Consider the following 57,671-nt stretch of genomic DNA (forward strand, 5'->3'; position numbering starts at 1 on the left):
TATACCGTGCCTTCGCAGTCGACGACGGAGTTTCCCAAGCGCGGCATTTATGTCGTGTTTCCGGCGCAGGCATCGGGAACGGTAAAAACGCGGACGGAAGAACGGCGGCGCTCACTGTTCAAGGTCCCGGTGTTCCAGGCTGATCTCGCGCTCGATGCCCAGTTTGATCTGACCAATGTTCCCTCTACAGTGCCTGTCGGGGCAGTGCTCGACTGGAGCCACGCCGAGATCGAAGTCGGCGTAAGTGACGCCCGCGGCGCGCTCTCGGATGCCGTGCTCAGCGTGAATGGCAAGACTCTGACACTTATTCCATCGGAAAACATAGAAGACATCACGCCTTCAGGCGATCAAAATCAGAACACGAAGCTCACTTACTTTGGTGCGAGGGTCGGAGAAATCGCTCATCCCGATTCTCAGTTCCGCGTGCAGTCCACGCTACGCTTCTCGGGTGCTCAGCGCATTGCCGTTCTCGCCTACGGAAAAACCACGACACTTCACATACAGGGCGACTGGCCCAGTCCGAGCTTTGACGGCGGATTTCTTCCGGTAAATCGCAACATCACCCCGCAAGGCTTCTCAGGCGAGTGGTCTGTTCCGTTTATCGCCCGCGGAGTTCGTGCCGAGGGTAGCGTCGGCGCAATCTCCGGCCTACATTCAACCGCACTCGGCGTGTCCTTCATCGAGGTCGCCGACCCTTATCAATCCGTAAGCCGCTCGCTCAAATACGCGCTTCTGTTTTTGGGATTGGTGTTTCTTTCTTATTTCATCTTCGAAGTCACAACGGGCAAGCAAGTGCATCCGGCACAGTACGTCCTGGTTGGGGTCGCTCAAATCATCTTCTATCTGCTATTGCTGTCGTTGGCGGAGAGAGTCGGGTTTGACCTGGGATTCGCAATCGGCGGAGCTGCGACCGTGCTGCTCTTGTCCGCCAACGCAACATGGATATTCGCGAGCCGCGCGCAAGGCGTTCGTGCATTGGGTGTCTTCAGCCTGCTCTACTCGCTTATATACGTCATGCTACGACTGGAGGACAATGCATTGCTCGTGGGTGCGATCGCGAGTTTCTTGATTGTCGCGGCCGCTATGTATCTCACCCGCAACATCGACTGGTATGGCTCCCTGCCCTCGCCGGCAACCGCGCCACTCAACACGCCGGCGAGGCCGAAAGATTCTGTATAGAGCTGTGTTTCAGTCGATTCGCATATCGCTGTCGTAATCAACGACGAGCGACTTGTCCGTGAGGTGAACACTGCGAATATCCAACCGCTCCAGGGTAAGCGGATATCCGCTCGTCTCCGTCGATTTGGTGAGGATCTCGCGCAGCATGGTAGCGGCGTTTATCTTGATGCTGGACGGCACTTTGTGGCTCAGGAATGGCGCGAGCAGAAAATTCACTTCCGCTGAATCGCTTACCCGGTCCAGCTTCGCATCCGTCACGCCAATGGACTCTCCCTCAGCATTCGGAGCCAGCGAAATCACTGTGTTCATGGACACGGGGAATCCAATGCAGCGACTGCCGATCTGCTTGCCGTATTTGCCGGCCGTGTGTACACGCACAAGGATGCGATCGCCGGAAAAGTACAGGTGCGGATCCTCTGCGTACAGGAAGCAGGGAGAGTGCGGATCGCCCTTGATGTAGTAGCGCTGATCCGAACCGTTGAACAGCCGTGCCTTTAACGTGCGCTCCAGCGAATTAGAGGAAACCTTGAACTGACCGGCCTCACAGGCCGGAACACAGCACAACAAAAGACAGCAGAAGAACACAGTAGAACGTATCGACATGGGTAAATCCGGAAGAGCCCAGAAAATACCGATCCAGCACGCGATGATTCTGCGCGCCTGAACTAATCCTAGATCGAGAGACTCTGAAATAAGGATACTCCTGTCCGATGATCGCGATCACCTCCAATTCCGCTCAGCGATTTGCAGAAGATGTACGATGGAAGCCTGCAAGGAGCCCTCGGCATGTATTCCTTCGAATTCGCAACCGCGCAGCAGATCCTATTCGGCTGCGGCAAGATCGCGCAACTACCTGCGATTGCTGCACGCCATGGCATTCGCCGCGCAATCGTCGTTACCGGAAAATCCCCCGCGCGCGTACAGCCCGTGATCAATTTTTTGACGGACTCGGGGATCGAGCATCAAATTTTTCCGGTTCCGTCGGAGCCCAGTATTCCTCTGCTGCAGCAGGCCGTGGCAAAAGCCGCCGAGGGCCGGTGTGATGGCGTCCTTGCAATCGGCGGCGGATCCGTAATTGACACAGGAAAAGCAATCGCCGCGCTGCTTCGTAACACGGACGACGTTTTCGAATACCTGGAAGTGATCGGCAAAGGGCATGCGCTTTCGAATCCGAGCGCTCCATGCATCGCAGTCCCGACAACTGCAGGTACAGGCGCCGAGGTTACCCGCAACGCAGTTCTGTTCTCTCCGGAGCACGCGGTAAAGGTGAGCCTGCGTTCGGCTACCATGCTTCCAGTCGCCGCCATCGTCGATCCCGACCTCACTCGAGACGTCCCGGCAAACACTACGGCGTGGTCCGGAATGGACGCGCTGACGCAGCTGATCGAACCATACGTTTCCGCCCGCGCAAACGTCTTCACCGACGCGCTCTGCGCGCAGGCGATCCCGATTGCTGCTCGATCGTTGCCGAAGGCATTTCGCAACGGAGCCGACATGGACGCACGCACGGGAATGTCGCTCGCAAGTCTTTTTGGTGGACTCGCACTGGCCAACTCCGGTCTTGGCGTTGTGCACGGTTTCGCCGGTCCACTCGGAGGCATGTTCGACGCACCGCACGGAGCCATCTGCGCCGCCATCCTGCCGCACGGAATGGCCGCAAACATCGCGCACTTGCGTTCGGCAACGGACAAGTCCGGCGACCCCATATTCGAGCGCTATCGCACTGTGGCCCGCCTGCTCACCGGAAACGACGAAGCCGAACCTGAGGATGGCGTCGCATTCGTTCAACAACTGAGCCGGGAACTCAACATACCGCCGCTTTCGCAATTCGGCATGAGCGCCTCAGACGCCGCACAGGTTGTGGAGAAATCAGCACGCGCCAGCAGCATGAAAGCAAACCCCGTCGTGCTCTCCTCTGAAGAACTGGCAGAGGTTTACCTGCACTCATTGTGATCGCCGCTAATGCGTCAAGTCCTCGTCATACATGCGGCGCGAGCGAAACTGCAGGCGCGGGTCGCGTGTTGCGAGGATTTGTACCGAATGCTTGCCATACGTTTGCTGTGGCGGTTCATAGGTAAGCACGTACCCGCTATGTAGATCTTCCATCACGGCGCGCAAGATGCTGGGTACATCCTGACCTGGCGCGAAGCTCAAGCCTCCACTGCCCGAGGCGAGAATACGAAGGCTGTTGTCACCCTCTCCAGTGCCAGCCTTCTTTGCCCGCGAGTTCACGCAATAGATAGGCGCCTGCACCTTTGTTGCAGCCTCTAACGCATCGCCGATTGAGTGCTGACTGATAGTATCCATGCCATCGGAAAACAGGATTATGGCTTGCCGCACTTCGGGATCGCGACTCGCTTCAAGCACCTCAGCCGCATCCACCAGCGCGTCGTAGAGTGGCGTTGCACCGGAAGCGCGGAGAGTGCTCAATTTCACTTGAGCCAATTGCGTGTTGCAGTTTCTGGCGCAGATGAGCATTGGCTTCATACCGCCGAAGGCAAGGATGGAAACTCTGTCGTGCTCACCCCAAGCAGAGTTTGCGACAAAGTTCTTCACCTCCGCAATCTCCTCCGGAATCTGCTTTTCTAAAGAGTCGCTCGCATCGAGCAAGACGATTAGATCGAGCGGGCTCTCCGAGGCAGGAGCAAAGCTGCGAAAATGCCGAATGATGGTGCCGTTGTCGGCCACGGCAACATCCGAGGCATTCAGTTGGGTTATGACCCGGCCCTGACGATCGGAGACAGCAAATGACAGCCGAACCTCTGTCGTGCCGCTCTGCAGAGTGAAGCCTGTGTTCTCAGCCGCGTTGAGGGGAAAGGAATTGAAGAGCACAGCCAGGAGCAGCGAAAACAGGAATACCGCAATACCGTGCTTCGTTGAAAACCGCATCGTACACTCCGTTCCCCTGAGCGAACGGATGTATCGAGTCGTGAATGAAGCCTTGAGTTGCCTTTACCGAACAGCGAGAGAGAAGAACGAAATTGTTCCCGCGATGACGTGCTCTTCCCAAAATTGCTGGCTGGAAAATCTTAAGAATTCGGAAAGTTCGACCGGCATGCAAAGATAGAGGACCAGTGCGTAACAGCTGAGAGATTTTCGCATGCGTGCAATAGAAAACCCGGGCAGTGTCGGCCCGGGTCTCAGATACTGCAGTGTCTACCGAGTTCAACGTGCGCCGCTGGAGATTACTGAGGCTCGTGGAGGATTGCGAACTTCGTAGCTGGCGCTTCTCTCCATGACTCTCGTTGCGGCTTCTCTGTGCGCCTCCTCGCGCTCCCAATCCCCGCGCAAAGACATCTGCTGAATGCTGAATCGCGATCTTGATTTCTCGTCCTCGGAGAACAGCAACAACTCATTTTTATGAATTACAAACTGCATGTTCTCGGCCAGAGGCATGAACTCTTCCGCACGGCGTCCAACAACCACGTACACGACTTTGTCGCCGACAATCGTGTATTCGGGACAGACGGCCGCTGCTTGCGGCTGTTGACCGGACATGGCAGCCATGAAGCCTCGCTGTGCGACGCAGTCCGTCATTCTCATTTTGATGACCGTACCCTTGAACGACCAGTTCGCCTGCGCTTGGGAAACACCAGCGACGCTCATCAGCAGCAAACACAACACGGAAATGCGTCTCATTCCGTCCTCCCGGAATACCCGCTTCGGCCGCATAGGACCGAAACACTTCAAATTTTCTTTCACATGTTTGTTAACGGCAGATGAGATGACCGACAGGATGGGTTGGCCGCGAAACATTTTGTGACCACTTCCCGGACCGGCACTCCTTGAAACTCGACCCAATTGGAAGGATCTGAGCTTTGGGTAAGGGAATAATCCTTAAGTCAGACAGTTCCAGATCAACCGTTCACGAGGGAGCGCCAGGCGTTGGCAGTTTGAGAGCGGTCGAGCGGTGAGGCAAGTCCGTCCGCGCATTGGACACGCGAATGAACCGCCTCACGCATAGCTGACACCCGACTTTTTATTGCACATGGATTGTTATCGTGCTCATAGCAGTAGTGTTGCCCGATGTGCCAGTGATCGTGGCGGTGTAAACCCCTGGGGTAGTGCCGGGAATGGAGTTATGTCCGACAGTTGTACCGCCTCCACCGCCACCACATGCAAGCATTCCACCAACAAGGGCCGCCAGCAGCAACGTTCCGAGAACAACTGTTCGGCTACCTCGCCGTGTTGGAACGTAGAAAAGCAGCAGACCCGCGACAGTGAAGACGCTCGCCGTGTACCACGGTGTGTGGTGGATGAGAGCGCTGCTGGTTGCCGCGATCGTGTTGACCGTGAGCGTTGCGGTTCCCGCATTGGTGCCACTGATGATCACAGGTGTGGTTGAGCCGAAGCTCAATGTTGGCAAATATTGAGCACCGCTCGGGCTGGATGTAATTACCGCAGTAAGCGCTACGCTTCCAGTGAATCCTCCAACCGGCGACACGGTGATGGTGGAGGTGTTCACGGTAGTTGCACCTCCGGAGACAGCGACCGCTGTACCGGCAATGGTGAATGTTGCTTGCGATTGTGGGACGATGACGTACATCGCGGATGCGACCGCGGACGCTAAGTATCCAGGGGCTGTCGCAATCGCCTCAATCGTCTCGGTCGAAGAAACCGTGATAGGTCCAGTGTAGAGATTAGAACCGGTCGTTGGTGTAGTTCCGTCGGCCGTGTAGTAAATGGTTGCACCGGCGACTGAGTCACGAATCGTCACAGACTGAGCCGTGGTGAAGGTTCCCGGAACTGGCGTAAAGGTGGGCGTGGGAGTCGGTTGAAGCGGCGAGAGCGAGATTGCAGTAGATACGCTGGCAGCGTAGTTGCCATCGCCGGGATACTGGGCCTGCACTGTCTGGGTTTTCGACCCTGCGCCAGAAACTCCGGTGACCTGTGCCGTAGCTGTTTGTGTCAGGCGGGAGGTGAAGATCTTGGCTAACCCCTCTTGCTTATCGATGATGGCTAAGTCAGGTACGCCATCTCCGTTGAAATCGCCCGCCGCGACGAAGACCGTGGAGACAACTGGCCCGGCAGTGTTCTTTGTAGGCGTGAAGGTGCCGTCGCCATTGCCGAGCAGGATCGAAACCGGGTTGCCATCACGATATGTCAGCGCGAAATCCAGTTTGCCATTTCCATCGAAATCTCCCAGCGCGAGCGCCATCGGGGCGGTGCCCGTCGCAGGCGATGGTGCAGGAGTGAAGGTTCCTTCGCCATTACCAAGCAGTACCGAGACCGAATTGCTGTCGCGATTTGCTGTCAGCAGATCCAGTTTCCCGTCGCCGTTGACATCACCGGCGGCAATCGCAATCGGGCCCATACCGGTTGCGGGGGCGCCGGATGTTGGCGTGAAGCTGCCGTCCCCTTTCCCGAGAAAAATTGTGACCGTGTTGGAGAAGAGGTTAGCCACGGCGAGATCGAGAATGCCATCTCCGTTGAGGTCGCCAACTGCGATGGAGTCTGGACCTATGCCTGTATCCAGAGTGCCCGCCTGTGAGAAGGTTCCGTCGCCGTTGCCAAGGAGAATTGCCACATTGTTAGTGCCGAGATTTCCTACAGCCAAGTCCAGATTTCCGTCTCCGTTAAAGTCGCCCACAGAAATGGGCACGGGACCAGAACCTGTAGAGGGGTTCGCCATAGTCCACGTGAATGTTCCGTCGCCTTTTCCAAGCAGAATCGTAAGATTTTGGCTGCCATAATTCGCTACCGCCAAGTCCAGGATGCCATCTCCATTGAAGTCGGCTGCGACGACGGATTGCGGGCTGAACCCGGTTGGAATAGTAGCTTTTGCAACGAAGGAGCCATTGCCGTTGCCGAGGTAGATGGTCACTGTGTTATCGACGGCGTTCACCACCGCCAGATCAAGATTTCCATCGGCATTGAAGTCGCTTACTGCTACAAACACCGGAGCAGTGCCGGTTGCAAGGTCCGCAGCATTATTGAAGGTTAGACTGGCGCTTCCCGGTCCCAGAGACGCGCTGCCAAGCACAGCATTAGCGTTGCTGGTATCGACAAAGGAGACAGGGCCCGTCGGCGAAACCGGACTGCCCGAACCTTCTACCGTCGCGATTAACGTGTAGTCGCCCGCAGTGCCGCTGGAATTGATACTGCTAGCTGTCGCTGCCCCACTGATGGTTACGTTCACGGGAGCCGAAGCACTCATAAGATATGGGGTCGACCCCCTCGGAGTGCCGAGGAACACCGCCCTGTAGCTGTGCGCTCCCAGAGGAGGATGAATCTTAAGCGTTGCTGTCCCTGCGCCTGTCAACGCCGCAGTACCCAGCAGATGAGTATCAGTGCAAGTCGATGAGGCGGCGTCGCAGAAATTAACCTGGCCTCTCACGACCGGTGTTCCACCTGACGTGACAGTCGCTTTCAGAGTGATGAGGGAGTTCGCAGGCTGTGAGGCTCCACTCGGAGTTGTCGATAAGACGGTGGTAGTGGAAGCCAAAATATTGAGCGAGATCACCATGCCCGCGGTCTGCGCTCCGGAGCTCCCAGCGATCATAACCTGGTAATTCCCTGGTTGCGCAGAGTTGTCCGCTGTCAGCGTTAGCACACCGGTGTTGGTTGTTGGGTTAGGGCTGAATGCCGCAGTAACACCCCGGGGAAGAGCGGAAACGACATCAAGATGAACGCCGCCGGTGAATCCAGCCTGAGGCGTTACGTTTACGGTGACTGAGTTGGAGTTGCCCGGAGACATGGTGATCGACGCAGGCGCGGCACTCAGGCTGAATCCGGAGGCCGACTGAACAAGAACGAAGAGGTTGGCTGTAATGCTCTGCTGGCCGCAACTGATGGAGCCGGGGGTGCCGCAAACGTAGGTGGACCACAATCCTGGCTGTGCGGAATCGCTGGCGGTTACGGTGAGCAGGCTATCACTCGACGTGGGATTCGGACTGAAGCTAGCAGTGACTCCCGGTGGCATTCCGACCAGCAGTCCAACCTCTCCAGTGAGCCCGTTCAACTCGGTCACCTTGATTTTCTCAGTGGCACTTCCACCTTGAGGCACCGCGACATAGCCAGGCGAGACCGCTAAAGTGAAGCTCGGCGTGGGCGCGGCGGTCACGGTCAGACCGAATCCAGTTTGAGAGCCGTAATATTCGTTCGACGACGAGGTGCCCATCACCATGACTCCGAAGGAACCGAGCGCCGCAGCTTCGCTTACCGTCACTGAGAACTGGCTGGTTTCTCCAGGGGCTATAGAACTTGGATTAAAGGTTACCGTCACACCAGAGGGAGGCTCATAGGCGGATAGAGTTACCGGTCCGGTCACGTTACCCTGCGGGACGACATACACCGCCCCACTCACGGAGCTTCCTCTGCTGACGGTAAAAGATCCCGGAGAGACGTTGAGCCAGGCTATTGGCTTGTAGATTGTCAGCGATAGTGTGGTCGTCGCCTTCAATTCACCGCAGGTTCCGGTGATGGTCAACGTTGTCGTGCCCAATGGCGCTGAATCGCTCACAGCAAGGGTAAGCATGCTGGTCGCCGTCGTCGGGTTGGGGCTCCAGATTGCAGTGACTCCGCTGGGGAGTCCGGATGTGACAGTCAGATTGACAGCACCCGTGAAGCCCGCGAAATTGAGCACTTCGAGCGTGGTTGCGGCGGAGGAACCTTGCTCGATTTGCAGATCTCCCGGCTTAGGGAAGATTCCGAATCCCAGTGCATTGATCTCAAGCGTGAAGTTAGTGGTTGCGGTTACGCTCCCCGAGACGCCAGTCACAGTCACGCGATATGCACCGCGAACCGCGGCGCTGCTCACGGTCAACGTTAGCGTACTGGTTGTAGTTGCTGGGTTCACGTCCCACGCCGCATTGACTCCACTCGGCAGTCCAGAGACGGTAAGATTGACACTCCCGCTAAAGCCTCCCTGATGCGCAATGGTGATCGATGTGGCTGCGAAACTACCCGGCTTGATCGTCAGGCCGGTTGCAGATGCCGCGAGTTGGAAGCCAGACGCTGGGCGCGCGGCTAAAGCATCGATCAGAGCTTGGCCGGAGGGACTTCCCCAACCAGTGACAAGGTCATAGCCTGGAACGGAATTGCAAACTGCCTGCCCATTGCAAAGATTGTTGTAGTCGTTCTTGCCGCTCGCGATGTCGTGAAGATTGTTTGCGTAACTGGAACCCTTGCCGATCGCGTAAATGGCAGGATTGACGAAACCAACCGTCGGATTACCGGCTTCAACGGCTTGTTGATTGACCAACGCCATGAACGCTGCCCAGCGTGGCGCAGCAAAACTGGTGCCACCTGCCCATCCACCGTTGCACTCGCCCTGCTCGCAGTAGTAGTTGTCGGTGTTGGCCTCCATGGCCACATCGGGAACGTTGCGAAGGGTCGCCGAACCTCCGTTGGAGGAGTTCGCTACCCCGGCCTGCCATTCTGGGATGGAGATGCCATGCGGGCTGATTCCGCCACCGCTGCGACTCCAGGCCGTCTCGGAACCCCATTGGCCTCCTGCACCATTCGTGGCCAGGTTGGTTCCACCCACGGCAGTTACATATTTGTCTTCTGCCGGATAAGAGGGATACCCAGGGCTGTAGTTTCCATTGTCTCCAGATGCGACAAAGACGCTCTGGCCTTGCGCTGCGAACTCCTGAAAGAAAACATCGTCGGTAGCAGGATCGTCCGGAGACCAGGCCCAAGAAATGCTCACTTGCTTTGCTTTGTTTTCCGACGCTATGGAGTTCAGAATGCTTGCATCCAATGCCCCGATGTACACCCGCACTTCGCTCAGCCCGGGAGCTATACCGATCGCCTGCACGATGTCCAGTACCTGTTCCGCATCGCTGCAGGGATAGGACCACTGGCACGCACTCCCCGTTGCGCCGTCCAACAATACGTTGTTGACAGGGACGCTATAGAACTGCCCCGAACTACTGAACGTCAGATCTACGTCTGCAAGATTGTAACCATCGAATTCGACCAACCCCACGGACTGGCCAATGCCGGTAAGCGAACCACCGCCGTAATAGGCTGCACGCATATCACTTCCCAGATACGATCCGCCGGGACCTGTACCGGATGGCGAGATTACGTCCATGCGCTGTGCACTCGCAGCTTTCTTCAGCATCGGACGCGGAATCGAATAGTTGTTTAACCCCGCGATGTGCGCCACCTTGACCCGCAGGTCCAGCGAAGGTTCATGGTCCGGTGAGTAGAAGTCGCGGTGCTCGGTGGGATGATGGTAAGTCTTCATCGCAACGTGAAAACTGTTTTCTACCTGCGCCACCGTACCGCTCAGGCTCACAACCATTCGATTCGCTGGCGCAGCACTCACGGCAAAACCATGTGCCTTTGCAAAAGCAACAACCGCTTCGTAATCTTCGACGGAGGGGGAGAACTTGTCGGTGAATTCCGCGACACTGAGGAAGTGTCGATAATCCGGGCTGGAGGGATCGTAAAGGCAGCTCAACAGACTTGTGAGTTCATCCTGATTTCGCAGCGGCATGACAATGGAAATATTCATGCGCTGCTTCGCTGGAAGCGACCCTGCCTGTTCCGCTTGCCCGGAGGCGACGGCCGCGCGGACATGGGAATGTAACGTCTGACGCGTTTGTGATTGAACTTGGAGAGCAAACATCAGAAGGACAGCGGAGACGAACAACCGACAGGAAATCCTCACGAATGCGCACCTTTCAGGCTGTGCCCACTTCGACGCACAAGTTTGCTGATCAGAATTCCAGCCGATTGTACAGGAACAGCTCAGGATTGCATCCAGATTGTGCAACGCCGATCACGATGAGGTGACTTAAGTTTGAAGTTGAATGCGCGAGAGTTTTTGCGGGTCAGTTTTTGACCGGCGCTCCATCCGCATTGCCGGATGAAGCGCGCGCCGAAAACAGGATGGCACTCACGTAATGAGCTACTGCCTGATTGTGACGGTAATAGCACCAGCCTGCCTCGATATCGATGCCGACTGGATATACAGAACTGCATACGCGGTCTGGGTGCCAGCAGGCGGTTGGGTGGGCGGTGGATTCTGCGTCGAACTTCCTCCACCACCTCCTCCGCCGCATGACAGCATAGATCCGCAAAGTGCGATGAGCAGCACGGTAGTAAACAGGAGCGCAGCGGTACGTTTCCGTCCGATGAGCAATCCGAATGCGATAAAAGGAGCAAATGCCAGGTAACGCCTGTGGTCATTACCGTTGGCCCCTTTTCTCGCGGGATTTCGAAGAGCAGCGGAGATCGATGTCGCTTTGATTGTGACCTGTACCGTCTTGGAATCGGGGACGCTGGTGAAATTGAGAGTACCTGGTGCAAGAGAGCAACTGAGTTGATTTGGAACCACGCAGGACACCGTAACTTGCTCGTCGAATCCGTTAGGCGCTGAAACGGTGAGAGTCGAACTCATGCTCTCGCCGACCTTCAGAGACGCGGTGCTGGTATTCAGAGTTGTCTTAAGATCCATCACGTGGAGGATGGCGCTCGCTGATCGGGTCACGCCCTCGCTGGTGCCCACGACATTGAACGGATAATCTGCCGCAAGGGTGTTTGTCGATACAGAAATGCCCAACTGAGTTGAGGTGCCTGCCATACCAAACCCCGGATTGCAACTAATGGTGTCCGGCAGTCCATTACACGACAGCATGACCGCGTCGTTGTAGCCCTGCGTGGCAGGCAGATTTAGGTTCATCACCTGCCATGTGAATGGGAAGCCCCTGACAACATTGGGAGACACTTGAATGCCGAAGTCTCCCACCGCAAGTTGAAGGTCCGCGCGAACTTCGTTGCTGCCGTCCGAAACAATATAAGAGAAGTTGTACTTCCCTTGCGCGATTGCGGAAGTGGTATTCACTTGCGCATCGTAGGAGGCGTATTTGCCAGCTTCGATACTCACGCTATCGGGGACGGCACAGCTTGCGCCGCTCGGCAGCCCCTCGCAGCGTGCATTCACCATGCCTGTCCAGCCCGCTTTCGAGACGATTGTAACCGGATATTTCGCATTTCCACCTGTAAGGATCGTTCGCGAGGTTCCACTGGTCACCGATAAAGCAAAGCCGGTGACGCCGCGCGGAAACTGGGTTCCATACACGGTGTAGCTCTGGTCGGTGCTCGCCGCTGTGATGGAAAAGACGTGTGAGTTGTCGAATGTATTGGCAATCTGGAACGGGATATCTACGATATTCGTTCCTGCGGCAACGGTGACGCTGGCCGGGAGAGAGATCTCGGGCTCACTGGATTTCAGGGTCAGCGAGACCGGTTGATCCGCAGGCGCATTCATCGTGATACGCGCGGTTCCTTGTTGTCCAGCGACGGGATTGCTGAGCAGCGAGAGTTGCAGTTCGGGGCCGCGCTTTCCCGGAATCATGTTCCACGATGAGGAGAAAGCGACTAGGTCGAAGAGGTCGGCAACGCCATCCCCATCGAAATCCGCGGCAAGGTATGGAGCAAATGCGGTTTCTAATCGTTGTGCGGCATAGGTGGGAGTGAAGCTGCCGTCGCCGTTCCCCTTCATGAATTGCACGTAGCCGCGACGCGATTCAAGTCCAGCCAATTGATAGATCGCTATATCCGGTTCTCCATCTCCGTCGAAATCTGCCAAGCGGGAAGAGGCCGGAGGATTCAAGACGATTCGCGCCTGTTCCACCGTGATCGGGATTCCTGTATAGGGCGTGTATGTGTGCTTAAGAACGAAGGAGCCATCAGGTTGCCCCATAAACACACGCACTTGTGGAGTCGGAATCACAGGATAGGTTGACATCAAGTCATTGAATTCGACAATGTCCGGCAGGCCGTCATGGTTTAAATCGGTCAGGCGGAACGCGCCCACGTTCTGCAGAACCATCTTGCCGGATGCAAAGGTGCCATCTCCATTGCCGAGAAATTCGTAAGCATTGTTGCCGCTGTACGGCACGACATTGCTGGACATACGGACAAGCACATCGAGTTTGCCATCCAAGTTCAAATCGGCGACGTACACCGCATAAGTATGGTACGAGAATCCACCGGATAGGACCGCAGGAGCAAGCGCAGTGAAGGTGCCGTCGTTGTTGCCAAGGAACACAGAAATGCGCAACCCGCCCGCAGTCACGTCCGCGATTACGAAGTCAAGCTTGCCGTCGCGATTGAAATCGCCGCTTCCAAGCGCGCCCCAGCTCGTGGTGGTCTGAACCTTTACTGGCTGCCCAAATGTGCCATCAGCATTCGCAGGAGCGAACACATATGATTCGTAATCTCCATTGATTCCGCTTTGCAGGTAGAGCAGGTCGGCGCGACCAGTCTTGCGGAAGTCGGCAAAAAGTAGATCGTAGAAATACAAATCTCCGGTGAAGAGGGGTGTACGAACCGGTGCTCCGAATCTTCCGGCGCCAAGATTCGGCAATACGGTCACGACATAAGGGTCGCCATAAAATCGCTGAAGCTCGATATATCCGATGTCAAGGCGTCCGTGTCCGGTAATGTCGGCGGCAATCGGCTCAGAGAGTGGGCTGTTCGCACCGCCTCCTCTTCCGTCCATCATGTAGCCGACGTAAGCCCCTTCCGGCGCTCCGAAATCTCCGTTTCCTTTATTGAGGAACATGGAAGCGGAGTCGCTATCCTGATTGGCGGTAAGGATGTCAGGCTTGCCGTCGCCATTGACATCACCAACGTCGAACATGAATGCGCTGGCTTCTCCGCGATACACGCTTGGCTGACCGAACCAGCCGTTGCCCTTGCCGAGGGCTACCGTGATTAACGATCCCGAGTCGTTGCCATAACCTCCGCCTCCTCCATTGCTGACCACACCCGAGGCGATCAGATCAAGATGCCCATCACCGTTCACATCAACGAGCTTGATCCCGTAAGAGAAGTCGCCAAGGCCGATGTAGGTTTCCGATCCCTGTGTGAATGTCCCGTCGCAGTTCCCCAGAAAGGGAACGGCAGCACTGCTCGCCTGCACTGCGACCAGATCCAAACATCCATCCTCATTGATGTCGCCTGCAGCAACGCCGTACACGGGCATGAAAGCATTGTCGAGAACTTCCTGGGCTTCCTTGAAGGTTCCATCTTTGCGATTGAGATACGACAACAAACCTGATTCGGATGTTGGGTCTTCAAGTGGCTCCGATGCGGTTACGTCGAGGAAGCCATCCTTGTCCCAGTCGCCGAAGGCCAGCCACGCCGCCGAGGGAGCGGCCAACACATAACGCTTGTGGTTGGGCAATGAAACCGGAGAACCCAGTCGGCCCGCACCGTCACCTTGCATCAGGTAAAGGGCCCCCTGCTCAACGGTGCCGAGCGTTCCCGCCAATATGTCCTGGAGTCCGTCACTGTTGAAGTCGCCGGCGCATAAGAACATAGGTGATGCGGGCAGAAAGTACAGGTCCTCCTCCTCGAAGGTTCCGTCGCCTCGTCCCTTGAGCAGACCAACCGTTGCACTGTCGGCTTCGGCTACGACCAGATCGCGTACCCCATTTCCGCGTAAATCTGCCGCAATGATCGCCACGGGCGTCAATCCCCGGAGTTTAATTATGCGCGGCACATCCCAGCTTCCATCGCCGTGCCCGAGGTAGATCCAGATTGAGTTGTCGCCTGCGTTGGAGATCGCCCAATCCATTTTGCCGTCTCCGTTGAAATCCGCCATGGCTACCGAGGACGGCAGGTATCCCGTAGGGAGTGTCGGCCGCACAGCAATTCCGGGCAATGCGGAACCAAACGGCCGGGTTGCTAATGCACTCTGCGCAGCCGTGACTCCGCTAGAGGAACCCAGGGCCAGCGACGGACTGGCGGATGGCCGTGAGAATCGCTTCAGGTACTCACTGCCAGCCTTCGTTGCATAACCCCAGCCGAGGAAGCGGGAGGGCTTAGCGTTTCCAGCCTGAGTGGGAATTCCGTCTTGAATGTTAATGAGACCGGTGGAACTGCCAGTCGCAGATGCAATCGTGAAGCTGACAGTGTTCGTTATACCCCAGCCATTTACGTAAACATAGACGCCCGCAGTGCCGGCTCGGGCAATCAAACTTGCGGGCACGTCGGCTTGCAGCTGTGTTGCGTTAATGCGTCTTGTCGTAAGTGCCGTTCCGTTCCAATATGCGCCAACCCACCCGCCGGTAGATCCATCGCCGAGACCGGCTCCGTTTATGGTTAGGGTGAAGCTCGCGCCGCCCCCATTGGTACTGGCTGGAGAGAGCGAAATAATGTAAGCCGCTTGCATGCCCACACCGAACGGGAGAGCGTTCGATTCACCGCCTCCAGGGACAGGGTTGATGACACTGAGTTGGTGTTTTCCAATAAAAGCTCCGCTCAAGAGATAAGCGGGAACAGTAGCTTTCAGTTGTGTGGGGCTGACATAGGTGGTTAGCAGGCGATGGGAGAAATTCTGCTGATTGGTATCCCAGTAAGCCAGAGATCCCGGAACGAAATTCGTTCCCGAGATGGCGACCTCAGTGTCTGCGCTATTCGAAGCGGCTGTATCTGGCGAAATTTTTGTGATCGCAGGGGACGGATTATTGCTGGTCGGATCAGTTACAAGCTGCCACTTGATCGCCGTATCATTGGCAAGCACTCCAGCATAACCTGCAGTTGTGCCCTGCAGCCAGGTGGTGCCTACGGTGGGCGCAATCTGGAGTCCAACAGTGGCAGATCCTCCGAAATCATGATTGTTGTAGCTGAGAGCGCAGCCGGACTGAACATTCTTATACTGGTACAGCACGCTGTTGTCACTCTCGTGCAATACCACCTGAAATGTGACTGTCTTGTTCGCATCGCTGCGGCAGTCGAAGAGTCGCACATTGCGCCACTCGATCACCAATTCACGATTGGGAGCAGAGCCTAGGACATCCCAGAAGACGTTCTGATCGCTGTTGGGCACGGGATAGAGATCATCCCAGAACGGTGCGAGCAGGGTAACGGCGGAACTGTCCCACACGCGACTCATCTGCTTATCAGAAAGCAGCGGGAGAAAACGGTTGTAGAAAGATTGAAATGAATCGGTAAGACTGATTGTTCCATCACTCGAAACGTACACTTGAGAGAAACCGCTTCCGCCGTACTGAATGGGAAATGGCGAGGTGAAGCTTGCTACCGAGTCGTCCGAGAGATTAAGCGATGTCCCGCCAAACTGGCGATAACTGCTCAATTCCTGAACAGCGCGATAAGCAGTAAGAATCTCGATAGAAATCGTATTTCCATCCGGTAGCGCAATGCTGAAGCTTCCAGGTTGGGTAGGCGTCCACGAACCGGTGAACACTCCATCATTCGCTACCAGGTCAGCCCCTGTCGCATCGTCAACCAATGCGATGTTTTCTCCAGTGGAAACCTTTGCCTCGAGAGCACTTCCAGGTTGGCTGCAGTTGATATTCAGGAAAGAAATCACTACCGGGCCGCCGACCGCCCCGGCGATATCGGATTGCACTGGCGTGAGTCGTCTCAGCACGGGGGAGTTCGAACAAGTCATCGCTCCATACGCATTCAGTCGTTTTCCAGTTACTGTGGATTGCAGTTCGGTGAGCGAGTCTCCGCCTGCAAGAATGAGGTTCTTTATCTCCTTCCAAGTAAGGCTCGGGTTCTGCGCTGCAAGCAGCGCTGCGACGCCAGTCACCAAGGGTGCCGCCATCGAGGTGCCACTCATGGAGGCGTACTGCGCTCCGGGATATGTGCTCAGGACCTCCTGTCCGGGTGCCGCGATATGGACGGTGTGCTTGCCGGTATTCGAGAACAACGCAAATCGATCACTATTGGTCGTGGCGGCAACGCTGATGACGTTTGGCAGCGTCGTGTTCGCGGGATACACGGGGTTGCGGTCATTGTCGCTGTAGTCATTTCCGGCGGCGGTGATGAACAGGATGCCAGCTTTACGTTGCTCATCAATGGCATCAGCTAAGGCTTGCGAGAACTCGACTCCGCCCCAGCTATTGCTGGTTGCCACGATGTTCACGCCGCGCTGTTTGAGCGTCTTGGCGTAGTTGAGGCATTCGATCGCTCCAGCCACCGTCCCGCCGCCATATTGGTCGAGAAACTTGCAAGCAATGATCTGCACATTCCAATCGACCCCAGCGACGCCGATCCCATTGTTTCCTGCCGCTCCAATCAGTCCCGCGACATGGGTTCCATGCCCGTTGTTGTCCATCGGATCTGAGGTATGCGAGACGGTGTTAATGCCATAACAGTCGTCCACGCGTCCATCCCCATCATCATCCAATCCGTTGCTATTGCAATCACCAACGTTGCGATAGACGTTTGCGGAGAGGTCGGGGTGGGTGTAATCAATGCCGGTATCGAGCGTCATCACGACGACCGCGTTGCTGCCGGTACTAAGTTGCCATGCCTGTGGCGCATGAATATCCGCGCCTGAGATTCCGCCCCCAAGCTGCGCTGTGTTGCTCAGGTGCCACTGTTGCGGATAGATCGGGTCATTCGAACCACCGAGCGCTTGCACAATGAAATTCGGTTCCGCGTACAGTACGTTGGAATCCGCACGATAACGACGTACCGCCTCATAGACGTCTACGTTCTTCGCCAACTGAACCAATTCAAGAACACTCGTATCCTGGAAATGCCTCGTTACCGTGGCGCTCACGGCGTGATGCGAAGCGGCGCGAGCATTCGCAGAGACTGCGGTACGAAAGCGGACCAGGACTTGTCCCGGGACAAACTTCTGTGTCGAGGTAACCTCAACCCGCAAGCCTGTTCTGGCACGCAACTGCGGAGTTTTGTCCGCGAACATAGTTACAGCAATGAAGAGGATGAACACAACGAGAGCGGAATTACGTTGGAGTCCGTGCATGAAGGAGTCCGATCATCCGAGCGACTCGCGCGGAAGCTGAAAAGTGAACCTAGAGTACGTCAGCACAGAATCAGCATCAAGGGAATGATTACAAGAAAAATGGAGGAGGCGCGATTAGATGAAAACACTTACGATCAAGTGAATGTGGAATTTAGCTTTGAGCTTTGGCTTCTGCCTTCAAGTCGCCGGATTCCAATTGGAACAACTGTTGTATCGCGGTGGTCAGTTCCGGTCGCTCCGGCAGTTCTTTGAGTTGCCTGGCGAGACTTGAGGAGATGCGCTGGGTAATATGCGACGATAGTGCTTCGAGCGCGACTTCCTGATCTTGAGTGAAGGGCCCAAACTGCTCCTTCAATTGATCCATCTCCTGGCGGCAGATGGCTTCAAGCTTCTCGCGCATACCGGAGATTGTGAGCACTATAGCTTCCGAAAGCAGTTTGGTCCGGAATCCTGCGGCTTCGGTCGCAATGATGCGCTCAGTGGCCACTCGCATTGCCTGCCTCTCGGATTGCTTGTCGATGGCGCCGCACAGGTCGTCGAGATCATAGGCAGTCACCCCCTCGAGGGTGCGCACCGCCGGATCGACCGTTCGAGGGACGGACATATCGATGATCAGGAGGTTCCTGTCTTTGCGTTCGTGCAGCACCAGTTCAAGTTCGTCGCGTGTTACCAGAATGCGTTGCGAAATGGCAGAGATGACCAGGTCAGCCGAAAGAACCTGCTCCCACAAGGTTTCCTCATGAACAGCTTTGATGTCGCACTGTTTCGCGAGTTGGAGTGCATGCTCCCAACTGCGATTGAGAACCTTGATGTCCTTGCAGCCCGCATTCTGCAGTTCGCGCACTGCTGAAAGCGCCATCTGTCCCGCGCCTAAGATTAAGGCACGTCGCTGTTTCAAATCTCCAAGCGTCTGCTGTGAAACCAAAACCGCGGCCTGTGCCACGGTTTTCAGACTGGCTTGCACGCCAAGTTCCTGCCGTACGCGCCCAGCTACCCGGAACGCTTTCGCCATCAGCGCATCAAGGAAACGTCCGGTCGTGCTCGCGCGTTGTGCATGTTGCCACGCGGTCAGCACGCAATTTGTAGCGTCAGGTTTTTCGAAAACCGCAGAGTCCGTCCCCGCTGTCACTCTGAAAACGTGGGCGACGGCCGCATCGCCGATCAGGCGATAGAAGTTGGACCACTCGAGCAGTTTGAGATCGATGGATCGGGTGAGATATCGCAGAACGGAGTTGGCTGCCTCGGAGGCGTCCTGTGTCCAGACGATAAATTCAGTGCGATTGCAGTTGGAGAGGACGATCACTTCGTCAATGGCGTCCGACCGGACCAGAGCCGACAACGCATCTGTTTTCTGGTCAGCATCCAGCAGAAAACGCTCTCGCATAGGCAGCTTGGCGCTGCGTATGCTGATGCCGATCACGACCAAAGTCGGTTCCACAGTATTCTCCCTACACCCTGAGTTAAGGCACATAGAGGGCCAAACGGATGCGGTGCGTTCGCAATTTTGTCGCGCATTATTTTCAGAGACTTACGTCTCGAATTCAGGCAAAGGGCGGGAGTGGAACCTTATCTCAGTGTGGCAATTAACGCATACATGCGGGCGATTCCGCATTCAGAACACAGACTTGGGAAGAAAGCCCTAGGAGAAAAACGTCCTCTACTATACCGATTTAGTGAGGTGGCGCACTTACTTCTTCATCTTCTGAACGCATCAGCCCAAACTTCTTCAATTTATAGCGCAGCGCATCGCGACTGATGTCCAGCAATTTCGCGGCCTGGGTCTGATTGCGGTTCGCTTGATGCATCGCCATCTCTACGAATGCGCGTTCAATCTCTTCAAGGCTGGTTCCGCCCTCGGGGATCGTGAGCCTCGGAAGATTCTTTCCGTTCACCACCTGAACCTCAGGCTGCTGAGCAAAAACGCCTCCCAGACCCGATGCAGTTGCTCCGGATGAGACCTCAAAGGCCGTCAGGCTGCTAAGCGGCGAACCCACGGAGAACGGCAAATACACCGGCCGCAGCATGTCGTCGTCTTCCAGGATCATCGCGCGCTCAATTGCATTCTTGAGTTCGCGCACGTTCCCCGGCCACTCGTATTTCAGCAACAGATCTCGAGTTTCAGGCGTGATGCCTCGGACGGATTTTCGGAACCGCTTGTTATATCGCTCAATAAAAAAGTTCACCAGCGGCAGGATGTCTTCGCGACGCTCGCGAAGCGGGGGCAGGAATATGGATATGATCGCCAGTCGATAGTACAAATCCTGCCGGAACTGTCCTTCGCGCACGGCACGTTCCAGATCGCGATTACTGGCGGCAATCACGCGGACATCAACTTCCTGGTCCCTTACGCCGCCTACCCTGCGGATCACCTGCTCTTCGAGCACGCGCAACAACTTGGCCTGCAGCAATCCCGAGAGTTCACCGATTTCATCCAGGAACAGCGTCCCGCCATCGGCCTGCTCGAAGAGACCCTTCTTCATGGCCTTCGCGTCGGTGAAGGCACCTTTTTCGTGGCCGAATAACTCCGCTTCCATCAACGTCTCGGGGATGGCCGAGCAGTTGATAACAATCAATGGCTTGTCTTTTCTCCGGCTCTCGAAATGAATGGCGCGTGAGATCAGATCTTTGCCGGTCCCGCTCTCGCCCTGGATTAGGATCGTCGTGGCCTCGCTGGAGGCGACCTTGTTTACAAAGGTCATCAGGTCCTGCATGCGCGGAGATTCGCCAACCACGTCGTGATAAGCCGCACGGCGCCGCTGCAGCACCTCTTTCTTCAGGGTCTCGTTTTCCGAACGTAGCTGGGTCGCTTCGAGTGCGTTTTTTACCGCAACGCGCAGTTCGTCGTAGTCGATTGGCTTGCCGATGAAGTCGTACGCACCCTGCTTGAGGGCCTGCTTCACGTCCTCGAGTTGCGGGTCGGCCGTAATCATGATGACGGCGCGCGCGTCTCCGGCCTGCTTCAGGCGCTCCAGCACCTGCAATCCGTTCATGTCGTGCAGACGTACGTCGAGCAATACGAGGTCGGGTGACTCATTGCGCGCCAGGCGCAGTCCGTCTGTCCCCGTCTCGGCTTCGGAGACATGGTATCCCCACTCTTCGCACTTTTGGCGCAAAGACCACCGCACTAACTTCTCGTCATCGACGATTAATACTTTTTCGCTCGCCATCTACTAGTCTGATTTTAATCGGCTTTTGAGAGTATCACGAACGCGCTTATCTCGTGGACTCCGAATTTCGCAACTCCGTTGTCTTAGTCTACAGGCCTGGTTCTAGGCAGCACCATAGTGAAAACGCTTCCTTTGCCCAGCTCGCTTTCGGCATCGATGGTGCCGCCGTGATCTTCTACGATGCGCCGCACGAGCGAGAGTCCCAGACCTGTGCCATTGCCTTTCGTGGTAAAAAATGGCCGAAAAATATTGGGAAGTACCTGCGGCGAGATCCCCTGTCCCGTGTCACTCACCTTTAGCTTCACCGAATTTTCATCCGACGAAAACTCCACCCGCACGCTCCCGCCTTCCGGACACGCCTGCACTGCATTCAGCAATAGATTCAACAAAACCTGATGGATTTGGCCATTGTCGAACTCCAGCTTCGGGATGGATTCATTTTCTACGATCTCCAGATGCACTTTCTTCGCTGCTGCTGGTTCTCGCGCAAACAGCGCTGCATGCTGTGCCACTGCGGCCAGGTCTCCAACCTGGAAAGCGGGTGGCTTCGGACGTGCGATTTCGAGCAACTCGCTCACGATTTTGTTGATGTGAACGATTTCGTGCTTCACCTCACCCATTACCGACCGGGCAGCCGAGTTCGCAGGTAAATCGCGCCCTACAATCTCGATCACGCCGGCAATTCCGGCCAGCGGATTACGAATCTCGTGAGCCAGTCCAGCCGCCATCTCGCCTAAGGTCGCTAGATGCTCGGCACGTGACATTTGGGTTCGATGCAGGCGCTGGATCTCCTCGCGGCTCTCGCGCAACTGTCGAACCATCTCATTGAAATGCCGGCCCAAGTCGCCAATCTCATCATTGCGGTCGGCGAAATCGACATTCACGAACAGGTCGCCGGCACGAACTTGGGCGATCTTGTTCTGCAACTCAGCCAAGGGACGCTGGATCATGACGGCCAGCACCATGAACAGCACGGCGCAGATGGTTACCGCACCGGCCACTGCGACGGCCAACACTCGATTGCGTAGCGGATCCTGCAGCGTCAGCGTGACCAGCACGAACAGCAGCAACCCCATGAGCAGCACGAGTGCCACTGGCCACAAGGTCTTCACCTGCCAGTTCATTCCGACTGGTCTCACCTGACCATCCTCCGTGCACCACACATATTTGAATTATCGGGGAGCGGTTGCAAATTGCAAACTGAATTGCGCCCGACTCCAGGAATCTCGCCCGCAGCGACGTCCAAATCGACACGAAATGGCACGTCCTCGTTACCGCTGCGACGCGCGCCCCTTTGGACAAACCTGTCATCCGATCGAGCTTCTAAAACGCCATGTCCTCCACACCCGTTGCTATACGCAAGCAAGATTCGCCGTGGAAAGGCGGCGGCCTAACGATCAAGGAACTTGTCCTGAAAGTCTGGCAAGGCATAAACGATGACGATGTTTTGGGCCGCGCTGGCCAGCTCGCCTACTTTTTCTTTTTCTCGGTATTTCCGCTCGGAATCTTCCTGACCGCAATGATAGGCGTATTTGCCGGCCCCGGCTCGCCAATAGCCGAGAACCTGGCCGGCTACATTACACGCGCGATGCCTTCCTCGGCAGCCGGGCTTGTGAACCAGACGCTGCACACTGCCTTGCAAGCCAGCGGTGGCGGTAAGCTCACCTTCGGCGTGCTCTTTGCCCTGCTCTCTGCCTCTTCTGGAACGGCTGCCCTGATGGACACTCTGAACGTCGTATTCGGAGTCAAAGAGGGACGTTCGTTGATTAAGCAGCGCGCCATAGCCCTGGCTCTCACTATCGCGCTTGGAGTCCTCATATTTGTCGCAGTCGTGATTGTTGTGGCTGGCAGCCACGTAGCAGACATACTAGGTGGAGGCACACTGAAGCCGGTCTGGCAGATTCTCCAGTACCCTGTCGCAATTGCCTTTCTGCTGCTGTCCTACTCGATGGTGTACTACTTCGCACCCAACGTCGAGCACCCCAAGTGGCACTGGGTGACTCCGGGCGCCGTTGTTGGAGTGGTGCTTTGGATTGCGGTCTCTTTTGGGCTTCGACTATATTTACACTTCTTCAATAGCTACAGCGCCACTTATGGAGCGCTCGGCGCCGTGATGATTCTCCTCCTCTGGTTTTATGTCACCGGGCTTGCCATGCTGGTGGGCGGCGAAATCAACGCCGTTATTGAGCGCGCCGGGACGGGCCAAACAAAGCAACAGGAGCCTCCCGAGCACCGCCCTGCAGGCAAGATTGAACGGGAAAAAGCGGGCCGCCAAGCTCAACAGGAAGTCAGTCCCGACCGCGTTGCCTAATTCCTTCAGCGAACAGAAAAAGGCGGGCGCGAGATGCGACGGCCTTTTATCTGTATTCCGAACTAGTTTGGGCGGCTCAACCTGAAAACCTGAACCCTACGCGCATCCACGATGAAGATCCGCCCCTCGGCGTCAGCCCACATGCCCGACGGTCCCAGGAACTCACCCGAGCGCAATCCGGGCTGCCCGAATGCTCCGACCGCCGCACCTTTCTCGTCGTACTCCCGCACGATTCCCGCTACAGGATTGCTGACGAACACATGGTTTGCTGCATCCATGAACACTCCTCGAGGACGCCCTGCATTCGCTCTGGAATCATAGTCGATCGTGAATTCCCGAACGCGCTTGCCCTCAAGCGTCATGACATGCACTCGCGTACCGTCCAAAACCAGGATTTCACCATTGCCAATGAACAGAGCTTCTGGGGCTTCGAAACCGTCAGGATTGGGATTACCGGAACGTACATTGAACCCATTCTCATCCACGGCCGCCGACCCGACTCTCCCCAGCAACTTTCCATTCAGGTCGAGGATGAACACGGCGTGGCGAGGTGCATCAACGACATAGAGCCGCTTTGCTGCCTGATCAAGAGCCAGCGCAGTCGGACTCTCAAAAGTGCCTTCATCTTCGATATTGCCGAGCGTCCGCAGATACGCGCCTTCAGAGTCATACACCAGAATGATGCCGCGCTCGCTGTCGGACACATAGAGATTATCTTCAGCGTCCACAGCAACTCCGCCGGGCGATTGCAGTCGTCGTCCCGGACCGCCTACGATCTGAAACGACTCTTTGGAGTTGAATGCCAGCACGTGCACACCGCTGGTGTCAGTTACGATCACGCGGCCTCGTGAATCCGTCGTCACGTACTCGGGAGAGATCAACACCTGCTCCGCTCCGTAGGGCAGCGAAACGATGGAATCGCGGAGATTTGCAAACAGCGAATGCGGTTTTGCTACTTTGGCTGCACGCTCGGGCGGTTGGAAGTCCTCTACCTGCCTCTCATTACGAGGAAGTTCGACGGCGGGAGGAACCTGCTTCCGCATCTCGTCCTGCTTCTTCAACTGCTCTTCTGGCTTCTCCCGTGGCGTGTTGTCCCCCGCGCTGGCATTCTTAAGTGAATCGACGAATAAGTCGAGCTTGGAGAGCGCTTTGTACTTTCCGTCATAGGAGAACGCACCCAAGTACTCCAACTGCCTCCCCGACGCCAACGAAACACGAGGGAACACGCGCGTCGGTGAACCCGGTTCTACCGACGCCTGTTTGGAGTGATGCGATTTCCATGCACCGTAGGAAGTTGCCGGGCAGAGAACGCCAACAGTCAACAAGCCAACACAAAGCGGTCGAACGACGACCCTGCGAGTACTACTGAACCTGCTCATCAAAAACCACCAACAATCGAGACGAAATCGGTTTACACGAGATGCTCAGTACAATTGCATTTCCATTTCCAGTGTCCAAGATCAGTTTTGGCCCTGCGGATATAAACCTCGAGCGTGGGTCCAAGGTCTTCAGCTCTCGCAATCGAATGTACAAGGGCCAAATCACACAGTCTCAGTGCGAATTTCATCACTAGCAACATTTGAAATTTCGGCATTCCCCCGCGTTACAATTTGCAGTCCAATGAATAAGAGATGGGCCTGAGCTCAACACAGATCCGACAAACACGCTCTCGCACCGCATGGATCGCGACGATAGCACTGCTGCTTGTGAGCTGGGCAGCCGCTCAGAGCGGTAAGCGTTTGATTCTGAAGGATGGCACCTGGCAGGACATCACGAAATATGAGGTCAGCGGAGACCGTGTGCGGTATTTCAGTCGGGTTCGCTACGATTGGGAAGAGCTACCGAGCGAACTCGTTGACTGGTCCGCCACCGAGAATTGGAATTCACGTCCACAGCCTCCCATCCCGGGCGAAGATGCAGAGGAAACGTCTGCGCCTGACCCCCTGCAGATTGCCCCCGACCTGAAACTACCCAAGGCAGGCGGTGTTCTCGTGCTTGATCATGTTTCCGGCGTGCCTTTACTGTTGGAACTGAGTCAAGAACAGGGCGTGCTCACCAGCGACAACTCCGGCGTCTTCCACTCGTCTATTACGCGCAGCGGTAGGCTGAAGCAACATCTTGAACTGAAAGGACCCCGCGCGCGACGCTGCGTTCACGTCGCGAAGCCCACAATATTCATCAAGATCACTGCGTCGGATGTGCCACCTGTCAGCCGTTTTCGCATTGTTCCACTCGTCCCCACCAAGACATCTCGCGTAATGGGCAACGTGATTGTTTCGCTCGCAGGAAAGCAAACCGCTTCCCAGTCATCGGTGCCCGTCAAGATTGAGGAGTTCCGTGAAGGATGGCTGAAACTCACTCCCGTGGAACCGCTAAGAAATGGGGAATATGCCGTAATCGAAATGCTCGACCCTAAGCAGTTGAACAGCTATGCGTGGGATTTCGGCGTCAATGCGCCAGAGGACACAATTGCTCCGTCCAACTCGCCTACAGCTACCGAGGCGCAACATCCTTAAACAAAAAAGAGGCGCCACGAGGGCGCCTCTGACTTGTGAAACTACATCAGCCTGCCGCGTAGGCGTGAAGGCCGGGCAACAGGTAAGTTACTCCAAAGAACGTAAATATCACGACCGCGAAGCCGAGGATAGCAAACCATGCGGCGCGACGTCCCTTCCAGCCGCGGGTGATGCGCATGTGCAGATATCCGGCATACACCAGCCACGTAATCGCTGCCCAGGTTTCTTTCGGGTCCCAGCTCCAGTAGCTGCCCCAAGCCTGGTTGGCCCAGTAGGCGCCGGCTGCGATCATCAGGGTCAGCAGCGGGAATGCAATGCAGATGATCTTATAGGTCACGTTGTCGAGCACGTCTGACGAAGGCATCATTTTCTGCAACCCTTCGCGGCGCCACAACAAGAGCAGGTACAGTAAGCCCGCGATGATTCCGCCGACCATGCCCGCCAACAGGAACGGATTGGCCGCAAGCGCCGTCGTGAACAGTCCCTCAGCTTCCGGCGCAGTATAGTGTCCATTCTTGACGCGTGCGATGAAGATTGCCGTTCCTGCGGCCTGCAGCATGATGGTCACGAACATCGTTTTGCTGGCAACATCGAACAACGAGTGGTCTCTCTTAACCTGCGCGACGATATACAGCGCCAAGGGAGCCAATGCCGAAACGAGCACCAACAAATAGAGCCAGCCCAAGTCGGGGATCCGGATAAACAACGGATGGCCTCGTGAAATCATGACTTCGGTCTTTTGTTGAATGTCGTAAGCCGTCACCGCCAGCGCGCCAGAGCGGAAGCGGGTGATGAGGATTCCAGCGTAAACGGCAACCATTCCGGCCGACGTCAGCGCCTGGAACGATTCGGTCTTCATGTCGTCCTGTATCAAGAACATCATTGCTAGTGCGAAGCTCACCGCGCACGCCGCATACGACAGCATCGCCAACGTCACGTGTACCTGCAACCAAGTGGATTGTAGCGCCGGAACCAGCGGGCGGACATCGCTCGGCAGCAGTTGCATCAGAATGACCGACACTACCGTAATCGGCATCGTGATCGAGCCAATGATCTTGACCTTGTACGCCTTCTCAGCAATCACCGTCAGCAGTGCCAGCGTCCAGACGAAACTCAACAGCATTTCGTACATATTCGAGAACGGCGGACGACCTGCTACCGACCAGCGATGTGCCACGGCGGCCGTGTTCGCGACGAATCCAGCAATGGTCAGGAGAGACGCGATCTTGACATAGCGTTCGATCCCGGCTACGCCGTAACCCATGTACAACGTGGCCGCGCCTGCATACAGCACCAGCGCCGTGTACAGCATATTGGACTCGCCGTAGATCGGCCCGGTGTGACCCTTCGCCGCCGCCAGTAACGCAACGATCAGCGCGAAGGCAATTCCCAGTCCCACTAGAGCCAGCAGAACGGAACCTGTCGCCTGCCGTTGCTGTGCCTCTACTTGTACGTCTTGCATAGCTTTATGACTCCTGCGTTCACCCTCGGCTCTAGGCCTTGGTCAGCGTAATCTCTTCAACTTTTTCGTTCGAGTTAGAACCGGCTTCGCTACCCAATTCCTGCTCAAGCGCCGCCTTGATTTCGGCAAACTTTGCTTTCAAGCGATCGCGATTCTTGTTACTGGTGGCACCAACCCACAGCAACTTTCCGCCCTTGCCGTCGTCCACAACCGCCGCCCAGACGCGCACGTGCTGCGAGTAGAAGGCAATCACCAAACCGAAGGCCATCAGGACAACGCCAGCCCAGATACCAAACTGACCAGGCTGATGCGAGACCTCTAAGCCCGTGTACTTCGACCACGTAGCACTTTTGAGCGCGAGTTCGTATGGCGCATTCTGTCCCTTGGTGCTGTTCATCTGCGAGTACAGAATCCAGAGCTTTTTGGTATTACCGCTCGCATCGGTGAGGCCGAACTGCACAGCAGGGTTCTCTGGGTCTTCAGACTTGTTGTAAACCTCGTTGTCCTGAACGTAGTAATCCGGAACCCAGCGCAGGATGCTAAGGGTTTCTCCGTCGCTCAATTTTGCCGAGCCCTTAAGTGGAATCTCCACTACCTCGGGGGCCCCAGCCTTGGTCGGGGTGGCAGTCACAGTCAATGTCTTTGGGGTGCCTGATTGTCCCATGCTCGATTGATAGAGTCGGAGTCCCTTGTAGGTCAGGGGGTCGTTGACGATGATCGTCTTCTGAACCGTTTCCTTTCCATCCTCAAGAATCGTCAACTTCGACCACCACTTTTTGGGGCTGCCGTCAGCGTAGGTTTCCTCGCCGGCTCCGTCACAGCGGATAAGGAACGGAATGGTTTTCTTCGATTGTCCGCCCTTGTCATCGCGCAACGTGATCTGGTTGCGGGCTTCACCTTCAGGCACCATGATGTTGCCTCGATAGCCAACGATACCGTCTAGGATGTATCCGGCGAAGATAAACAGAAGGCTGAGGTGAACGATAAACACGGCAAAAACAGAGAATCGCTGCTTTTGAGCAAATAGCCCGCGGGCCCCGTTCTCGGAGACCTCTGACGGCTTGAGCCCAAAACGGCTCAGCACACTCTGTGTGATCGAAAAAACCTTTGATTCATCCTTCGCCGGAAGCTTCACTTGCTCGGGTAGGCTCGGACGGAACGAAGGAGGCGCAAACCGGATCGGTTTCGAATAGAGTTTCCAAGCATTCGGCCAACGATCAATGGAGACGAAAATCAGACATACGCAGAATAGGCACAACAGAACAAGGAACCACCAGGCATGGAAAATATCAGTCAGGCCAAGCCGGTCCAATAACGCGAGCGTTTCAGGCGAATAGGCCTTCTGCAAATCCTCAGGCTCTGAGGTGGGCCGCTGCAACACAACTGTACCCACAGCCGAGAAGATACCAACGACAATGATAAGAAGGATACCCGTACGCACGGAAGCGAGCGTCTGATACACCTTGCTCCAAACAGACTTGAAACCCATCGAGGGCTACCTACTTTCCAAAATCTAGAATCCGAATTGCAAGCCTTGGGCCATCTGTCCCGCCCCGCCCTAAGTCCCTGAAAGGACTCGGACACTTTCAACCTGAGCCATGCAAAATGGGGCATTTCGCCCATTTCCCGGCACCTTTTCGCGTGTATTCGCTCATGATTATTTAATCTCGCGCTTGGAGACTGCACCAGGTCGTCTTTGAGCCATCCAACACATCACGGATTCAATTCTCAGGTAAACACAAGCTTATTCCCGCCTATTCCATATTCTTTGTGATAACAGTCACAGCAGCGCTAAATCAGTTCCGGCGGAAATGCGATCAGAAATCTTTGGCTGAGAGGGACCGAGGCAGGACGGGAACAGTGGCGCGAAACTCCAAATGTGCGAGAGGAGTAGCACGACTCGCTGGACCTCTCGACTCACTCTCAAACGAAATGGGGCGTGCATTCTGCGACGCCCCAATATTGATCCCGAACTACGATTTTGCGAGGTTCTTTACCTTCTCAATCATCTGCACAACTTGCGCTTTATGAGGGCTGTCGGGATTGTATTTTAGAAAGGTTTGCCAAGCTTCAATCGCACCTTTCGGATCATTTTTACCCATCAGGCGTACTACACCTGTGTTGTAAAGGGCATCTCCATTCTTAGGATCCGCTTTGATGACAATTGCAAACTCTTGTAGAGACTGGTCCGGATCTCCTGCTCTGAAGTACGCATTGCCCAGGTTGGTGCGAACCTCAGCATCTTCCTTAGCCTTCAATGCCCGCTCATAGTAACCAATTGCAAGCTTAGGGTTTCCTGATTTCATCGCCACGACGCCGGCTTGCGACAGCAATTCGAAGTTGTTTGGATCGCTCTTTACCTTTTCAAAAATCGGATTGTCAGGCACTTGCATCGGTGCCGCTTGTGTCGGCATACCAGGCTGAGCGTTCGCCGTAATCTGTTGCGTTACCGCCGCTCCCTGAGTCCCCTGAGCCGGACCGTGGAACAAGGCTCCAAGGAGGATCCCCAGCACAAGGCTGATAAAACCTAATGTATAGACCTTGGTAGAAGTCCATTCGGGAGCCGCTTCAGGGCTAGAAGGTTTGCTATCCATTGCTCGTAACTCCTATGAATTTGCCAGTCAGTTCAGACGCGTGGGCCTCGACAACCATCCTGCACATCAATGCGATATCAGGACGTGAGTTGCCCTAATGTCGGTCCGATCATGTGTCTGCATCTGATAGGTACTTGCATTTCGGTTTCCAAAGCCTCTAAAACACGCCTTGGCATTCTGTTCGAGTCACATGCGCATACTCGACGCTTGGGTCAGACCACGCACATTGAGTGACTTTGGCTTTCTCACGCATCTTTGTGCGCGAGAACGCCCACGCTCATCGCAAGTTAAAACGCTCTATACATAAATTCTGCGGTGTTACTGCTCGCACCTATGCTGAGAATGAAAACAATCAGCAAACCGATCACGTAGAGGGAAGGTATCCAATACCAGCGATGTCTCGCTAGAAGAGTCATGAAGTCGTTGCCTGCGCCCGCTTCGGAGGCTTCGTTCAGTGCATCCCTGAAAAGCAATACGCAACCGTACCCAACTGCCACAACCAGCATTAAAAGATAGAACCGCGAACTCATTGCGTGAACTTCATAGGTTGCAGGCGTCACAAGAGCGCCAAACATACTCAATGCCTGATCGGTCGAGTTTGCCCGGAACAAAATCCAGCCAAGCATGACAAGACCGGTAGTCAATAACCATGAGATTGGGGTCCAGATTGGTGCATCAAAATCGAGATTCAATTTCCGCGAAAGCTGCTGAACGCCCCTGTGTAATACCAACAATGCACCGTGATACGCTCCCCACACGAGAAACAGAATGGTGGCTTTGTGCCACACGCCGAAGAGAACCATCGATGCAAAAAGCACAAAATTGCGCCACCACATTTCTCGCCGCATCATCGCCATCGGCAGGAAAACGTAATCGCGAATCCAGAACGAGAGAGACATATGCCAACGAGTCCAGAAGACGGACGGCGTGGTGGATGCGAACGGACGATCGAAGTTCTCTGGCAGCGTAAATCCCAGGGTCTTCGCAGTTCCAACAACGATGTGCGTATATCCAGCAAAATCAAAGAAGAGCTGCAGGCCATATCCTGTTGCTAGAAATATGACGTCCGTTGCTCCCCATGCCGTAATCTGGTCGAAACCGCGCACTGTCCCGCCACTCCCCAACAATCCCACTCCAAGCAGGCGAGCCACTTGAACCATGAGGAAGCCCGTCCCGATCCGAGTCAGTCCATTCCCTATCTCGTCCAAGGAGGCGCGCCTCTCAGCGCGGAACTGCTCCAACATGTCCGGCATTCGGCAAACCGGACCGGAGATAACCACCGGGAAGAACGACATGTACGTAGCGAACTCCGGCAAAGTTGGATCGATTTCCTCTCCTCGATACAGATCAAAGAGGTAGCTCATCGCCTGAAAGGTCCAGAAGGAGATACCTAGAGGCATAATGAGACTTGAAAATCTCTGCAGCGACGAAAAGGGAAGCATTGTGCTCACTTCCGGCAAATACTTGAAAGTGGCAAGGAGTGAAACGTTGAAAACGATTCCGACTGCCAAGATCGCAGCAGATTCATTACGGCGGAGCACACGCCCGATGAAGTAGTTACCGAGCGTCGAAACAACAAGAACTGCAAGAAACCAGTATCCCCACGTTGCGTAAAGTAAGTAGCTACCGAGTAACATTGTCAGTAGCCGAACTCTTACCGAAGAGACTTTGTTGCAAACGATGAGGCAAAGCAAATAAACCGCAAGATAGATTGCAATCTGAAACACGGCGTCAACCCATATGTACGCCGGCACTAATGTGCGGCACACTTCCAGTTTCTCTGGCTGAAAGCTCTGATTATATTACGCCTGAGCTGCTCGTGTATATTAGGAATAGAATCTACCTCTCTTAAGCTTGAGCTCTGTCGCATGCCGAAGTTTGAAACGCTGATTGAAGCGCTCGAGGGTGTACGTCCAGACCGTCCTTTCATTACAAATTGGATCGACGAAGACGAGCATCAAGCCATTTCATTTGGCGAGTTTCGCGAGCAGGCACTTGCGCAAGGTGCAATGCTCCGGCGCAATGCGGTGAATGATGGCGACAATGTCATCATCATCATGCCTCAATGCATCTGCTCCATGGCTGTTTTTGTCGGAGCGATGATGATTGGAGCCGTCCCAAGCTATTTGGCATACCCGAATTTCAAGATTGAACCCGCAAAGTATCGTTCGGGCCTGGCGGGTGTGACCAAGAACCTGCAGGCTAAAGCCGTAGTCATTGATGCCGATTTTCCCGACGATTTGCTTGGACACGTGTCCATAAGCAATGGTGCCCGCCTGCTAAGAACCAGTGATGTACTGCCCTCAGTCGGCGCAGACTTGGATTTGCCGAACGTTGTCCCCTCCCGTAGCGCTTTCCTGCAGCATTCGGCCGGAACTACAGGGCTTCAGAAGGGTGTTGCGCTGAGCCATGGCGATGTACTGCGACAATTGAACGTACTCGCTAGGGCGTTGCGCATCGATCCCGACATGGATCGCATCTACTCTTGGCTTCCTCTGTACCACGATATGGGTCTAATCGCGTGTTTTATGCTGCCGATGGCCTACGGTCTACCGATTGTGATGCAGTCTCCACTGGAGTGGGTGATGCGCCCGCAGTACATGCTGCGCGCCATCAGTGAGCACAAATGCACACTCGCGTGGCAGCCGAACTTTGCCTTTCAGTTTCTTGCTAGACGGGTTCCGGCTAACCTACGGTCAACCTATGATCTTTCATCACTGCGCGCTCTGATCAACTGTTCCGAGCCGATTCGTTCCAGCAGTATGAGCGAGTTCAAGGAGGTGTTCGCTTCGTCTGGACTACGCCCTGATGCATTACAGACTTCCTACGCAATGGCGGAAAACGTCTTTGCCGTAAGCCAGAGTGCGCTACAGCAGAGTCCGAAGGAAATCTGGGTAAGCACCGAGGCTTTGCGACGAAAGAAGCTTGCAGTCCAAGTAGAGAAAGACACTCCGGGATCAGAGTGCCTGGTGTCCTCAGGCCGGCTACTGTCGAATGTTTCTCTTCGAATCGTGTCTGATGATGGGAAAGCGCTCCCTGAAGGTCACATTGGCGAGATTCTCTTGCGCAGCGATTGCATGTTCACCGGATACTACAACCGACAAGACCTTACGGACCCAGCGTTATCTGATGGTTGGTATTGTACAGGAGACCTCGGCTTCATGTTTGGCGAAGAGCTCTTCGTAGTCGGACGAAAGAAAGATATCCTCATAGTCGCAGGAGAGAACCTGTATCCGCAGGACATTGAAGAAGTCGTTTCGACTCATCCTGCGATCCACGATGGACGCGTAGTCGCAATTGGGGCCTACAACGCGAACATTGGAACCGAAGAGATTGTCATTGTAGCGGAAGTAGAACGCGAAGAGCTGCTTGCTGATTCCGGAATAATCGAGAACGCGATCCGCACGGCTGTTGTTGAGGCGCTTGGCGTCGCTGCTCGCACCATCATTCTCAAGCCACCCTACTGGATCGTGAAAAGCACTGCTGGAAAACCCTCGCGAAGCGCCACCCGCGAGAAACTGCGATCTGAATACGCAGAACTCAACGTATAGGAATTTATGACAGAACAAAGACAACAGATGATTGCTTGTATCCAAAAGCTCCTGAACAAGCCAGGAATCACCATTGACGAGAATACCCCGCTGGTCTCGTCCGGCCTTATTGACTCAATGGCGCTGGTCGACCTGTTGCTGGAGCTGGAAAATATCAGTCACATGCGCATTTCCCCTGGCAAGGTCCAACCCAAGGATATGGACACAGTGGCGAAGATGTTTGCAACCGCAGAGCGGGTAGGCAAACCGCGAAAGTAACTATTGAACCAAAGTCCCGTCTGGCGCGACAAAGGGTACATCGTGATACGGACACGCGCGGCGGAACTCATTCAATGCGGCGTCTCTATCAACGCGCATGAGTAGCTTTCCGAGATTCAGGTGAAGCAGGTTGTCATTTGGAGCCTGCGATAGAGCCCATTCATACTGCTTCAGCGTCTCTTCCATCGTCTCCGGGGTCGAGAGCGATGCAGCTAGGTGCATCACCTGCTCATCGTGATTCATCTGGCTGGTAAAGGGTGGACGCTTAATCCTGTCCAGGTTCTCGGATGCGAGACGCGCGCGGTCATAGCCAGTCAGTGCGAGCCGCCGATTGCACTCTTCTTCCGTGGCAAGCGTTCCAAACTTAGCTCTCGCCTGAATATCCGCCGGAAGCATATTTGCGATTCTCTCGAGCATCAGACGAGCCAGCAAATAATTCCCTTCAGGAGTCATGTGCACGTGATCGCACAAGAGTTCACTTCCTGCAACTTTGCGGGGGCTCTCCTCGGAGAATACAGACTCGGCATCGACTAACGCGACACCCTCGCCGGATTTGTTCGCAACATGTCTAATGATGTCGTTGATGCGACTATCAGCGCGGAATCGCAGTGTATCGAGGTCACGTGAGTTCTTGAAAGCCCGTTGAGCCTCGGAGTAGTCCCCGAGCGCTTGTAGACATCGCGCTATACGGAACTGCAGTTCGGCATAGCTCGAATCGATCTTTTCCGCTCTGCGATAAAGATCTAGTGCATCTGCATACTCCTGCGAGACCTCCAATTCACTTGCCCTCGACACGAGAGCATCCCATGACTTCAGCGCTTTAGCGTTAAGCCCCTTACGATGTTCCGACGCAAAAGGAGGATTGTCCTTCAGGTTCGTCACAACAGTGCTCAGAATCATCTTGGCGCCATGCTTCTGTGCAATACCCACAGAATCGCGCAAGTTTGATTCGAAGTTGCTATATACGCTTCCCAGTTGAGGGGCATCGCTCGGGATCTGCTGAGACAAGAACATCTCCATCCCTCGCCACTGCTGGTTTGAACTTGGGTCTGATGCACGATAGCGGTTCAGTAATTGCCCAATTCTTGTTTGATTAAACCAGACCGTTCCTCGGACCGCTGGCAGCGTAAGGTCTTTCGCGGTAAACACCGTCCCTGCGCCGAAAGGACCTACGACCTCATTGCTCCCGGTGTATGCGATGAAAAGGTCGGTGCCATGCTTCGACATTTCCTGCACGATCGGCACCATTGTGTGCGAATTCGTGGCAGTGATGCTCGTGTTGATGACTTCAAAATTAGCACCCGGGTATTTACTCTGCAGCATTAACTCCAGGTAGCGACTGAATCCGTACGCGGGATCCGGATCGCCGTACGCAGCAGACTCCCCAAGTATCACCACGCGATAAGCCCCTGCTCGCTTTTCTGCGTCCATCGCAAAAGGCCGGGGAGTACGCAGCATTCCTGGAGGCAGGAATGCTGCCGTAAACAAGTAGTTGTCGCAAAGCTTGAACTGGCCGTCCACTACACATGGACGGGTGAAATCGAGCGGCGCCCCAACTCCGGCCAGTCTCAGCGTGCCTTCGATAAGGCTAAAGAAGAGAGTCGGCACGAGTATGGCGCAAGCCAGTCGAGGCAACCAGAAGCGAAGTCGCTGGGCTGTTAGGGAATTACCTTGGGGGCACATAGGTGTGCTCACATTTTGGCACGAGACGTCCTCCTCGTCCAGCCACATGTTTCTTTCCAGCCGCTGCTCTGTAGTAGATAATAAACACATCTTGATGACATCACCTGCTCCATTGCTCAGTCAGGAATGGCTCGTGTCTAAGTTCTTATAAGAGGTCTGCATGGGTATTCGGCAAGAGTTGCAAGGATTCCTAAAGCTGCGCTTCGTGCAACTGGCTGCGCTTGTCGCGCTAATTGCTATCGTCGGCGGGTTCAGCATGAGTTTGAAATACTCCATTCTCGACCTCGATGTGTGGTGGCACTTGTCCGTTGGTCAATGGATACTGAAGAGCCATGCCGTACCTCATACCGGCATTCTTTCGCGCACGGGAATAGCGCGTCCATGGATGGCATATAGCTGGGGGTACGAAGTTCTATTAGCAAAGTTTTACGAAGCTCTTGGAATTGTCGGCGTCGGAATATATGGAACGCTGTTGACCATACTCGTTACTGTAGCGATGTTCTTCGGTATACTGCGCGTCTCCGGCCGATTCTGGCTCTCATTGATACTCTCTTCCGCAGCGTCCTACTCATTTCTTTTCTCGATCATGCCTCGGCCTGTTTTCATCAGCATGGCGCTGTTCAGCGTTCTTTTAACGTTACTGTTTGAAGCCCAGCGAACAGGAAACAGCAGGTTGCTATGGTGGCTTCCCGCCCTTTTCTTCATTTGGGCGAACGCACACATTCAGTTCGTATATGGTCTTTTTGCTTTGGGGGTGTACGTTTCGGTTCACTTGCTTCGGGGCAGACTGCCAGAGGCCTGGGCGCAGCGAACGTCTGAGGTGCGAGAGACACCCGCAAAATTGCTGATATCGATCCTGCTCGCCTCCTTCACATCGACTCTCATTGGCCCATATTCGTTCCACGTTTACGAGGTTGTCCTCGGCTACGCGAAGGCCAAATCGACTTATTCGTTGATCCTGGAGCTACTCCCCCTTAATTTCCAGTTTCCTCAGCACTATGCGGAATTGCTCATCGGGGCTGCGGGCTTCTTTGCCATCGGTTGGCGCCGGCGAATCGATCTATTTGGGGCCCTTCTACTCACGGCTGCCTCGGTTGTAGCATTTCGCACCACCAGAGATGCATGGTTTCTGTGCATTGTCTCTGTTTTTGTTATTGCGAACAGCTTCCCTGCCGCGAGGAAAGCAATCGATCTCCGTCACCTTACACTTGAGTTTGGAACCGTCCTGGTCACCTCCAGCCTTCTGTTGATGTTGCTCGCTAGGAATACGGACTTTAACGAAAATGGCCTGGCTAATGTCATTCGCGAGCAGTTCCCCGCAAATGCGGCTGATTTCATTCGCGATAAAGGACTACAGGGGCCAATATTCAACAGCTTCGACTTCGGAGGCTTCTTAACCTGGTATATGCCGCAACTGCCGGTCAGCGTGGACGGGCGTAACGATCTGTACGGGGATGAGTTTGTCGCAAAAGAGATCCGTGTCGAGCACACCGACGATCCGTATCAGCAGGACTCCGTACTCCAAGGTTCGCGAATTGTTCTGGTAAAGAACGAAATGCCCCTGTCAGTACTTTTGGGGATGGATTCGAATTACCGCCTGCTATATCGGGATGAAATTGCGTCGGTTTACGCCCACAGCGTTAGCACTCCCTTTTAGAAACATCAAGCGCGTAGCTTGAGGGCTAACTCCAACATCAGTTTCGCAAGAGCACAATCGCATCCTCATCCTGGTATGCGACGCTGAAGAATGGCTTTAGTTTGGGCAGTGTGGTCAAGGCGATTGCCAGCGCTGAGTTCTTCGGTATCAAAATTGTTTGCGCCGCGCTAAAGCTCGGGTTGTTCTCCAGCCTTCCCTTACCGTTTACGACTTGGAAGTACTGATCTGTGAGTTCGTTTCCATAAAGCCCGATGCGGCCATCTATGGCCGTCGGGTACTGCGGCAAGTACCAAGTCAAGAAACCTCCCCACTCGTAGGTGTTGAACATCGGGCCGGGCAGGCTCGCGCTGCGAACGTAATTACACGCAGCTACTGGCAGGTGAGGTGCGTATCTACGCAGTATCTGTTCGTCTTGTGGAAGCCACTGAGCAGTTAGGAGGATTGTAAATATCCCGGCAAGTGCCGTGGCTGTCACTTGCTTCAGGTGACTTGCCCCTAGCTCGTGCCATTCTTGCTCGGGCGCAAACGCGACAGGGGAGAGGATTGCGATGCAGACGGATACCAGGCACCAACTTTCGCGCTGGATACGGAATGCCAACCCCATTGAGACGATGAGGAGCAAATACTGGAACAGAGACCGCTCGCGACGGTACCCAAGAACAGCCCAGCACAACGTGGCGAGCAGCAATATCAGGTAGTCTTCTACCCCCCTGAATTGCAGAGCCTTCATAGTGGCGAAGTGGTCAAACAATGTCTTGCTGTATAGATCTGCAAACGCCGCTTGCCACAAGTGATATGTGCCCGGTGTGACAAGTGTTGCGACAAAGCACAACAGCGCGGCCACTATCGAAGAACGCCCCATCGATGCCTCATGCTTCGACGATTGCCCCGCGGTGATTAATTCAAGCACGATGCAAACTGCCGAGAGAGCGACGACGGATAGTCCGACCACTACTTCTGGCCCGATGTTGGCCCACACAAGGAATGAAAGTGGCAGTAACCAGATTCCACGTCGGTCCATAGCACCACGATTTTTCAGAAGTAAGAGGACCCACATGAAGATCGCGGCCGAGATGAGTTTATTCGGCTCGAGACCACCAACAATAAACTGTCCGCAACAAGACAGTATGCTGGCTGTCCAGAATCGTTTCACCCCGCCTGCCAGCGTGAACGCGGCGATAGCGAACAATATCCTGGCTACCCCGTCAATGATCACAAAGGATTTCAGGCCAGCAAGCTTGTACGCGAGTGCCAGTATTGCCTGGAACCCCCAACTTACGTCTACCCACGGTGACGACGAGTACTGCGAGAATAACCCCGTTCGCGGCACCACATGATTCTGCAGGATCCAAGTTCCCGCCCGCAGGTGTAACCATATCTCCGATTGCACGAACACCGTATGCTTCGAAATGCCCAAAACTGCCGCACCCGTAAACACGAGATACAGCACTGCGTAGTTCCACAGCGAACGTGGCGACCTTCCTCTCGCTTCAGGCTCAGCGGTTGTCGAAGTCGCAGGTGAGTGAGCTGCGCTATTGGCTGCTTCTTGGAGGGAACTAGTGGGATCCGTTGTGGTCATGATTATGGCACGTCAGGGTACAACTCTGGTTCGTTGAATCGTACGTAATTGCATTGCCGCTGTAGGAAGCTACGACATTGGTATCGAAGTTTACGAGGCTCGATTTCCCCGCCTGGGGGCTTCCGTGTGCTGTGTGACACACCGAGCACGAGAACCCGTCCACGTTCACGTGTCTTGCGTGTTGCTGGAAGCTTCCAACGGCATTGGAAACGACATTATTCAGATCGTGGCACTTGGCGCAAAGTGCATAAGGGCTCGAACACCCTGACGAACTACAGTCCGCCCCAAGGTTCGGATAAGGCTTCAGATTCTGAATTGCGGTACCAGCACTCGCCCCCGAAGCCACTTGGCTTGCCACGTACTGGCGTTCCAGAATGTGGTCGTACTGTGAACCATGAGGTCCGTTTGGCCCTGTTCCGCCAAACTCGCGATTATCGTCCGAGTTATGACAATCGGTGCAGTAGATCTGCGTTCCCATTGCACGTACTTGCGTTTTGCCATCAAGTCCGAGCATTGAACTCAATAGGCTCGGTTGTGGCAACGCACTTGAGCGCTGATGGAATACCGGGTGACTTGAAGCAGCCGTGCTGGTGAACTGCGGTATTAGGTTGAACGGGTCTGCGGCAACCGTGTACAACCGATTCGGAAAATACCCAAAAGCTGATGCCGTCGGCTTGCCAGAACTCGTCCCATGGCAGCGCAAGCAGTTCTCATACTGGTTCACCGCCGGATTGACTACGGTGACTCCGTCACTTGCGCTTACACCGACCACTTGAGCTTGGGTGATCCGGATCGTGGGTGCAGTTTGATAACTATTTGTTATCTGAAGAGAGCCATGCGGATTGTGGCAATCAACACACGTGGCGTGGCGATTGTTCGCGGGCAACACGGCGCTTTCCGCAGCATCGTGCGTGTTGCTCCCCTGCGGGAAAGGATGGCTCATCGCTTGACCCTGAACACCCTTTTTCGCAAACTCTGCATAGATATTCGGTATTGCGGGCGAGATGTTTGAACCGCCATTGTGACAGGTCATGCAGTTCTGCGTCGCAGTATCCATCCCAGCCACTGCCGGTACGGGTGTACGCAGAAGTCCCGGGCCGGATCCGGCATTGTGAGACAGGTGACAGGAGCTGCACGCATTAGCCGCAATCGTCGAATACGAACCCACATTGCTACTCGCAATCGCGTTCCCCGCCGTAGCGTGAATGCTCGTTGACCATTGAGCCAGCGAATTGCTCGCACCATTTACGGTCCGGGCATTAGGTTCATGACAAGAAAGGCAGAGCTGGCCTGATGACGAGTCACGAACAAGGAAATTCTTTGCGTACTTATCGATGCCCTCTACATGCGGATTGTGACAACTCGTGCACTCCACATTGCCGTTTATGAGTTGCACCTGATGCTGAGCGTCTGCCGTGGTTCCGGACTGAGAAAGGCTGGGGACCAAGTCGGCGGAATCGACCAACCCATTTGTAATTTGCATGCTGAACGGGTGCGAGGACTGCAACGAGTTTACAAACACGTCCGCCGTCTTCATTGATCCAGTCATGGTCGTGCTGCCATAAGGCACGCTCTGCCCCGGAGCAACCGTTCCATCATGACAACTAAGGCAGAGATTACTCGGACCACCCACCATTGGCTGAACGGTCGTGTTCGCCATGGTTTTGCTGAAATCCTTGTTATATAGCGAGTAGTCCTGCTTCTGAGAAAGCGTCTGTGACCAGAGAGGAGTGTTCTTAACACCAACACCTGAGTGCGGAGCGTGACAGAACAGGCACGCATCACGTGTGCCTTTAATTGGCGAAGTTCCGTTTTGCGACAGGTTGTGTGAGCCAAGAACATCGGTGCTCGTTGTCGATTGCGCAGCCACAAACACTGAGCCCAAACTTAAAACAAATACCAGGAAGGCTGCCTTCATCGTTGCCCCCCGGTTGGCAACCCATAATATCGAAATTCCTGCACCCTTCGGTTGTATGAGTCGACTACATAGACGCGGTCGTCACGATCAATAAACAGGCCTGTAGGCAATTGGAACTTACCCAGGACATTCCCTTTTCCGCCGAAATAGTAGAGCAGTTGTCCCTCAGCGTTAAACACTTGAACGATTGCCAACAGCGAATCGACGACGTATAGATGCCCCTCGGAGTCAAACCCGATAGCTTTCGGGCGAAGCATACTTCCGGCGCTGTCGCCCAGCTCCCCGATTGTCGATTTGAACTGGCCAGCTTTCGTAAAGTTCTCAATCCTAAAGTTCATTGCGTCGACGACTGAGACCGTATCTGACGAAATTGCGACCTCAGTAGGGAAGTTGAATTGCGCATCATCGGCGCCGGCTGCGCCGAAGCTTTGCAATACCGTACCCTGAATATCCAGAACAAACACCTTGTTACGCAACGTATCGGTTATGTAAATGCGCTGATCGGACTTGTCGATCACGATCCCGGTGGGGCGTTTGAAAAAACCTTCGCCGCCCTTCAAACTGCCGATAACTCGACGAAACTTCCCTTCTGAGTTATAGACAAAGACTTTTCCCGTCTGCGAATCCGTCACATAGATATTGTCGGCAGCATCGAGAGCGACACATTGAGGTGCAAGCATCGCGTCTTTGTCTTTATCCGCACGTTCCATAAACTTGTACTTACGCTTCCCGAAGTCGAAGATGTGAACACCCTTTGCTCCGGGATCAGTCACGATTACCCTGCCGTGCGAGTCAACAGCAATACTATAAGGACGGACCATCCTCTTGTAGTCCGGGTCACCGGCTACGAAGTTGATTACTTTTGTCCAAAAGCCAGGTTTCCCGAGCACCTCTTTTTCCGACTGGAAGCTGTGTTCAAACACTAGCTTCCGACCGCCCTCAAGCAGCAAATCCGGAGGGAAAGTTACCTTTGATGGCGCAGCTTTGCGACTTGCAGCCGAGACTGGCGCGACAAGAGCGCAGGCAAGGGCCAAAACAAACATGGCCCGGAGCCCACTCCTCGCGCACGACAGCCTCAGAACAAGTTGAACCATCTGGAGATACCGATGTAATAGGATGTTACCATGTTCTGCGGATCGTTCGTCTGAACAACTTGCTGCCAGAAGCGCGTATAGCCAGCATCAATATACAGCTTCCGCAAGTGGTAACGGGCAAGAACGTTCGCAGCGGAACTGCCCGTGAGGTAATTCGCCGAGCTCGTCGTTGTGGCCCCGTTCGACCTCGAGAATGACGCTGTAATGCTAAGCTTCCTTAGGGGTGATGCCGTTCCACTCACGCTGTAGGATTTCCCATTGTAAGTCACCACATTGTTAGTCGGAAGCAAGTTGACCGGCAATGGGTTCTCAAGGCTCACGATTCCTGTCGCTGTATAAATCGACGTGCCATCGGAATTCGAATAGGACCCGCCTATGCTGTATCCGCGATAGCTCAGAGTGCCAAAGTACTGCTCCAAGTGACTCGAAGTTCCAGAGATCCTTTGGAATCCAGTGTGGCTACCGGAAAAGCCTCCATTCAAATACATTCGTCGACCAAACTTCTTTGTCAACGATGCGTTGTACGACATTGAAGAAGTTGTGTAGAGCACGAGTAGTGTCTGCACATTCTGGGCGTAGCTAAAACTGCTCGAAACCTGCCACCCTTTAATCTTGCGCCCGAAGTTCACATTCCCATACAAGGATGCGCCGGTATTTCCATCTTGTGTGGCGTTGTCGTAGAGGCCGCCATTGAAAGACAGCGAACCGAAGATCGGACGACTGTAATTGAAGTTAGCGTTACCTCCGTAACGAGTAACGCCATAGGTCTTCCCCGCGATCGATTGTTCCTGATGAATGACGTTGCCAGAAACACCAAGGTTCGAGAATACCTGGTAGTAAACGGAGGAATCCAGACGATAGGCATCGCTGCCGTAATTGGTGAGCGCGGCCGTCGTTCCCGTTGAATTTATGATCGCCTGTTCAAGCGAGCCAGATAAATTGGTGTTGTAATCGCCGCCCGCCGTAATCGCCAGCCTTGATAACGGATGTATAGACCAGTTCCCAGTAACAGAAGTATTCTTTCCGCTCGATTTTCCGAGCCCCTCGTTATAGTCGGAAGAATAGGAACTGTGCGTGAAGCTGAGGCCATAACCACCGGATAAGGGGAAACTATGGGACAAGTTGAAGTTGTATGCTCCCGACTCGGATCTAGACCTCTCCACTGTGGTCTCGTTGGAAAGAAACTGCGGAAGCTCCGAATTCGATAACTGCCGGATATACCCACCATTCATCGAGAACCCTGCAAACCAATAACTCGATTGTATTTGCAGGTTTTTTGAGTCGACCTTGTCATCGCCGCCGCCCCCCAGAACCGAACTGGAAGACTTGAAGTCCTGAAAGTTCACATTGATTGGTGGAAGGTTCGCGGGTCGGTAGGCCCAACCTATGCCGTACTGCGTGGTGTCTCCTCGCGTCGTCAATCCGTTCAAGCCCGGAATCCCAAACTGACCAGTACTATCGTGACCTTTTCCGTAACTGAAGCTCAGAGGCATACTGCTTCCGTTGAAGAGGTTCACACCACTATTGATTCCGCTGCTATTGCTGATGGACTGAAAGGTGGAATTAGCCTGAGATCGGTTGTAATAAGGCTGAACGTTGAAGTTCAGAAAATTCGGGTTGTAATAGGAGCCCCGGATCTGGCCGTTTCCACCCAGCGCCAATCCATGGGACGAATTGCCACTATTACCGAAACTGCTGTCGTACCCAGTCGAAAGAGTTCCCTCGGCGTTCATAGCCACGCTCTCGCCAACCTTTATTTGAGCGTATAAAGCCTGCGAAATGACCAGAAGCATTGCTGCTAGCCATTTCTTGGCTATGAACCACTTGGTGTGGGTACACATTACTTAACCAGCCCTTTACAGTACTTCGACCTTCGCCGTCTTCCGCAATTTCTTATTTAACTCGGCTCTGAGTTTGTCGTACTTAGCTTTTTGCATGTCCGTGCGGATCTTGTCTTTCACCTCAGACAGCGGAGTGCGGCCAGCGGGTTTGTGCCCATTAAGGCGGAAAATTGTGTACGCAGTACCGATCTTAATAAGATCGCTCACATCTCCTGGCTTCATCTGCCTCGCCGCCTTGAGAACGTCAGGAGGAAGCTCTGCAGCCGTAATTCCCTTGTGTTCACCGCGCTTGAAGTGATAGTCGTCGTCGGAATATTTCTCGGCGGCTCGCCCGAACTCTTCGAATGTCTTGCACGCCTTTGCTGCTTTAAAGGCCTCTTCAGCGCGACGCTTAGCCTCCCGCTGAATGTCAGCGCCTGAATTCTGAGGAGGAATGATAGAGATCGTCTGAATGTTGAACTCTTCCGGATGATCGAACTTCGTTAGGTTCTGCTCGTAGTAGTTCTTAGCATCCTGTTCGGTCGACTTTGCGCGGTCTGCGACTTCGGCTTTAACTAGTTCCTCTATCAGCAATGAACGGCGAATCTTCTTCCGCAGTACTTGTGTCGAGTTATTGCATTCCAGTTGCAGATAGTTCTGATAGTCGTTGCGAGTAGCGAACTGTTTCAGGAACCGTTCCTCAGCGGACTTCACCCGCGATTCGGGAACCGCAATCTTTCGGCGTTGCGCTTCCTGGTACACGAGTTCATCGAAGATGATCATGTCCATCGCGCCACGGCGCATCTCGGGCTCCATGCTCTTCGGAATCCCGTTGTGCACCTGTGCATACGGAAAGATCGTGTAGATCTCGTGCGTCAGATCGCGGTCGGTGAGAACAACACCGTTGACACGCGCTACAGGCTGTCCAACTGGCTGCAACAGTGACCCAGACACCTTGTCCCCAGCGGGTGCGGGCTGTACATGCTTCATTGCGGCACTGGAGGCGTGGGACGAAACTAATTGAGCCTGTGCGGCGCTTGCCAAAATACCAACCCCGGCCACGATCGTGAGTACATACTTCATATTTTCACCTTAAGCCAAAAAAGGGGGGAGAGAAAACTACCCCTCCCCCGAACAGCAGAACAATTAGAACGCGGTCCCAACGCTGTTGACTCCGAACGTCTCGTTCGCTTCGCCGATGTGGCACTGGCGGCAGAACTGGGTCGTGGAGGCAGCCTTCGTCGGATCAGTATTCCCGGCGCCCGGATTGTAGGGGCCGTTCACGAAGAAGTACGTCGGGTAGGTTCCCTGGGCAATACCAGAGCCCGCGAACTTACCGTTGACGCCTTTGTAGACATACATCACGTGCTGGTTGTGGCAGGTGGTGCAGGTCATGAAGGCCTTGGTCGGATCGGTCACGCCATCAGGCAGTGCAACGCCATAGCTCCAGGACGTGCCGGCGATGGCCGGGAATCCATAATTGGCATTGAACGCCACGGCCGCAGCCGAGTTCGGGGCGATGCTGGCGATTGCGCCATTCGTCACGGTAACCGTCAACGGGGTCGTGCTGGCGTTGGAGGTCACGATGCGGACTGCGCCCAAGGTAGCCTTCTGCCCCACCGGGTGATCGTTGCCGTATCCGGCAGCGCTGTCAGCTCCGAGAAGGGTGGGGATACCGTTTTTTCCGTAGATTCCGGTCGGAAGCAGATTGTTGCTCTGTTCCCAAGAGGTTCCGGCCATCATGGCACCCTTTGCGGCAACGCCGTCGTGGCAAGCCAAGCACATCGCGATTCCGCGCAGTTCCTCTGTGTCGGTGCTATACAGGGCCGCTGCGCCGGGCAGGGTCTCTGCATAGGACTCAGGCAGATTCAGGTTCAGCGTGTAAACCGGGGTCAGATCCTGGCCAAACAGAGCATTCGTGCCAGAGTACTGATCGTTGGTGGTAGTCGCGCCATTGATGGCATTTCCGCCGCCGCCAAGACCGCCGCTGTGAGGTGCGTGGCAACCCGCGCAACCACGGCCGCCGTTGTTGTGGGCACCCAGAACGTCCTTACCGGAAAGGCCCGACCCTTGGGTGTAAGTCTGAGCGAAACCGAAGCTTGCCATCGCCAGAACGCCGAGGAAAACAGATAACTTCTTCATAAAACCTCCTGATACTTCACTTACTTCAGTTTTTCTTCTCTTTACTTCTTCACTTTGATCACTCAGCAAGACATGACCAAACCTGTTGGCGCACTTACTGCTTCGGCGCCGAATCTTGCGGCGTGCTCGCCGTCGTCTCTTCCTTTGTAGTCGCAACCGCCTCGGCCTTCTGAGGGTTGCGTCGTGCCCCGTCCGCCTTCTTGCGCTTCTCTAATTCAGCCAGCGCCTCGGCGTCTGTGAAATATCGGAACATCTGCACACGAGCCGGGAATTGCTCAGTCGTGAAGATTCGGTTCTTCTTATCCACATAGACCATCGCCAGGTCAGTAAACTGCCCGGGCAGTCTCCCGTGACCACCCAACCACATCAGGATGTGCCCTTCTTTATCGAAGCACTGGATGCGATCCTGCTGCGCATCGGCGACCCACACATGCCCGTCAGCATCGATCGAGATGCCCTTGGGGCGCATGAAGGTTCCGGGCCCGTCTCCAGCTTTCCCGAATGTGCGGATGAAGTTTCCATCAGCATCGAACTCTTGCACGCGGTTATTCAGAGTATCTGTCACGTACACGTTGCCATCATCGTCCACCGCGACAGCGATAGGCTTGGCGAAACTGCCGGGATCCGACAAGGTGTGATTTTTGCCGGAGGTACCGATGCGGCGAAGCAATCGGTAAGAGTCCGCGTCGTACACCAAAATTTGGTCCTGCGCCGCGTCCGCAACGTACAAGAATCGGTTCTCAACGTCGAGCGCTATCCCGCCTGGATCATTCAACCCCTCTGAAATCGCAGCTTCAAACTGATGCTGTGGGCTGAACACATGAATCTTGTGGAAGTGACTATCCGCCACAAACAAGCGATCGTTATCGTCGATAACCAAGCCTGTTATGAATCCAAAGTGAGCCTGAGCGCCGTTCTTGATCATCGAGACGTCTTTTGTCTCGGTATTGAAGATAAACACGGCCCCTACACGACCATCGGCTACGTACAGCGCCCCCTTCGAGTCCACCCCCATGCCAAAGGGAGTCCACAGCGCAAACAGCGGCTTGTCGGCCTTTTTCTCCGCTTCCGTCTGCCCGCCGGCCATGCGATCCATCCAGGATGCGTGCTTCTGTTCTTTTGTCGGCGGCACATACTTCTCGCAGCAGAAGTAGTTTAGATACTTCACGCGAGTTACGGCTGGCGGGTTCGGCCACACGATCTTGGAGTAATCCAGATACTTGAGATACAAGGCCTGGGCCGACTCGGTCGTCTGATGAGTGCTGTCACCATCGCTCTTCTTCTTATTCTTTCCCGCCGCATCCATTCCTGATGGCAGCGCAAAAACCAGAAGGGTGGCCAGTACCAAAAGCGCCGCGCTCCGCGTCTTCTTCTGCGTATTGAAAACCGTCAACAACATCACATCTTCTCCAGCGATCACTGCTACTTGGTTCTTTTTCCGGTCGTGGAATCAGTTTCCGTTCCAGCGCCATGGGCTGCGGTGGTCTGAGCCCCAGAAAATCCTTTATGGCACCCCATGCAAAACTCCATGTCGTTAACTTTGTCCCCGACGAGCAGCGCGGGCTTCGCCGACGCGTGTGGTTGATGACAAGAAGAACAGTTGAGGGGCTTTGCGACCTTGGTTACATCCGACGGATCCATGATGTCGGACACCGGGTGCCGATCGATCGGGTGGCCATGGCCATACTTGATCGGCAGTATCGGAACCTTAGTGAAATAGTCCTCTGGCAGTTTCACTTTGCCGTCGAAGATCGCTACCAGGTGCTCACTCTCCAACTTCGCAGGCTTCGATTCGGGACCATGGCACTCAAGGCACAACGCATTCGGAGTAGCGGCCCTTAACAAGTGCAGGTTATTCCCGCCGTGCGGCTCATGGCACACGAAGCAACCCTGTTCGAATGCAGGCTGGTGCAGATGTGCCTTCTGATGCTGCGCGGCCTGATCAGCATGACATCCGAGGCACACGTTTACGGAATCGGGTCTCTGGAATCCGGGCGAGTTGCCTGCATGCGGATTATGACAATCAACGCATTCCCCAGCAGCTCCGGGGTGCTGCACTTTCGACTTTTCGATCTGCTCCGCTTTGTCTGAGTGACAGGTGCCGCACATCTCCTTGCTCGAGGCGGCCGTCAGCACAACCTTGCCATCTTTCGCTGGCTGATGGCAGGAATCGCATTGGCCACCGGAGAATGGAGCATGCGTGAACTTCGCCATCAACTTCTTCTGCGATGACTGGTGAGGATCATGGCAGGTCAAGCAATCAGCTTTCTCGATCGGTTGCCCCTGGTGCGCCTTTACAATGGCCGCGTCCTTAGGATCATGGCACCCGATACAGAGAGCTGGCGAGTCCTTGGCCAAATGGAAGTCAAACTCACGCTTTCCATTTTCGCCTGTCTTATGTGTGACATGACAGGTGTCACAGCCCATGTCGAGCGCCGCATGGCGGCTCCCATCCTTTGGTGTGTCCAACCCAATCCGATGGCAGCGGAGACAAAGATTTGAATTTTTGGAATCGCCACTCGCGGGTTTAAGCAACTGGTTCTTATTTTCAGCCACGTGCGGATCGTGGCACTTAACGCAATCGCGTACGGCCGGGGGGTGAACCTTCCCTTTTATATCAGCGGCCTTCTTGTCGGCGTGACAGGTAACACAAAGAGCAACGGTAGTTGTTGTAGTGAGCTTGACGCGGGTAGTTTCTTTGTTTACCCGAACCTCGTGACAACTCGTGCACCCCATCGCGATAGCGGAGTGAACTGCGGTGCCTTTGGTTTTGTCCTCATGGCATTGCGCACAAGTCGCGGGGTCCTGTTTCGGGTCGAGAGGAACTGGGTGCTTTCCCGCCCAAGCCTGCGTGCTTAACATCCCCGCCAACGTCACCATCAAGATGGACTGCCAGAACTTCTTCACAACTACCTCCGTGGAGAGTAGGTTGCAATTGCGTGTCCTTTCTCGATCTAGCGTGTAACCCGTGGCACAAGAATTGCAGTAATGCCATATTTATCAATTACTTAGTCGCCATTCACGCTAGACCAAACTGAGTGCGGGCCGGCGATGAGTCGATCGCCTGACCGTTGCGTTGCGGGATCTAACACATTTCGCCGAGGGCCTATTGGCGATTTCCCCCACCACCCTCATCGCACAATTCAACAGTAGGCAGGGAGGCCGGGAGTTAGTTTCGCGAGCGGACCTGCTGGCTTGCTGAGCTACCACAGGAAACCGCACGCATGAATGGATTGGCTACGAGGACCGGCCGCGTCCAGACCCAACTGCTTGGGTCATCCCAAACGGGATCGACGTCGGTGCTAACCAGGACGTCCGCACCTATCTCGCGACAAGCCTCATCCAGATTCAACCTACGTATAGCGTCCGGGGACTCAAAGAGCGCGCCCACATAGGGAACCGTGGCTTGGCATTGCCGGGAATCGCCTCCAAAAGCAGTGCCGCAATCGCGATCACCCGCTACTGCCTGCCATTTTGAGTACAAGCGCGTCAAAGTAACGTCATCTCGAAACGGATTGTACTGAACCTTCGCCCCAGGAGGAACCATAGTGCCTAATTGGTCAAATCCCTTTCGCACCCAAAACGCGCGTTGGCCAAAACCAGTCGCACCTAGAAACCGTTCGCTCCGCTTCAATCTACCCGAATCAGCCAAGGCTGGGTACGCCCGCAGCATCCCAACTTGCCAGAGCGTTCCTAACGATCCCACGACCAATCCGAACGCCAGAATGCCTTTTTTCCAGACCGCAGATTCATTCGTGCCCGGATTTTGCTGTGTGAAGAAGAGATCGTGCACAACCGGGGCAGCCCAAATCAGCATGACGAACTGACAGATCAGTATTCCCCTAAAGCCAAGATCGTTGGACCCTGTTGAATTCGATTGCAGGACGCTCATTGCCGCGATGCACACGGCGAACATCGTCCATATAAGTTTGCGCCCCCGGCTGAGTGTGCGGAATCCTGACTTATCCTCCCTGAATCGGAACACCACAATCGCGGCATACATCCCAAACTCAAAAATGTATAGCAGCACCATTGAGATAATCTTCACGAGCCCGACAAGGATGGGATTATTCAATCCGTTGCGCTGAAGGACTTGAGTCGCTGCTGGGTAGTCTCTAATCGCAAAGAATGCAAAGGTCAAGTTTGCGTCTGAACTCCCCCCACTAGCTCCTGTAGTTCGAAGGAGGTCCATAAGGTAAGGAGCGGAGACGACCAAAGCGAATAGGCCAATCACCAGATAGCTGAAGAACGTCTTAATCTCGTTCCGTACTAGGGCTAGAAAACTCCAGAGGAGGAAGAACAGCGCAAAGGCGAAGGTGACGTACACGGACAGTCCTGCTGCACTGCCTATAGCCAATGCACAAAATGAAACGAGCCATACTCTTTCCCGCAGCGGATTGCGCTCAGATATTGCCGACAGGAAAATTACACATACCATGCATGCGGTGAGAGCCGCCAGGTGATGTGGCACCCATAACATGGATCCAATCCACGATGTGACTTGGTTTGGATCCCACCATTCAAGGTCGCCTGGAAGACGTTTGATTTCAGCAGAAAAGATGGCGTAAGCGATCAGATCAAGCCCAGTTACTGCAAGGAGCGCGACGGCAACAATCGATTTTGTCCATAGGCGCTGGACCTCACCCAGAACGTACTTCATAAAAAGCGGGATAGTTGCTCCTAGCGCCGTTCCGCTCCAAAAAACACTTGCATTCAAACACGCCCGTGCAGTTAATCCAAACAGTTGGCGGGGCAATGAACAGATTACGTACCAATAGTAGTAATACCGGAGAACTGGGACCTTACCGATTCCGTAGAACGGATTGAGTGGAGGAACGCCAGTTCTTGAAGCTGCCTCAACGAATGGAACCCGTACCGTGTAATCGTATGTGACATAACTTAAATACAGTCTTTTGCCGATCTGCAGGTCAACCAGAGCAAACTGCACAACAAAGAACCAAGCAACCAGCATTCCCAACATCGTCCACGAGCTTCGCCGCACCTGGCGCAATGAAAACCCGTTCGAGTGAAGCTTCGGTAAAACTATCGCTGCGCTTGCAATCAGCAGCAGGAGATAAAGGGAGATCGTGAGGCGGTACGATGACACCCGAGTCAACAGCACCGCAATGATGGGCGTGGTTGCGATCGAGATTGCGACACTGAACAGAGCTTGCTCTGCGATCGAGCGTTTGCGAAATTCGAAAGCATTGCTTGCGAATCCTAATAAGTATCCTGAGGGCACAAAGAACAACAAGAAGGCCAATATGGCGAGCGTAGTTTGAAACGCATCAATCGCTGTGAAGTTCTGCATCTGAGCCTCTTGAGAACCTGTGTTTCGGGTCGTGTTTCAGGATAGCAAGACACACGCAATTCGGCGGGACAACTTTCGCGTGGATCACAATCCACAACGCGACGAATGTATAAACGGCGCCAAGAGCAACTCTGTCACGCGGTGATGAGTCTGGATCAACCTACCAACCGCTCATCCGTGCTGGTTGCAACTGCCACATTGGAGGTGCGGTGCCTCGGTGCGATGCGGGACTTTAGGTGCAGAATCGGCTTCTCAAAGTATTCGTAACTGATCGCGGAAACTACGAACGTTGTTGCAGCGAGCGTAATTAGATAGGCAATACTCAGCACTGTACCGCGATCCTCTAAGAGGCGCGGCAGAAGAAACACGCAAAAGGCTCCAATAATCGGCGCATGGTACACGTAGATTCCATAACTGTACTTTCCAAGGGTTGTGAGGAGACGCGAACAGAGCAACCTGCTCAAGACTGGGCTGTCAATTCCGCTGCAGGCTGAGAGCAACGTCACCGCTCCGAACCCAATTGCGATTAGGGAGTAGCCCGCTCCTTGGGTGAATAACTGCATCGCCTCTTCTGGCGTGTGGGAGAGATAGGAACCCCCGAAGATGACATTTAGTGCCCGCAGGGGGAAAAGCAATAGCCAAGAATAAACGAATAGAAACGAGCCGAGACACAGGAAAGCGGTCAGCGGAAGCCAACGCCGAACCTTGAACAAAGCTGCAGGCTTCCTTATTAAGCATGCACAAACGGCACCTATGAATAGTCCGTCCATCCGGGTTACAGTCGCCATGGCAATGGATTGGCTAGCACCCGAGTGGCTGATCCAAAGCAGCCGAGATAGAGTTGCAACAACTGTAAAGACTCCTGCGATATAAGGGACGATCCGCGTTCGCGATAGCCAAACCACCATGGGCCATAGAAGATAGAATTGCTCTTCCACGGCAAGTGACCAAAAGTGTCCAAGAAAGTTTGTGTAATTCGGCCCCCATTGCTGCTTCCATAAATCTGTCCAGTTTGTGAGGAAGCAGTAATAGAGCCAGCGGTCCTGCCGCAAGGGCAAGACAGAATCAACTATCTCAGAATTTAATAACTGCGAGCCCAAAATGACCGCAGACAGCACGCAATAATATAGTGGGAAAATGCGTAGGATCCGCCGTCCATAAAAGCCACTGAAATAGTTCTCGAACTCGCGCGTGTCGAGGAGTATCCCGGTAATCAGGAAGCCCGAAAGCACAAAGAATAGGTCTACACCGATCCAGAGCTGCTGTGAGTAGTTGCGCAGCAGCGTGCAAGGAATGTAGTTCTGGACGTGATGAACGAAGACGAGTGCTATTGCGATGCCACGCAGGCCGTCCAGCTCAGGTATGGCGTTTTGGGGTGTTCATAATGGGGGAACAAGGAGAGTAGCTGCTTCCGCTTTTGGTGTGCGGTGCTTTCGGCTTGAATTTTTTTGCACAGCCAGAGCAACTTCTGCACTCATTTTTGTACAGCAAAGAGCGGTGAGCAACTTGCTCACCGCTTCTCTTTTTGCTCCACGATAGCTACTCGCGAATCATTTGACGACGTAGGAAGCATTCGCAACTGTACTTGAGCCGTAGCCATTGCCAATTGCAATTGCTTTGACCATCTGTGTTGCCGACACTGTGATCGGCCCTGAGTAAAGCTTCGACGAAGTGGTGGGAGTGGATCCATCCGTAGTGTAGTAAATGGAGACTCCTGGAGTGGCATCTGTAATCGTAACGACCTGAGAACCGACGAACGTCCCATATGCTGGGGAGAATGTCGGGGTTGACGCCACAATCACGTACGACGCGCTTCCAACCGCGCTCGCACCATATCCGTTTCCTGTTGCGAGGGCCTTCACCGTTTGCGTGCTGGATACCGTAATCGGGCCGGTATAGAGCGTCGAAGACGTGGTTGGCGTTGTTCCGTCCGTGGTGTAGTAAATCGATGCCCCAGAACTACTGGTCACAGTCACAGTCTGTGGACTGGTGAACGTTCCATAAGCTGGCGAGAACTTCGGAATCGAAGCCACGATCGCGTATGAAGCACTCACCACCGCACTTGTGCCGTATCCATTGCCTGCGGCGATTGCCTTCACAATCTGTGTGCTGGATACCGTAATTGGCCCAATGTACAGCTTTGAGGATGTTGTTGGCATTGATCCGTCGGTAGTGTAGTAGATCGACGCTCCCTGACTGCCATCGCTGATCGTGACCGTCTGGGGGCTATTGAACGTCCCATACGACGGCGAGAAAGTTGGATTTGCAGCCACAATGGCATAGCTGCCACTGCCCACAGGACTCAGCGCCGTACCATTTCCGCCCGCCACAGCCTTAATGGTCATCGAACTCGAGACCGTGATCGGCCCCGTGTAAACCTTCGAGGACGCTGTGGGGGCCGAACCATCAGTCGTGTAGTAGATGGAAACTCCGGGAGCACCATCTGTGATCGTGACGGTCTGAGGTGAGTTAAATGTGCCGTAACCCGGCGAGAACACAGGAGCCGGATTGTACGACAAGGCATACACCAGATCGATCAATTCAGGAGCCGCGCCATAGTGGTTATCTCCTGGCTGATCGTACTTTACTTGGCAGTTTCCGGTCCCGCTAACCATTGTTATTGTGTTTCCGCTCACGGTACATGGGCCCGTCACAGAAATCATGACTTTGAGACCCGATGTGGCCGTGGCAGCGACATTGAATTGAGCGTTCAAGGCAGCACTTGGCAGAGCATGTGTTGTGATGAAAATCGTCTGCGGTGCACCCGTAATGGTCAGGGTTGCTGGGGTGTACTGAATTAAATAATTGGCGCCCGCAGACAACGTCCCCTGTTGAATGGCGTAAGTTCCAGCATCTTCGCCAGACTCGCGTGTTAGAACACCAGCCAACTGGTCACCTTGGAGCAGGCTTCCGCTCGTGATCCGGAAAGTCAACATTGGATCGCTCGCCCCATAGAACTTGGTTTGCGCATCCGCGACAATCGCGATGATCAGCGGCGTGACATTGATGGTTGCTGACGCTGTTTGCGTCGTGTACGTATTGCTATCCAGCGGTGTGAAGGTAACAGTCAGATTGCGCTGACCAGCAGGAAGTAGCGTGTCCACATCCGGGCTGTACTTAAAGGTGCCAGGAACTGAGACTCCATCATCAACCGCGGTCGCATTCAACTGCTCGCCGCTTAGCCTCGTGCCATACGTGATGTTGCTTGGATTCGGCCAAACGATCGTAGGAGTAATCTTGGTGATCGTTTCCACTTGCGCTGCAGAGCTGCTGCCGAGGAATCTCCCAGCAGGATCCATATACCTTGCGGTAATGCTGTGAGAGCCTGCCCCAAGCGAACTAGTACTGAACGTGGCAGTGTAAGGTGCCCTTGACGTCAAAGCGCTACTGCCAATCAGAATGCCTGCATCGTAGAACTGCACGCTTCCGGCGATCGGTCCTCCACTAACCGAAGAGACAGTTGCCGTGAATGTGACACTCTGACCAACGCTCGCATTCAGTCCTGAGGCGGCCAGAATAACCGAGACTGTGTCAGGACTGACAGAGTGTGACACGGTCGCAGAGGTTGCGCTCGTATAGAAGCGATTCCCCGTGAAGCTCACAACGACCGAATGCGTCCCAGGTTGCATATTGGCGACTTGAAACTCCAAGGGCTGGCTGCAATCAGTTCCAGTGAGCATTACAGGATCGCCCGTCGCGGCTCCATCGACAATCAGTTGCAACTGTCCCGTCGGACACGGCGTCTTTGCCGTCGTAAGTTCAAAGAGCACTGGCACGCCGTACGGCGACGGTTCTGGCATTCCTGTCAGCAGAGCCAAGCTCAGTGCAGGATCGATCTTATTAATCGTCAACATACCTGTCGCTTGGCCAACATAGTTTCCATTTCCCACCGTCGCGACCACGTTGTAACTGCCTGGATCCGTCGGCGGAACGGAAGTGGCGTCGTATCCGTCACCACTGTAGAGGACGTTGACATTCAGAGGACTGGGCGTGGTGACGACAGACACAGCCTTGGAGGCTCCATCGAATGTCTGGTTCAAATTGCTCAGCTGCACTAGCGCCGTTGCTGGCGTGATCGAGAACAGCGCCGTGTTGTAGGTAATGCTGTAATTCTGTAAGACATCTTCGGGGCTCAACGTCGCACTGATTACATACGAACCACCTGCAACATCTTCACCCGAAGTGCGGTTGTAGGTTGCGACTACCTTATCGGATGTCACGAAGCCGCTCAGCGTGCCCGTGAATGCCGGATCAGCCGAACCGTAGGTCTTAGTAGCTGCATCCGGCGTGACGGAGGCGATTGCCTTATTGACGACGAGTGTCACTGAAGTACTGGCGCCGCTGTAGTTGGTGGCGTCTGTCGGCGCAAAGGTCACATTCAGCGTTTGCGACCCTGCGCCCAAGACTGCACCCGCGGACGGCATATAGGTAAAGGTTCCCGGAACGCCTCCGCTGGTTGCATGTAGTTGTACGCCACTCAACGTCGTGCCGTACGTGATCGCATCAGGAGCATTCCAGTCGAGAACCGGAGTGGCTTTCGTTACGCTTAAAGTACCCGTAGCGGATTGGAAGCTATAGTTCGCCGCGATGATCGAACCCGTAGCAGCAGTGATGTCGTATGTTCCAACAATGCTATTGTGGTCGGCCGATGTGCTCAACACCGGTGTACCCGAAACCACCGCCTCCGCAGTTTCGCCATTCACAAATCCGCTGATCTGATAGGTAAACGTCGGATTATCTGCGCCGTAAATTCGTGTCGCGTCGTCCGGCGTTACCGTTAACACCGCACCCGTCACCTTGATTGTCGTCGAGGCGCTCTGGGCGGTGTATGTATCGCTGTCCGCAGGGGTGAATGTAACCGTCAGATTGCGCTCACCGACCGGCAGCAAGCTGCCGGCATCCGGGCTGTAAGCAAACGTACCATTCACGGGCTCACCGTTATACGTCGCGGTCGCATTCAACTGCGTGCTGTCCAGTTTGGTCCCATAAACGAAATTCGCAGGGGTGGGCCAGTTGATCACAGGAGCAATCTTATTGACCGTCTCCAGTGCCGCAGCGGAACTGCTGCCCGCGAATAGTCCGTCTGTGTTCACAAATTTCGCGATGATGCTATGCGAACCTGCGGAAAGCGTGGTGCACCATGTTGCTGTGTACGGTGCCGTGGAAGACACGGTCGCCGACCCAATTCGGACTTCATTATCGAAGAACTGAATCGTGCCAGTTAACGCCTGACCTCCGTCCATCTGACCAGGATCTACAGTCACAGTGAATGTCACATTCTCGCCCACATTTACGGTGGAACCGGAAGCAGCCAGGATTACGGAAGTAGCGTCCGGATTCACCACATGGGAGACAGCACCCGAATTCGTTGCTAGATAGATTGCATCCCCTGAGTAGCTCACTGTGACCGTGTGCGACCCCGGCGTCAAAGTCGTCAATTGCAACTCGACCGGCTGCGCGCAAGAGCTTCCATTCAGTGTGATCGGAGAACCCGAAGCGGTCCCGTCAACATAGAACTGCACCTCTCCCGTCGGACACGGTGACTTCGCGGTGGTCAGGTCGAAGTACACTCGCGTGCCATAAGCAGAAGGCTCCGGCATGCCGGTCAGCAGTGCTAGAGACAGCGCCGGGTCGATCTTGTTAATCACCAGCGTTCCCGAGGTCTGACCTTGATAGTTCGAATCTCCAGCTATCGCCACCACCGAGTAGCTACCCGGCAGCGTCGGCGGCACAGTGTTAGCTGCGTAGCTCTCGCTGGAGTACGTTACTTGGACACTCAGCGAACTCGGCATAGTGGAAACCGAAACCGCCTTGGGAGTGCCGTCGTAATTTTGGTTCAGGTTGCCCAGGGAGATAATCGCCGCCGCGGGAGTGATCGTGAACGGCGCTGTGTTGTAAATGATGTTGTAATTTGCAAGCACGTTCGCCGGACTCAGCGTGGCACTAATCAAATACGGGCTTCCCGCGACCGACTCACCGGCAGTCCGGCTATAGCTCGCAAGTACGTTGTCTGAATCTACGAAGCCCGCCAGCGTTCCAGTCAGTGCCGGGTCCTGGGTGCCGAAAGTCTTCGTCGCCACCACCGGGGTCACAGACGCGTTGGCCAATCCGACCGTCAGCGAACCTGGAACCATATTGAAGATGTAATTCGCCGCGCTCAGAGACCCTTGCGCACAGGTGATTGCATAAGGATTTCCGGCCACCGGACTCGTGGGGGTCGCTGTTGTCGAGCACACTGCTGCACCGCTTACGACCGAAGCATAATCGCTGTTCACAAAACCAGTGATTGCGTAGGTGAATTGCGGATTGGTATTGCCATATGTACGGTTGGCATTATCAGTCGTAACCGTAAGCGTAGCTGCAGATACCGTCAGGGTTCCCGCATTGAACGCCAGGTTGTAGTTCGGCGCGCTCAGCGTGCCCAGAGCTGGCGTGATCGGGTACGCACCGACTGAACTAGCTGCCGTCGCGGTTGTAGTCACGGCTGGTGCACCTGTGACTGCGGTTGCTTGTGTGTCTCCGCCCACAAATCCGCTGTACGTGAACCTAAATGCCGGATTGGCCTCTCCATAAGTTCTTGACGCATTTAGCGCTGTCACCGTCAGTGGTGCAGCCGTGATGTCTGCGCTCGTCGTCGCTGTTTGGGATGCGAGTTGGTAATTGCCAGCGTCAGTCCCGGCTATGGCGATTCCGCTCACAGACACAGCCTTGCCTGTGCCAA

General features: G+C 54.7%; 32 protein-coding genes (2 of these 32 running past the window's edge). 7 read left to right on the top strand and 25 right to left on the bottom strand.

The window, feature by feature from the left end; all coding sequences use genetic code 11:
• Positions 1 to 1,179 carry the 3' portion of a cell envelope integrity protein CreD gene (gene creD / locus AC6IY8_RS13820; protein WP_497775108.1) on the top strand. It extends 231 nt beyond the left edge of the window, so only the last 1,179 of its 1,410 coding nucleotides appear in the window; the start codon falls outside the window, past its left edge; its stop codon occupies positions 1,177 to 1,179.
• Between the two features lie 9 nt (positions 1,180 to 1,188).
• On the opposite strand, the gene AC6IY8_RS13825 is transcribed toward creD, so the two are convergent.
• Positions 1,189 to 1,782 carry a hypothetical protein gene (locus tag AC6IY8_RS13825; RefSeq protein WP_497775109.1) on the bottom strand — a complete coding sequence of 198 codons (594 nt, stop codon included), beginning with the start codon at positions 1,780 to 1,782 and terminating at the stop codon, positions 1,189 to 1,191.
• 183 nt (positions 1,783 to 1,965) lie between these two features.
• Here AC6IY8_RS13825 and AC6IY8_RS13830 point away from each other — a divergent pair, with 183 nt between their 5' ends.
• On the top strand, positions 1,966 to 3,132 hold the full coding sequence (locus AC6IY8_RS13830; protein ID WP_497775110.1) for an iron-containing alcohol dehydrogenase: 1,167 nt from the start codon (positions 1,966 to 1,968) through the stop codon (positions 3,130 to 3,132).
• Between the two features lie 6 nt (positions 3,133 to 3,138).
• On the opposite strand, the gene AC6IY8_RS13835 is transcribed toward AC6IY8_RS13830, so the two are convergent.
• The 7 genes from AC6IY8_RS13835 to AC6IY8_RS13865 form a co-directional block, all read right to left on the bottom strand.
• Complete coding sequence (locus AC6IY8_RS13835) at positions 3,139 to 4,068, bottom strand: VWA domain-containing protein (RefSeq protein ID WP_497775111.1); 930 nt, start codon at positions 4,066 to 4,068, stop codon at positions 3,139 to 3,141.
• A 276-nt stretch (positions 4,069 to 4,344) separates the two neighbouring features.
• Positions 4,345 to 4,818 carry a hypothetical protein gene (locus AC6IY8_RS13840; RefSeq protein ID WP_497775112.1) on the bottom strand — a complete coding sequence of 158 codons (474 nt, stop codon included), beginning with the start codon at positions 4,816 to 4,818 and terminating at the stop codon, positions 4,345 to 4,347.
• Between the two features lie 340 nt (positions 4,819 to 5,158).
• On the bottom strand, positions 5,159 to 10,759 hold the full coding sequence (locus tag AC6IY8_RS13845) for an FG-GAP-like repeat-containing protein (protein ID WP_497778634.1): 5,601 nt from the start codon (positions 10,757 to 10,759) through the stop codon (positions 5,159 to 5,161).
• Positions 10,760 to 11,041: 282 nt separating this feature from the next.
• Entirely contained in the window at positions 11,042 to 17,887 is a 6,846-nt protein-coding gene (locus AC6IY8_RS13850) for an FG-GAP-like repeat-containing protein (protein ID WP_497775113.1), read from the bottom strand.
• Between the two features lie 151 nt (positions 17,888 to 18,038).
• Positions 18,039 to 19,325, bottom strand: coding sequence for a glutamyl-tRNA reductase (gene hemA / locus AC6IY8_RS13855; protein WP_497775114.1), 1,287 nt, complete (start codon positions 19,323 to 19,325; stop codon positions 18,039 to 18,041).
• Between the two features lie 232 nt (positions 19,326 to 19,557).
• Positions 19,558 to 21,054 (bottom strand): sigma-54-dependent transcriptional regulator, encoded by a 1,497-nt coding sequence (locus tag AC6IY8_RS13860; RefSeq protein WP_497775115.1) that lies wholly within the window; start codon positions 21,052 to 21,054, stop codon positions 19,558 to 19,560.
• Between the two features lie 83 nt (positions 21,055 to 21,137).
• Positions 21,138 to 22,193 carry a sensor histidine kinase gene (locus AC6IY8_RS13865; RefSeq protein WP_497775116.1) on the bottom strand — a complete coding sequence of 352 codons (1,056 nt, stop codon included), beginning with the start codon at positions 22,191 to 22,193 and terminating at the stop codon, positions 21,138 to 21,140.
• A gap of 194 nt (positions 22,194 to 22,387) precedes the next feature.
• Here AC6IY8_RS13865 and AC6IY8_RS13870 point away from each other — a divergent pair, with 194 nt between their 5' ends.
• Positions 22,388 to 23,365 (top strand): YihY/virulence factor BrkB family protein, encoded by a 978-nt coding sequence (locus tag AC6IY8_RS13870; protein WP_497775117.1) that lies wholly within the window; start codon positions 22,388 to 22,390, stop codon positions 23,363 to 23,365.
• A gap of 62 nt (positions 23,366 to 23,427) precedes the next feature.
• Here AC6IY8_RS13870 and AC6IY8_RS13875 read toward each other — a convergent pair whose 3' ends face one another.
• A complete protein-coding gene (locus AC6IY8_RS13875) occupies positions 23,428 to 24,546 on the bottom strand; it encodes an NHL repeat-containing protein (protein ID WP_497775118.1) in 1,119 nt (372 codons plus the stop codon).
• Positions 24,547 to 24,996: 450 nt separating this feature from the next.
• Between AC6IY8_RS13875 and AC6IY8_RS13880 the strand changes: the two genes are divergently transcribed.
• Positions 24,997 to 25,881 carry a hypothetical protein gene (locus AC6IY8_RS13880; RefSeq protein ID WP_497775119.1) on the top strand — a complete coding sequence of 295 codons (885 nt, stop codon included), beginning with the start codon at positions 24,997 to 24,999 and terminating at the stop codon, positions 25,879 to 25,881.
• Between the two features lie 46 nt (positions 25,882 to 25,927).
• Here AC6IY8_RS13880 and ccsA read toward each other — a convergent pair whose 3' ends face one another.
• The 4 genes from ccsA to AC6IY8_RS13900 all read right to left on the bottom strand — a co-directional run bounded on the left by ccsA (position 25,928) and on the right by AC6IY8_RS13900 (position 31,574).
• Positions 25,928 to 27,343, bottom strand: a complete 1,416-nt coding sequence (gene ccsA, locus AC6IY8_RS13885) for a cytochrome c biogenesis protein CcsA (protein WP_497775120.1) — start codon at positions 27,341 to 27,343, stop codon at positions 25,928 to 25,930.
• Positions 27,344 to 27,374: 31 nt separating this feature from the next.
• Entirely contained in the window at positions 27,375 to 28,832 is a 1,458-nt protein-coding gene (resB, locus tag AC6IY8_RS13890; protein WP_497775121.1) for a cytochrome c biogenesis protein ResB, read from the bottom strand.
• Between the two features lie 484 nt (positions 28,833 to 29,316).
• Positions 29,317 to 29,937 carry a tetratricopeptide repeat protein gene (locus AC6IY8_RS13895; protein ID WP_497775122.1) on the bottom strand — a complete coding sequence of 207 codons (621 nt, stop codon included), beginning with the start codon at positions 29,935 to 29,937 and terminating at the stop codon, positions 29,317 to 29,319.
• 287 nt (positions 29,938 to 30,224) lie between these two features.
• Positions 30,225 to 31,574, bottom strand: a complete 1,350-nt coding sequence (locus AC6IY8_RS13900) for an MBOAT family O-acyltransferase (protein ID WP_497775123.1) — start codon at positions 31,572 to 31,574, stop codon at positions 30,225 to 30,227.
• 231 nt (positions 31,575 to 31,805) lie between these two features.
• Here AC6IY8_RS13900 and AC6IY8_RS13905 point away from each other — a divergent pair, with 231 nt between their 5' ends.
• The gene (locus tag AC6IY8_RS13905; RefSeq protein ID WP_497775124.1) at positions 31,806 to 33,488 is read left to right on the top strand and encodes an AMP-binding protein; all 1,683 of its coding nucleotides are present in this window, start codon (positions 31,806 to 31,808) and stop codon (positions 33,486 to 33,488) included.
• A gap of 6 nt (positions 33,489 to 33,494) precedes the next feature.
• A complete protein-coding gene (locus AC6IY8_RS13910; RefSeq protein ID WP_497775125.1) occupies positions 33,495 to 33,746 on the top strand; it encodes an acyl carrier protein in 252 nt (83 codons plus the stop codon).
• On the opposite strand, the gene AC6IY8_RS13915 is transcribed toward AC6IY8_RS13910, so the two are convergent.
• Positions 33,747 to 35,354: a tetratricopeptide repeat protein gene (locus tag AC6IY8_RS13915; RefSeq protein ID WP_497775126.1), complete on the bottom strand. Its 1,608-nt coding sequence runs from the start codon at positions 35,352 to 35,354 to the stop codon at positions 33,747 to 33,749.
• Positions 35,355 to 35,589: 235 nt separating this feature from the next.
• Here AC6IY8_RS13915 and AC6IY8_RS13920 point away from each other — a divergent pair, with 235 nt between their 5' ends.
• On the top strand, positions 35,590 to 37,086 hold the full coding sequence (locus AC6IY8_RS13920) for a hypothetical protein (RefSeq protein ID WP_497775127.1): 1,497 nt from the start codon (positions 35,590 to 35,592) through the stop codon (positions 37,084 to 37,086).
• A 37-nt stretch (positions 37,087 to 37,123) separates the two neighbouring features.
• Here the strand turns inward: AC6IY8_RS13920 and AC6IY8_RS13925 are convergent, their stop codons facing one another.
• The 11 genes from AC6IY8_RS13925 to AC6IY8_RS13975 all read right to left on the bottom strand — a co-directional run.
• On the bottom strand, positions 37,124 to 38,107 hold the full coding sequence (locus AC6IY8_RS13925) for a hypothetical protein (protein ID WP_497775128.1): 984 nt from the start codon (positions 38,105 to 38,107) through the stop codon (positions 37,124 to 37,126).
• Positions 38,108 to 38,642: 535 nt separating this feature from the next.
• Positions 38,643 to 40,583, bottom strand: a complete 1,941-nt coding sequence (locus AC6IY8_RS13930; RefSeq protein ID WP_497775129.1) for a cytochrome c3 family protein — start codon at positions 40,581 to 40,583, stop codon at positions 38,643 to 38,645.
• Positions 40,580 to 41,626 (bottom strand): 6-bladed beta-propeller, encoded by a 1,047-nt coding sequence (locus AC6IY8_RS13935; protein WP_497775130.1) that lies wholly within the window; start codon positions 41,624 to 41,626, stop codon positions 40,580 to 40,582. Before AC6IY8_RS13935 ends, AC6IY8_RS13930 begins: the two co-directional genes overlap by 4 nt.
• A 32-nt stretch (positions 41,627 to 41,658) precedes the next feature.
• A complete protein-coding gene (locus AC6IY8_RS13940; RefSeq protein ID WP_497775131.1) occupies positions 41,659 to 43,470 on the bottom strand; it encodes a hypothetical protein in 1,812 nt (603 codons plus the stop codon).
• A 63-nt stretch (positions 43,471 to 43,533) separates the two neighbouring features.
• Positions 43,534 to 44,487 carry a peptidylprolyl isomerase gene (locus tag AC6IY8_RS13945; protein WP_497775132.1) on the bottom strand — a complete coding sequence of 318 codons (954 nt, stop codon included), beginning with the start codon at positions 44,485 to 44,487 and terminating at the stop codon, positions 43,534 to 43,536.
• 156 nt (positions 44,488 to 44,643) lie between these two features.
• Positions 44,644 to 45,639, bottom strand: a complete 996-nt coding sequence (locus AC6IY8_RS13950; RefSeq protein WP_497775133.1) for a hypothetical protein — start codon at positions 45,637 to 45,639, stop codon at positions 44,644 to 44,646.
• A 94-nt stretch (positions 45,640 to 45,733) separates the two neighbouring features.
• Positions 45,734 to 47,038, bottom strand: a complete 1,305-nt coding sequence (locus AC6IY8_RS13955) for a 6-bladed beta-propeller (protein WP_497775134.1) — start codon at positions 47,036 to 47,038, stop codon at positions 45,734 to 45,736.
• A gap of 23 nt (positions 47,039 to 47,061) precedes the next feature.
• Complete coding sequence (locus AC6IY8_RS13960; protein ID WP_497775135.1) at positions 47,062 to 48,546, bottom strand: cytochrome c3 family protein; 1,485 nt, start codon at positions 48,544 to 48,546, stop codon at positions 47,062 to 47,064.
• A gap of 262 nt (positions 48,547 to 48,808) precedes the next feature.
• Positions 48,809 to 50,950 carry a hypothetical protein gene (locus tag AC6IY8_RS13965; RefSeq protein ID WP_497775136.1) on the bottom strand — a complete coding sequence of 714 codons (2,142 nt, stop codon included), beginning with the start codon at positions 50,948 to 50,950 and terminating at the stop codon, positions 48,809 to 48,811.
• Positions 50,951 to 51,105: 155 nt separating this feature from the next.
• Positions 51,106 to 52,314, bottom strand: a complete 1,209-nt coding sequence (locus tag AC6IY8_RS13970) for an acyltransferase family protein (protein WP_497778635.1) — start codon at positions 52,312 to 52,314, stop codon at positions 51,106 to 51,108.
• 186 nt (positions 52,315 to 52,500) lie between these two features.
• Positions 52,501 to 57,671 carry the 3' end of a YDG domain-containing protein gene (locus tag AC6IY8_RS13975; RefSeq protein WP_497775137.1) on the bottom strand. It continues 5,254 nt past the right edge of the window, so 5,171 of the gene's 10,425 nt are visible here — the last part of the coding sequence; the start codon falls outside the window, past its right edge; the stop codon is at positions 52,501 to 52,503.

The organism is Koromonas soli (assembly GCF_059726265.1).

Excerpts from the sequence above, each read along its gene's own strand:
- AC6IY8_RS13825 (WP_497775109.1), bottom strand. The coding sequence starts at position 1,782 with ATGTCGATACGTTCTACTGTGTTCTTCTGCTGTCTTTTGTTGTGCTGT.
- AC6IY8_RS13830 (WP_497775110.1), top strand. The coding sequence starts at position 1,966 with ATGTATTCCTTCGAATTCGCAACCGCGCAGCAGATCCTATTCGGCTGC.
- AC6IY8_RS13835 (WP_497775111.1), bottom strand. The coding sequence starts at position 4,068 with ATGCGGTTTTCAACGAAGCACGGTATTGCGGTATTCCTGTTTTCGCTG.
- AC6IY8_RS13840 (WP_497775112.1), bottom strand. The coding sequence starts at position 4,818 with ATGAGACGCATTTCCGTGTTGTGTTTGCTGCTGATGAGCGTCGCTGGT.
- AC6IY8_RS13845 (WP_497778634.1), bottom strand. The coding sequence starts at position 10,759 with ATGTTTGCTCTCCAAGTTCAATCACAAACGCGTCAGACGTTACATTCC.
- AC6IY8_RS13850 (WP_497775113.1), bottom strand. The coding sequence starts at position 17,887 with ATGCACGGACTCCAACGTAATTCCGCTCTCGTTGTGTTCATCCTCTTC.
- AC6IY8_RS13860 (WP_497775115.1), bottom strand. The coding sequence starts at position 21,054 with ATGGCGAGCGAAAAAGTATTAATCGTCGATGACGAGAAGTTAGTGCGG.
- AC6IY8_RS13870 (WP_497775117.1), top strand. The coding sequence starts at position 22,388 with ATGTCCTCCACACCCGTTGCTATACGCAAGCAAGATTCGCCGTGGAAA.
- AC6IY8_RS13880 (WP_497775119.1), top strand. The coding sequence starts at position 24,997 with ATGGGCCTGAGCTCAACACAGATCCGACAAACACGCTCTCGCACCGCA.
- ccsA (WP_497775120.1), bottom strand. The coding sequence starts at position 27,343 with ATGCAAGACGTACAAGTAGAGGCACAGCAACGGCAGGCGACAGGTTCC.
- resB (WP_497775121.1), bottom strand. The coding sequence starts at position 28,832 with ATGGGTTTCAAGTCTGTTTGGAGCAAGGTGTATCAGACGCTCGCTTCC.
- AC6IY8_RS13895 (WP_497775122.1), bottom strand. The coding sequence starts at position 29,937 with ATGGATAGCAAACCTTCTAGCCCTGAAGCGGCTCCCGAATGGACTTCT.
- AC6IY8_RS13900 (WP_497775123.1), bottom strand. The coding sequence starts at position 31,574 with ATGTTACTCGGTAGCTACTTACTTTACGCAACGTGGGGATACTGGTTT.
- AC6IY8_RS13905 (WP_497775124.1), top strand. The coding sequence starts at position 31,806 with ATGCCGAAGTTTGAAACGCTGATTGAAGCGCTCGAGGGTGTACGTCCA.
- AC6IY8_RS13910 (WP_497775125.1), top strand. The coding sequence starts at position 33,495 with ATGACAGAACAAAGACAACAGATGATTGCTTGTATCCAAAAGCTCCTG.
- AC6IY8_RS13920 (WP_497775127.1), top strand. The coding sequence starts at position 35,590 with ATGGGTATTCGGCAAGAGTTGCAAGGATTCCTAAAGCTGCGCTTCGTG.
- AC6IY8_RS13925 (WP_497775128.1), bottom strand. The coding sequence starts at position 38,107 with ATGGACCGACGTGGAATCTGGTTACTGCCACTTTCATTCCTTGTGTGG.
- AC6IY8_RS13930 (WP_497775129.1), bottom strand. The coding sequence starts at position 40,583 with ATGAAGGCAGCCTTCCTGGTATTTGTTTTAAGTTTGGGCTCAGTGTTT.
- AC6IY8_RS13935 (WP_497775130.1), bottom strand. The coding sequence starts at position 41,626 with ATGTTTGTTTTGGCCCTTGCCTGCGCTCTTGTCGCGCCAGTCTCGGCT.
- AC6IY8_RS13940 (WP_497775131.1), bottom strand. The coding sequence starts at position 43,470 with ATGCTTCTGGTCATTTCGCAGGCTTTATACGCTCAAATAAAGGTTGGC.
- AC6IY8_RS13945 (WP_497775132.1), bottom strand. The coding sequence starts at position 44,487 with ATGAAGCATGTACAGCCCGCACCCGCTGGGGACAAGGTGTCTGGGTCA.
- AC6IY8_RS13950 (WP_497775133.1), bottom strand. The coding sequence starts at position 45,639 with ATGAAGAAGTTATCTGTTTTCCTCGGCGTTCTGGCGATGGCAAGCTTC.
- AC6IY8_RS13955 (WP_497775134.1), bottom strand. The coding sequence starts at position 47,038 with ATGTTGTTGACGGTTTTCAATACGCAGAAGAAGACGCGGAGCGCGGCG.
- AC6IY8_RS13965 (WP_497775136.1), bottom strand. The coding sequence starts at position 50,950 with ATGCAGAACTTCACAGCGATTGATGCGTTTCAAACTACGCTCGCCATA.